This window comes from Pseudoalteromonas sp. NZS100_1, from assembly GCF_015864285.1.
In the GTDB taxonomy this organism is placed as follows: Bacteria; Pseudomonadota; Gammaproteobacteria; order Enterobacterales; family Alteromonadaceae; genus Pseudoalteromonas; species Pseudoalteromonas arctica.
Window position 1 is genome coordinate 57,672 of the sequence record NZ_JADYXN010000009.1, and the last position, 57,671, is coordinate 115,342.

The window sequence follows — 57,671 nt, forward strand, 5'->3', positions numbered from 1 at the left end:
GCTGACGAAGGCTTAGACGACCCACTAGAAGCTGACATTGCTTTTCATACCAGCATATTAGTGGCCAGTAACAATCGCTTTTTTGTACAGTTAACTGAGTTTATTAGTACTGCGCTTAGAGTAAGTATTCGTTACACAAACCACATTAAAGGTGTACCGGGCGCAGACGTGGCTAAACATGCTGATATTTTAGAAACTATAAAATCACGCGACCCTGAACGCGCTAAAAAAGCAGTAGAAACAATTTTAGAAGAAGCACTACAGTTAATTGAATCTAAATTAGTTTAATGCAACTTTAGCTAAGCATATTTTATAAATATTAAGTCCATCAAGTTTACTCTTTGCAGTACATTCGATGGACTTTTTTATTACCTATAAGGCTTAAATTATACCAATTCGCTTAATTAAGTGATCTATTTTGAGGATGAAAAAACGTGTTGATAGCTAGGCAAAAAATTCGCTATTCAGTTGTTCTAAATGAAAATTTTTTAACGCAGGTAGCGACACGTTTAGCCCCTAAAAATGATTAAGTATTATTGCGGATTGGTATTTCAGGCATTAAAAAATCCGATATCAGTCACCTGATATCGGATTTTTAATTATTTAAATCAGATTAATAACTCTGGTTATTAACTGAGATAAAACACCTTTTTAGGCTCGAATTATAATCCTAATTTCTTCTCAAGATAGTGGATGTTAGTACCACCATTTTTGAAGTTTTCATCTGCAAGAATTCTCTTATGCAAAGGAGTATTAGTTTTAATTCCGTCAATTACCAGCTCGTTAAGTGCATTGCGCGCGCGAGCAATAGCTACGTCACGGTTTTCACCGTAAGTAATTAACTTACCAATCATTGAATCGTAATGTGGTGGAACCGTGTAGTCAGCGTAAATATGGCTGTCCCAACGAATACCTAAACCACCAGCAGGATGGAAACGTGTAATTTTACCCGGTGAAGGAATAAACGTTTCAGGATCCTCAGCATTAATACGACACTCAATAGCATGACCACGAATAACAACGTCGTCTTGAGTGAATGATAAAGGCTGACCCGCTGCAATTTTTAATTGCTCTTTTACTAAATCGATACCAGTAACCATTTCAGTTACAGGGTGTTCAACCTGAATACGTGTATTCATTTCGATGAAGTAAAACTCGCCGTTTTCGTATAAAAACTCAAACGTACCCGCACCGCGGTATCCAATTTCGATACATGCACGTGTACAGCGCTCGCCAATGAATTTACGCGTTTCAGCAGTAATTCCTGGTGCAGGAGCTTCTTCAACTACTTTTTGGTGACGACGTTGCATAGAACAATCACGTTCACCTAAATGTACTGCATTACCTTGGCCGTCTGCTAATACTTGAACTTCGATGTGGCGTGGGTTTTCAAGGAATTTTTCCATGTAAACCATGCTATTACCAAAGAATTGCTTAGCTTCTTGCTGTGTTAATGCAATTGAATCAATAAGTTCAGATTCGCTGCGAACAACACGCATACCACGACCACCACCGCCACCAGCGGCTTTGATGATTACCGGGTAACCGATACGCTTAGCGATTTGCATGTTGCGTTCTTTATCATCTGATACCGGGCCGTCTGAGCCTGGTACACATGGAACGCCTGCTTTACGCATTGCTGCAATAGCAGACACTTTATCACCCATAAGGCGAATAGTGTCGCCACGAGGACCGATAAATACAAAACCACTTTGCTCAACTTGGTCGGCAAAATCAGCATTTTCTGCAAGGAAACCGTAACCAGGATGAATCGCTACAGCGTCAGTTATTTCAGCCGCAGCAATAATGCGCGGAATATCTAAATAACTTTCAGTTGCTGATGGTCTACCAATACAGATGGTTTCATCTGCAAGCAATACATGCTTAAGATCGCGATCTGCCGTTGAATGCACAGCAACCGTTTTGATCCCAAGCTCTTTGCAGGCGCGCAATATACGAAGTGCAATTTCACCTCGGTTTGCAATGACTACTTTATCTAACATTAGAGTTGGCCTTTTAGGTTACGCTATTATTCAATGATGAATAGAGGTTGATCAAATTCTATTGGCTCGCCATTTTCAGCTAAGATAGCTCTTACTGTACCGGCTTTATCTGATTCAATTTGGTTCATCATTTTCATAGCTTCGATAATACAAAGTGTATCGCCAACTTTAACTTGCTGACCAACTTCTACATATGCTGGCGCTTCTGGAGAAGCCGCAGAGTAAAAAGAACCAACCATTGGTGATTTAACTTGATGACCAGTAGGTTCTGCTGGTGCTGCCGCTTCAACTGCTACAGGAGCCGCTGCAACTGGTGCTGCTGGCGCTGGTGCATATTGCTGTGGAGCAAATTGCGGGTAACCTGGGCCTGCACTCATGTTGTTGCGGTTAATACGTACTGATTCTTCACCTTCAGTGATTTCTAGCTCAGCAATACCTGATTCTTCTACTAATTCGATAAGCTTCTTTATCTTGCGAATATCCATTACACGACCCGCCTGTTAGTTGTTTGTGTGTTAATTTAAATTAAATTGCGCTTTGCAACCGGCTCACAGCGGCATTCAATGCTGCGTGATAACCCATTGCGCCTAATCCACATATCACGCCTTGTGCCACATCAGAAAAATACGAATGATGGCGAAAAGCTTCACGTGCGTGCACATTACTTAAATGCACTTCAAAAAACGGAATATCAACACTTAGCAATGCATCACGTAATGCAACGCTTGTATGCGTAAATGCAGCAGGGTTAATTATTATGTAATCAACCGCTTGCCAAGCACTGTGTATTCGTTCAATGAGGGCTTGCTCACTATTACTTTGAAAATGCGTTAACTCAACATCTAGACTATTAGCAGCACTGGTTAGCTCCTCCATAATCTCACTCAGCGTCTGAAAACCGTATTTATCCGGTTCACGTTTACCAAGCATGTTTAAATTTGGACCATTTATAACTAAAAGGTTAAATTTTGCAGCCATAATACGCGATATATCCTATAAGTAATGAGTTAAGCGGTTACTAACTAGTTTTTCACTTTTAAGTAAGCAGAAAAAGCAATGTAGCAACAATTTCTCACGTTAACCAACTATTATAGTGATTTCGACGTAAATAGCAGCAAAATACTGGTCTTATCAGTGTCGTGGGTACAAATATAAGAAGAATTAAGAAGGTGCCACTTAGTCAATTCAAGTGGCACTATTGCACTATTATTGTGCGCTGACGCGCACAACTGCTAGGTGTTTAGCAAAGTCCTCAGCATTTAAAAAGCCCGTTACGCGCTGCGTACTAAGCTCTTGTCCTTGAGTATTAAAAAACAAAATACTAGGTAAACCAAACACCGTGTACTCTTCCATTAGCTCAATTGTTTTATTATCACTCTCAGTTAAATCAATTTGAATAAGCTGATAGTGGCTAAACTCACTTTGCACTTTGGCATCAGGAAAGGTGTAATGTTCAAACTCTTTACACGCCACACACCAGTCGGCATACAAATCGACCATAACCATTCGACCTTCGTCGTTTGCTTGTGCAACTGCTTCTTTTAGTTCTGCTAAATCAGCAACCTGTTTAAACTCATTATTTTGCGAGCTTACCTGTACTGTTTGTACTTGAACTGGCCAAAAGTAGTTTTTAGTTAACGTAAAGCCTGTAATAACTAATAGAGTTGCAGCAAACCATAATGCAGTTTTTAACTTGCTTTGTGTTTGGCTACTTTGCCAATGATGTAAGTACAGTGCTGTTGCTAGTGCAAGCACACCTGCCATTAATAATATAATGTCGGCGCTGATTAGTCGCTCAAGTAATATAAGCGGCACAACGAGCATCACAAAACCAAACAAGGTTTTAACTTGCTCCATCCAACCACCCGCTTTAGGAAGCAATTTACCGCCAGATGTACCGAGTAATAACAATGGTAATCCCATACCTAAACTGAGCACGTACAGTGTTAAACCACCTACTAAGTAATCACCACTTTGCGCTACAAATAACAGTGCCGCCGACAGTGGTGCCGTAGTGCAAGGTGATGCAATCAATCCCGAAAGTACACCCATTAAAAATACGCCAACGTAGTTGCCGCCTTTTTGGTTGTTACTTACTTGGGTTAGCTTGCTCATCATACTGCTTGGCAGTTTAATTTCGTACCAACCAAACATCGACATAGCCAATAATACAAACAATAAACTAAAACTGATTAACACAAATGGATGCTGTAAATACCCCTGCACTTGCCCACCAAGCGCCGCAACAACTAAGCCTAGTGCTGCATAGGTAACTGCCATGCCTTGTATATATACAAACGACAACGCAAACGCTTTTTTAGTTGAAAGGTTTTGCTGACCCGCAATTAAGCTCGACAAAATTGGAAACATTGGGAATACGCATGGCGTAAAAGCAAGGCCTACACCAACAGCAAAAAATATGAGTAAATTAGTTATTAAGCTCTGACTGGCTAATTGCTCAGTAAAAGTCAGTTCTTTTTCGGTGTCACCTGAGTTTGTTGTAGGTTCAGTAGTTGGATCGTTGAGTGCTGCAAATGTACTTTGCGCTGTTGCCGCTTCATCTGTAGCGCTATTTTGATCTACATTTTTAATCTGTGCGCCACTAATTACACTAAGTGGAATGCTAATCACTTCTGGTGGATAACAAAGCCCCGCTTTTGCACAGCCCTGATAGCGAACTTTAACAACCGCTCCCTCAGTGATATTACTTAACTTACTAACAACGCTCGCGGTATTAAAAAAGACTTCTGTTTTACCAAAAAATTCATCTTCAATAATTTCGCCACTACCCGAGTCACCTACTTGAATGTTTGCGCCCTTGGCAATGATTTCTATTTTCTTTTTATATAAATAATAGTCTGGCGCTATATCCCAACCTACAAACAAGGTGCTGCCTTGCTGATCAAAGTCAAATACAAACGCTTGGTCTACAGGTAAAAAAGTGTGTTGAGGAGGCCCAAGTAGATCACCAAGCACATTATTAGTCGCAGCCTTTACAGGTACGGTTAATAATGTAACCAACAATAAAAAGAAAAAACGCATTAATTCAGTACCTCGTCCATCCAATTAAAATACGCCAAATTTCCCGTAGAAACTTCTAAAACCTGAATCTCTGGCACTTCGTAGCTATGTAACTCTTTTATTGTTAGAAACACATCGTTCATTTTATCTGATTTCGTTTTTATAAGTAGCTTAGCTTCAGTTGCTTCTGCAACTTCGCCTTCCCACATATAAATAGAGCCCATGTTAGGTAAAATATTTACACAAGCAGCTAGTTTTTTTTCTACCAACGCCCTTGCAAGTGTGCGTGCTTCTGCTTCGTCTTTGCAGGTCGTAAAAATCATTTTAAAATGCGTAGTCATTATGAACCTATACTTATTGGACAGTGTCTATCATCATAGTATCTGATAGCCGATACAATGTGTAGACGCTAAAATATCAGTAAAATGACGATACCTATGCCCTAACCTTGAAAAGAGACCTCGTCACCCTCATTTATATTTCATCAACTCTTTTGAGTGTCATTATTTAGAGAGCGCTATGTTTAGATTTTTATTTGTGTTGTTTATTATCATCCCTATTGTCGAAATCGCTTTGCTGATTCAAGTAAGCGACGTGATTGGCGGATTTGCAACAATTGCACTTGTTGTTATTACGGCGATTTTAGGTGCCAAAATGGTTAAAACACAAGGTATGGGGGCGCTGCAAAACGTACAAGCGCAAATGGCGCAAGGGCAAATGCCAGCCAAAGAATTATTTACCGGAATATGCGTTGTAATTGCAGGTGTATTACTCCTTACTCCTGGCATTATGACTGACGTATTTGGGCTACTATTATTAACCCCTGCAATTCGTAACAAATTGGCTGCAGGCCTTGCTAGCCAAGCAACTGTTAGAATGAGCGCAGGCATGCAACAAGGGCCATCGCCGTTTGCTGGGCAGCAACATGCTGAACGAGAGCAAGGGCAAATGGAACGACCAACCACTATTGATGGTGAATATGAGCGAAAAGATTAAAAATTTATCGTTTTTTCTCTTGGAATTTTTCACTCTACCCCCATTAATGAATGCAAATTAGAAAAGCTTTTTTCTGTACTGTTCAGAAACTGTTAGGAGAACTAAAAAACATGAACATTCGTCCTTTACAAGATCGCGTAATCGTTAAACGTCTAGAAGAAGAAACAAAATCTGCTGGCGGTATTGTATTAACTGGCTCTGCAGCTGAAAAATCAACTCGCGGAGAAGTTGTAGCCGTAGGTAATGGTCGCGTTTTAGAAAACGGTGACGTGAGAGCGTTAGAAGTTAAAGCCGGTGACACTGTGTTATTTGGCTCATATGTTGAAAAAGTTGAAAAGATCGAAGGTCAAGAGTACCTGATCATGCGTGAAGATAATATTTTAGGCATTGTAGGCTAAACCTACTTTTCGTTTATAAACATTTAAGAATTTAGAGGAATTTAAAACATGGCAGCAAAAGAAGTACTTTTTGCAGGTGACGCACGCGCTAAAATGCTAACTGGCGTAAACATCCTGGCAAACGCAGTAAAAGTTACATTAGGTCCTAAAGGCCGTAACGTTGTACTAGATAAATCATTTGGCTCACCAGTTATCACTAAAGATGGTGTATCTGTAGCAAAAGAAATCGAACTTGAAGACAAGTTTGAGAACATGGGCGCACAAATGGTTAAAGAAGTTGCATCTAAAGCAAATGATGCAGCCGGCGATGGTACAACTACCGCTACAGTACTTGCACAGTCTATTGTTAATGAAGGCCTTAAAGCTGTTGCAGCGGGCATGAACCCAATGGATCTTAAGCGCGGCATCGACAAAGCAGTTATTGCTGCTGTTGCAGAGCTTAAAGCGTTATCTGTTCCTTGTTCTGATACTAAAGCAATTGCACAAGTAGGTACTATTTCAGCTAACTCTGATAAAGAGATTGGCGACATCATTGCACAAGCAATGGAAAAAGTAGGCCGTAACAGTGGTGTTATTACTGTAGAAGAAGGTCAATCACTTGAAAACGAACTAGATGTTGTTGAAGGCATGCAGTTTGACCGTGGTTACTTATCTCCTTACTTCATCAACAGCCCAGAAAAAGGCACTGTTGAACTAGATAACCCATTTATTCTACTTGTAGATAAAAAAATATCTAACATCCGCGAATTATTACCAACATTAGAAGCGGTTGCTAAAGCAAGCAAACCACTACTAATCATCGCAGAAGACCTTGAAGGCGAAGCACTAGCTACATTAGTAGTTAATAACATGCGCGGTATTGTTAAAGTATCAGCAGTTAAAGCACCTGGTTTTGGCGACCGTCGTAAAGCAATGTTACAAGATATCGCTGTATTAACTGGCGGTACTGTTATTTCTGAAGAAATCGGCTTAGAGCTTGAAAAAGCAACAGTTGAAGACCTAGGTACAGCTAAGCGCGTAATTATCACTAAAGATGATACAACAATCATTGATGGTGCTGGTGAAGAAGCGGGTATTAGCGGTCGTGTTTCACAAATTAAAGCACAAATCGAAGAAGCAACATCAGACTACGATAAAGAGAAACTACAAGAGCGCATGGCTAAATTAGCTGGCGGTGTTGCAGTAATCAAAGTAGGTGCTGCTACTGAAATGGAAATGAAAGAGAAAAAAGACCGCGTTGAAGATGCATTAAATGCAACTCGTGCAGCGGTTGAAGAAGGCGTAGTACCTGGCGGCGGCGTTGCACTTGTACGTGCAGCTAGCAAGCTGGTAGATTTAGTTGGCGACAACGAAGATCAAAACCACGGTATTAAAGTTGCACTTCGTGCAATGGAAGCACCACTTCGTCAAATCGTAACTAACGCTGGCGAAGAAGCATCAGTTGTAATTAACGCAGTTAAAGGCGGCGAAGGTAACTTTGGTTACAACGCAGCAACTGGCGAATACAACGACATGATTGAAATGGGTATCCTAGATCCAACTAAAGTAACACGCTCTGCATTACAGTTTGCAGGGTCTATTGCGGGTCTAATGATCACTACTGAAGCAATGGTAGCTGAAATCCCAAAAGATGAAGCTGGTGGCGCTGATATGGGTGGCATGGGCGGAATGGGTGGTATGGGCGGAATGATGTAATCATCCCCTAAACACCTAGCTCAAATAAAAACCCAGCTTCGGCTGGGTTTTTAGCTATTGGGCACAAATAAAGTAAAAGCCACAGGTGTGGCTAATTAATAAAATGACTTCGCGTATCCCTTTGCTTCTTAAATGCATGCCAAGCCATACTCAGAGTTAATTTTATTTATTAAAAATTATTAAGGATATTAAGATGAATAAAAAACCTGAACTAATCATCTCATCACTCGATGCAGATAGATTGTATGACTTAATGGAATCATTGCCTGCAGGTAGCTTTGCTAATAAAGAAGAATTGGAAGCTGAACTGGCACGAGCGACAATAGTCGAACCTAAAGATATGCCATCATCAGTTGTAACGATGAACTCAACTGTAAACTTTATTGTTGAGTCTTCTAAAGAAGAATTTACGTTAACCTTGGTGTACCCAAAGAACAGTGACTCTAGCGGCGATAAAATATCGATATTATCACCCGTTGGTAGCGCATTACTTGGGCTAAACCAAGGCGACGAAATTGAGTGGCCTAAACCGAGTGGCGGCTTAATAAAGGTAAAAATAAAAGAAGTAACCTATCAACCAGAACGTGCTGGTGAATTACACAGATAAAACGTTTATGCACTTAGTACTAAAAAATCGGTTTAAAGTAGACTCAGCCTCGGCTGGGTTTTGCTTTTTATTATAAAGCAGATTGATACTGTTTAATTTATACCTATAACTAAGTTACATACTGCGGGCATATACCCTGCGTAATCGCTTACTAAACAACCTGAACTCTGGATAATAAATCTATCTCAAGCAGCTATTTTCAGCGCTCACTGCGTTGAATTTACTTGCAATAGGCCAGCTATTGACGCGTAAGTTCGCCTTGTTTTCACTGAAAATTTCTGGCTAGAGAAAATAAATTTAAATATCACTATAATTCAATACGTTGGTAAATCTCTTAACCAGAGTTCAGGTTAAATATGATAAAAAGCACATTTATTTAATAGTATGGAGTGAGCTAAACATGACTAACGTTCAACAGCATATCGGCAGCATTGCATTAGTTGTTAAGGACTACGACGATGCCATTGAGTTTTATACTCAAAAGCTTAACTTTGAGTTAGTGGAGGATACTGATTTAGAAGATGGTAAACGCTGGGTGTTAATTTCACCTCCAAATTCAAACGGGGCTGGTTCAAACGGGACTAATTCAAATGGGACTAATTCGAGCAGGACTAATCTACTGCTTGCTAAAGCCACAACACCTGAACAGATTAGCGCTATTGGTAATCAAACGGGTGGTCGCGTGTTTTTATTTTTGTATACTGATGACTTTTGGCGAGATTATAATTTAATGCTTTTTAAAGGCGTTATATTTAACGGAGAGCCTAGAGTAGAACCCTATGGCACCGTAGCGGTTTTTGAAGACTTGTATGGTACAAAATGGGATTTATTACAGCTTAATAATCAGTGAGATAAAATGCTGTTAAATATAAAAGCAAAATTTTTATTAAGCGCAGGAGTTATTGCATCTGCAGCGGCTGTATGGCATTTACTTTGTATATGGGGTGGCACTAGTTGGTTTATATTTGCTCGCGCCCCAATACAAATAATAGAATCATCACAGCAAGGTACATTCCTTGCGCCTTTAGGTAGTATTGCAATAGCTGGACTCATGTTTGCCTGTACTGCATTTGCCTTATCAGCAATTGGCTTAGTGCGTAACATAGTACTTACTAGAACCGCTTTAATTGCTATTGCAACCTTGTGTATCATACGAAGCTTAATAATTATCCCTGCATTAATACGAGCCGATACGTGGAATATTATAGCGAGCAGTGTTTGGCTTTATGTAGGTGTATGCTTTTTAGTGGGTGCAATAACGTTCCACAATTTAAAGCCGAACACTGATAGTTGAGTGACGCTTAAACTCACGTCACTTTATTAACTAACTCTCTTACAATTGCGAATAAATCACTGGGTAGCATTCCCCTTTGCCCGTCTCGCTCACTTGCAATATCACCGGCTTTAGCATGCAGTGTTACACCATAACGTGCTGCTTCATCAATAGTTAAACCTTGGGCAAGCAATGCACCAATAATACCAGTAAGTACATCGCCACTGCCGCCAACGGCCAATGCCGGGTTGCCATCTTCACATACCCACGTGTGCTGGGCATTATCTATTAATGTTCCTGCGCCTTTTAATACACAAGTCGCGTTATAGCGTTTAGCGCAAAGGCGGGCATAATTAAAGCGGTCTGATTCTATGTCGCTGGTGCTAACACTTAGCAGTCGCGAAGCTTCGCCGGGATGTGGAGTAAGTACGCATTGCTCTAACGTGTATGATGAAGCTTTCTTAGCCAGTAAATTAAGGGCATCTGCATCTATAACCAATGGCATTTTATTGTTTTGGCAATATTGCATTACTTCATCGAATGTTTGTTGTGCCCACTCGTCTTGCCCAAGCCCTGGGCCAATAACAACGCAGCTTGCCCACTCTAGCGCTTGATGTAAGTTATTACTGCTTACCATAAGTTCTGGTCTGCCAATACTAATAGGCGTTATTGAGCTTTCGTGTGTATACACTCTTACCATGCCAGCACCCGTTCTAAGAGCTGCTTCACTACTTAACCTAATTGCACCTGCAGTACCTTGATTGCCACCAACACATAAAAGTTTACCGTGGCTTCCTTTGTGACTATTGATTGCCCGCGTGGCTATTCCTTTAAAGCTATTGATATTAACAAGGGTTCCTGAAGATTGAGCGATACAAGTAAACGCATCGCCAATTGCTAAATCATCAAATACTAACTTACCGCTATATTGTTTACCTGCCGTCGTTGCGAGCCCTTGCTTAATGCCCACAAAAGTAACGGTTGAAGTCGCTTGTACTGCACATCCTAAAGGCTGCCCTGTATTCGCCTCAATACCTGACGGTATATCAATGCTTATTACGGGCTTATCACTGTTATTTACAGCTTTTATTATATTCGCAAAATTATCGCGCACGGTGCTTTTAAGGCCAGTACCAAGGAGCGCATCAATAACGATATCGCACCTATTAAGAGTGTCTTTTGTAAAATGAGAAACCACCCCACCCGCTTCAATCCATAACTGCTGCGCTTTTGCTGCATCACCGGTTAATACTTTATTAGGCTCAGCTGCGCATACTGTTACCTCTTTACCTGATTGCATAATAAGCCTAGCTACAATGTAACCGTCTCCAGCGTTGTTACCATGGCCAACAATAACTAATGTATGCTGTGCATCAAATAACTGCCATTGCTTATATACAGCCTCGCCTGCACGCTGCATTAGGGTAAATAAATCACAATGACTATTTTTAGCCGCTAAAGCTTCATTGTCTCTTACTTGTTGTGCGGTAAATAAAGTTTTATTGAGCATAAAAGCTCCTTTACTAGGTGATACTTCACCTTATCAAATACTTATATCTAACGGCTAGTTCCATTGATAATTTTAAACTGCAATTTTATTTAAAATCTAACTTAGCAAAATACTCCCAAGCCAATTTGGACATGACCAACATGAGCACGACTAACTTGAGCAAGGTGAGCTAATTAAAGTACAATACAGTTAATTAAAGGCTTGGCTTACTTGTAACCCAAGCCTGTTTATTTTTAGGTAGAGAAAAACATGGCACAAACTCGCGGTAACTTATTTATTTTGTCAGCCCCTTCTGGTGCTGGTAAATCAAGCTTAATCAATGCGTTATTAAAAAAACACGCTGACATGAAAGTATCTGTATCACATACAACTCGCGCCCCTCGCCCAGGTGAAGAAAATGACGTGCATTATCACTTTGTATCTACAGACGAATTTAAAGCGCTTATTGCCAAAGATGACTTTTTTGAATGGGCTCAAGTATTCGATAATTACTACGGCACATCAAAGCAGGCTATTGAGTCGCAACTTGATGCCGGTATTGATGTGTTTTTAGATATTGATTGGCAAGGCGCTCAGCAAGTGCGCAAAATTATGCCAAGCGTACAAACTATTTTTATTCTACCGCCTTCAAAAGAAGAATTAGAACAACGCTTAAATAACCGTGGCCAAGATTCGGCTGAGGTTATTGCCTCTCGTATGGCAAAAGCACAATCTGAAACATCACATTATAACGAATACGACTTTGTAATTGTTAATGATGACTTTGAGGACGCACTTGCCGACATAGAAATGATTGTAATGGCTCAGCGCTTAACACTAAAAGCGCAAGAAGATCGTCATCAAGTTTTACTAAATAGTCTGCTTAAATAATTTAAGCCTACTTAAATTAGGCTTAGGCAAGTAAAACTGATAAAAATTGAACACTGGCTATTGGCGAAAGTGGCTCCTTGGAGTAAACTACGTCTTTGCTTTTAAATTATTTTTGGAGTGCTGTGATGGCCCGCGTAACAGTTGAAGATGCAGTAGATGCAGTTGGTAATCGTTTTGACTTAATTTTAGTTGCGGCTCGTCGTGCCCGCCAAATTGCTGTTGGTGGTAAAACTCCACTAGTAGACCCTGAAAACGATAAGCCAACGGTAGTTGCTTTACGTGAAATTGAATTAGGTTTAGTTGATAGCGCTTCAATGGACTTAATTGACCGTGAAGAACAACAACACCAAGAAGCAGCAGAATTAGCTGCTGTTGCTGCCATTGTTGGTGGCAACCAATAATCGACCTCCCGGTCTGATTTAGCCAACGGCGCAGTATTTCTACTATAGCCGTTGGCAATCCTTTCATTTCATCGTATATTCGTAGCTTACCTAATTTGCTTCACTAGGGCCTTTTTATCTTTCGAGGTTAAATTTGCAGCAGTATGCTTGGTATTTAGGCAAGGCAGAGCCTATGTAGTGTGGTTATTTCCCATAAGTAGGCGATAACGCAGCATAAATGCAAAACATGCGCTGCCCAAAGGGTTCTGCCTAGGGGCAATTTACTCTTTGTTGCTCGATTTTTACTTAGCCCGCTAGGCTAAAAACCTCGCGCCGCGATTAAATCGCCCCTAGATTGAACAAATTTTAATCCTGAAAGGTCAACAGGCCCTAGAACATTGGAGTGTGAATGTATCTTTTTGAAGGTCTTAAAAAGAAAATTTCAGAATACTTGCCCGCTACTGATGTAGAGCTGGTTCAAAAATCTTACGTGGTAGCCCGAGAGGCCCATGAAGGACAAACTCGCTCAAGTGGCGAACCTTACATAACTCATCCAGTAGAAGTAACCCAAATTCTTGCAGGCATGCATCTTGACCATGAAACGCTCATGGCCGCGCTAATGCATGATGTAATTGAAGATACTGATTTTAGCCAACAAGATTTAGCCGAAATTTTTGGCGAAACTGTGGCAGAACTCGTTGAAGGTGTAAGTAAGCTCGATAAGCTCAGCTTTAAAGATAAAAAAGAATTCCAAGCTGAAAACTACCGCAAAATGATTATGGCAATGACTCAGGATATTCGAGTTATTTTAATCAAGCTTGCTGATAGAACGCACAATATGCGTACTTTAGGGGCACTGCGCCCAGATAAGCGCCGCAGAATAGCACGTGAAACGCTTGAGATTTACGCGCCAATAGCAAACCGCTTAGGTATTCACGATATTAAAAATGAGCTTGAAGACTTAGGTTTTCAAGCTTTATATCCTATGCGTCATCGCGCACTTAAATCTGAAGTAGCTAAAGCACGTGGTAATCGCAAAGAAGTTATCACTAATATCCAACATGAAATAGAAGCACGTCTTGAAGAGTCAGGCATTAAAGCGACTGTGTCAGGCCGAGAGAAACATTTATATAGTATTTATAAAAAAATGCTTAATAAAGAACTGCTATTTAACGAAGTTATGGATATTTACGCGTTTAGAATTGCAGTTGATTCTATGGATACGTGTTATCGCGTATTAGGTGTGGCTCATAGTCTTTATAAGCCTATAGAAACACGCTTTAAAGATTATATTGCTGTACCAAAAACTAATGGTTACCAATCGCTTCATACTTCATTAGTTGGCCCACACGGAATACCTGTTGAGATTCAGATTCGTACTCACGATATGGATCAGATGGCCGACAAAGGTGTAGCGGCGCACTGGATGTATAAAAAATCAGGTGATGGTGCAGGTAATACTTCGCAGCAACGTGCTCGCCAATGGATGCAAAGCTTATTAGAGCTTCAGCAAAGTGCGGGTTCATCGTTTGAATTTATTGAAAACGTAAAAACTGAGCTATTCCCAGAAGAAATTTACGTATTTACACCTGATGGTCGTATTGTTGAGCTACCAATGGGCGCTACCGCAGTCGATTTTGCGTATGCGGTTCATACTGATGTAGGCAATACTTGTGTAGGCGCTCGCGTTAATCGCAAGCCACATCCTTTAAGTCGGCCATTAGATACAGGGCAAACCATAGAGATAATAACAAGCTCAGGTGCCCACCCTAATGCAACATGGCTAAACTTTATTGTTACTGGTAAAGCACGCTTGGGTGTTCGTAATTACCTTAGAAGTCAGCATCATGAAGAAGCCATGCTTTTAGGGCGCCGTTTACTTGATTCGGCATTAGGCGAAAACAAACTAGATAGCATTGCTGATGAAAATATAGCGAGAGTACTTGAAGAGCACGAACTAACTACTCTTCTTGAATTACTTGTAGAAATTGGCTCTGGTAACTTAATGAGTATGTTAATTGCCAAGCGCTTATTGCAAAATGACAATGACGATTTAACTGATATAACAAGCCAAGCTAAAGCGACCATTATTGGTACTGAAGGCATGTTAGTGAATTACTCTAAGTGTTGCCGACCTGTACCAGGCGATGCCATTACAGCTCATATAAGCCAAGGTAAGGGCCTGACCGTTCACCGCCAAGAATGTAAAAATATTCGTGGTTGGGAAAATGAGCGCTCTAAATACTTAGTTGTAAAATGGGACGATAACCCAGAAAAAGAATATATTGCAGCTCTGAGAGTTGAAATTATTAACCATCAAGGCGCGTTAGCTAAGCTAACCAATGTTGTCGCTACAACCCAAGCCAATATTGTCGAAATTGCCACCGATGAAAAAGAAAGTAATTTATACGTGATAGATTTAGGGGTTACCGTTAAAAACCGTATCCACGTTGCTAACATTATGCGCCGCATTCGCGTTATGCCTGATGTACAAAAAGTCTATCGTAAAAAATAAAATAGGAAACACATGAATAAAGCATTTATCTCTACCGACAAAGCACCTGCAGCTATTGGCACTTATAGCCAAGCAGTTAAAGTAGGTACCGCTGTTTATTTATCTGGTCAAATTCCATTAGTTCCAGAAACGATGGAAATGATTTCAGAAGATTTTAGCGAGCAAACGCATCAAGTATTTAAAAATATTGCTGCGGTATGTGAAGAAGCAGGCGGAAAAATTCACGATTTAGTTAAAATCAATATTTACCTAACTGATCTATCTAACTTCGCCACAGTAAATGAAGTGATGAGCCAATACTTTAAACAACCTTACCCAGCTAGAGCTGCATTAGGTGTTCGTGCACTACCAAAAGGTGCACAAGTTGAAATAGACGGAATAATGGAATTACCTTCTACCAATTAAGTATTACAGGCTATAGAGCTTCTCTATAGCCTTTATTTTTCGCTCCACACTTCGTTTTATCTGACTTCTTGACTCAAATGTAAATTTCTAGCAATCTGTAGTTGTGTTTTAAAAAACAAACTTAACTTAAGTAGTAAAAAAGGATTAACTCGTGTTTAAGCTTGCCAACAATGGAAATGTTTTACTTGATGTAAAAGAGCATATTCCTCCCAGCGCTGCATTTATTTTAGAGGCTCTCGAAAAGTCAGCTTTTTGCGACTGTAAAATAGATCATGACGCTATTAATGATTTTTTTAAAAACGAAAACACACAACAAACTCTCGTTGTAGCAACAAAACACAATGCCACTTTAAATGTAACAATTAGCGACGATAAAATGCTGGCCATTGGCGAGCTAACGCTTGCCCAAGGTGGAAAGTTATTAAGCTTAGAAGATGCAAAAAAACAACTCGTTAAAGCAGGTATTGTACGTGGGTATAAACAAGCTTTTTTAGAACAGCTGCTACAAAAACAATCTGAACACTCTGCGGGATCTGTCGTTAAGGGGATATTAGCTAAAGGTAGGCTCCCAAGCGATGGTTTAGCCACTAAACTAATAACAACCGTAGAGACTTTAAAAGACCGTTTAAAAGCGCCCAAGCTCAAAGAAGATGGCAGTGTGGACATGCGCGACTTTGGCAAGCTTGCAAGCGTAGAGCCTGGCTCTGTGCTTATTCGCCAGCAACCAGCAACCCCCGGTAAAGAAGGCTTTACCGTAATAGGTGACATACTGCCCGCAAAACCCGGAGAAAATAAACAATTAGTGGCAGGCGAAGGCACTGAAATATCAAAAATGAATCCGCTTGAGTTAGTCTCTACTATTGCTGGTGTTCCGGTTGAAATTAATAATGGTATGCGTGTCGACGATATTTTTACCATTTCAGATGTAAATGTAAAAAGCGGCCATATTGATTTTCAAGGCAGTGTTATTGTTACTCGCAATATAGACCCAGGGATGAAAGTAACTGCCAAAGGCGATATTACTATATTTGGCACGGTTGAATCTGGCGAGCTTACCGCAGGCGGAAACATCACGGTTAAACAAGGCATTATTGGCCATCAAAAAATGGATAGTAAGTCACTTTCTTGCAAGCTAATTGCGCTAGGTGATATTCATGTATCTCACTCACAGTATTGTTACCTCGATGCAAATAATATTTTTATTGATCGCCAAACAAGCCATTGTGTAATAAAAGCTAAGCGCTTACTGCAAGTAGGCCAATCCGACTTACCTAAGGGTAAAATATTTGGTGGTGAAATACTTGATGCAACAACTCTCATTGCTGGCGAAATAGGGAATGAATCAGGCGCTAAAATGATTATTAACCTAGCGGCTTCTGGCGCTGAAATAACAGCGGATACTGATAATTGCTTTAAAGACTTAGCTAAAACAGATGCACAATTAGATACGCTGCAAGCAGCGCTAGAAAAAACTGATTTAGTGAAGGATGCCGAAAAGAAGAAAATATTAATTACTAAAATTGGAGCTACTCAGAAACATTACTGTGAGCAAGCAGAACTATTAGAAAAACGTCTTTCAAACTTAGATCATGACTTACACGATTTACTTAGCGACGCTAATTTAACGGTGAATTCTGTTTTGCATTCAGGCGTAGAGATTCATATTTTTGATAAAGTGCTAAAAACAATCCGTAATTACCCTCCTTGCAACGTTAAACTTTTGAATAACAAAATTGAAATAGAGTTTAAAACAAGCTAAGAACTGAGTGCTCTATTGAGCACTCAAATTAATTCATGTTTTAAAGTAAACCGCTTACCTCAGCATGTGTTTGCTGCGGCCATACACCCACTTGTACTTGGCCAATATGCTGCTTTTGTAGCAATAGCATAGCCAAGCGAGACTGCCCTATTCCACCGCCAATTGTTTGCGGGAATTTACTTTGTAGTAGCGCTTTGTGCCAATTAAACTCTAAGCGGTCTTCATCCCCTGTTGTACTTAACTGCGCTTTTAAAACCTCAGGGCTTACACGTATACCCATTGATGATATTTCAAATGCATCTTCAAGTACTGGGTTCCATACTAAAATATCACCATTTAAACCCATGTATTCATCGCATGTTGGTGTAGACCAATCATCGTAATCAGGGGCTCTTATATCATGAATTTTGCCATCTCCCAGCGCGCCACCAATACCAATTAAAAATACAGCACCATATTCTTGTGCAATAGCTTTTTCGCGTTGCTTAGCACTAAAGTCAGGATACATTTTACGTAGCTCTTCACTGTGCACAAATTTTATGTCGCCTGGTAAAAATGGCGTTAAACCATAAGACTCACTTACAAAAGCTTCCGTCTCTTTTATCCCTTTATAAATAGATTGGACAGTTTGCTTGAGCGTTGCCAGCGAACGCTCTGTGGTTTCGTTAATTACTTTTTCCCAATCCCACTGATCAACATATACAGAATGAATCGGGCTTAATGAGTCTTCATCTGGGCGCAAAGCCTTCATTTGAGTGTAAATCCCCTCACCAACACTAAAACCATACGTTGCCAGTGTTTTACGCTTCCACTTAGCCAGTGAATGGACCACTTCGTAGCGGCTATCTGTAATCGCTTTCACATTTACAGCAACTGCGTTTTCATGGCCGCTTAAGTTATCTTGCGTGCCGTCGCCTACTTTGGCCAAAATAGGGGCTTGAACCTCAATAATCCCAAGCTGGGTTTCTAGTTGCTGTGAAAAAAATTGCTTAACTTTACTTATTTGCTGCTGTTGCTGCACATAGTGTGAACTCATAATAATTGGCCTCATTCCCAGTTATTGTTACTTGCTTAATTGTTAAAAAGCGCTTCAACCAGCGCCTTTAATGAGGTTAATGTAACTATTTAAAGAATTAATTCAATATCCCATAACAAAAATAGCTTTAATATATAAAAATCATTAATTAAGTGGTATAAAAACCATATATTCGATAATTTCATGAGAAAAATATAATGGAAAATTATTTAATCGATAATCTCGATAAACAGATACTTCATGCGTTAATGGCAAATGCCCGTACTGCGTACGCCGAATTAGCAAAAAGATTCAATGTAAGCGCTGGGACAATTCACGTAAGAATTGAAAAAATGAAGCAAGCAGGGATCATTACAGGAACGCAATTAACGATTAATACTAAACAGCTAGGCTACGATGTATGCTGCTTTATAGGCATTAACTTAAATAACGCACGTGATTACCCACAAACACTTATAAAGCTAGAAGCATTGGAGGAAGTGGTAGAGGCTTATTACACAACAGGTAACTACAGTATATTTATAAAAGTAATGACAAAGTCCATTGATCACTTACAAGGTGTGCTAATTAATAAAATACAGGCAATAGAAGCAATTCAATCGACAGAAACACTTATTTCTCTACAAAACCCAATTAGCCGTACGGTAATGCCTTAACTGTAAAAATCTCGTATAATTGCCGAAAAAAGAGGATAACCATGCAGCAAACTCGCTATCAAAGAATCGAAGACGTACTTTCGCGCCGTCAAACAGACTTAACCGTGTGTTTAGAAGACGTGCACAAACACCATAACTTATCTGCAATAGTACGAAGTGCTGATGCGGTTGGTTGCCATCACGTACATGCTGTATGGCCTGAAAAACAAAAATGGCTAACAAATAATACCTCTGGTGGCAGTAAAAACTGGCTAGAAACGCACCTACACAGAAACATTGATGATGCCGTAGTGGCAATGCGTGAACGCAATCCAGAAATACAAATACTCGCGACTCATCTATCAGAAGATGCCGTTGATTTTAGAGAAGTAGATTACACCAAGCCAACGGCTATTATTGTTGGACAAGAAAAAACCGGGATATCAGAAAAAGCCCTAGAATATGCCGATCAAAATATTATTATTCCGATGCAAGGTATGGTGCAATCGCTTAATGTTTCGGTTGCTGCTGCGCTAATATTGTTTGAAGCACAGCGCCAACGTGAGCTGGCTGGTCTATATAATAGAGATATGCTGAGCGCCGAAGTTAAGCACCCACTTTATTTTGAAGGCTGCCACCCTATTATTGCAAGACAGTGCAAGCAAAAAAAATTACCTTATCCTGCACTTGATGAAAACGGCGAAATAGTCGCTGACGAGCAATTTTGGCAAGCTTTAAAACATACTTGATGGACTAAAGCTCTGTAAGTACACTTAACTGACTCACAAATAATAAGATTGGTACAATTTGTCTAAACCTAGCTTAAATCAATACCCAATTACAGAGCTCAAAGGGGTCGGCCCAAAGATGGCTGAACGTTTGTTAAAGCTAGGTATTTTAACTGTGCAAGATATGCTTTTTCATTTGCCACTTCGCTATGAAGATCGCACTCGCTTATATGCGATTAGCGAGTTGTCACTTCACAGCCACGTAAGTGTTGAAGCAACAATTGAAACAAGCCAAATTACGTTTGGTAAAAGGCGCATGCTTGTTTGCCAAATCAATGACGGTACGGGCAGGCTAACATTACGATTTTTTAATTTTACCGCTGCACAAAAAAATGCATTTAGTGCCGGTAAAATAATACGTTGTTTTGGTGAAATACGCCGTGGCCGCGTTGGCTTTGAAATGAGCCATCCTGAATACAGCATCAGCGATACTTCTAACGAACAACCAGTAGCTACAACGCTTACGCCCGTGTATTCAACAACCGAAGGTTTAAAGCAACTATCGATTAGAGCTTTAAGCGAACAGGCTATTGATTTACTACATAAATACTCAGTAGAAGAACTACTGCCTTCACAGTGGCAGCCATCAAATATGCCACTAAGTGACGCCTTATTATTACTGCACCGCCCACCTAATGATGTTGATGTAACTGCATTAGAGCTAGGAACTCACCCTGCTCAACAGCGCCTGGTATTTGAGGAGCTACTTGCTCAAAACCTCAGCTTATTAAAAGTGCGAGAGCAAGGACAACAAGTTAAAGCCGTAGCATTAAATCCGGTAAACACATTAGAAAGCCAATTTTTAGAACAACTTCCTTTTGCACCCACAAATGCACAAAGCCGCGTAGTTGCTGAAATTAAAGGTGATATGCAACACGCATATCCTATGATGCGTTTAGTGCAAGGTGATGTAGGTTCAGGTAAAACGCTGGTAGCGGCACTGAGTGCACTAACCGCTATTGCGCAGGGCTTTCAAGTAGCTTTAATGGCGCCAACTGAGATTTTGTCAGAGCAACATGGGGTTAATTTTACTGCTTGGTTTAATCCGCTCGGTATTTCAGTTGCTTGGCTTGGCGGTAAAACAAAGGGTAAAGAGCGCGTAGCAACACTTGAAAAAATCGCCTCTGGTGAAGCGCAAATGATTGTAGGTACTCACGCTTTATTTCAAGATGAAGTTAAGTTTAATAACTTAGTGCTTATTGTTATTGATGAACAACACCGCTTTGGTGTCCACCAGCGTTTATCACTGCGTGAAAAAGGTAAATTTGGTGATTGCTATCCTCATCAACTAGTTATGACCGCAACACCTATTCCACGTACGCTCGCGATGACAGCCTATGCCGACTTAGAAACCTCGGTCATTGATGAGTTACCACCTGGGCGTACGCCAATTACAACAGTAGCACTTCCTGATACGCGCAGAGACGATATTGTTGCTCGTGTTAAATTAGCGTGTAACGAGCAAGGCCGACAAGTTTACTGGGTGTGCACGCTTATTGATGAGTCTGAAGTACTGCAGTGCCAAGCAGCGGAGGACAGCGCACTACAATTAAAAGAAGCACTACCAGAGCTAAACGTAGGTTTAGTACATGGCCGAATGAAGTCAGCTGAAAAACAAGCCATTATGAGTGAGTTTAAAGCAGGTAATATACATGTTTTAGTGGCTACGACCGTTATTGAGGTTGGTGTTGATGTACCTAACGCGAGCTTAATCATTATAGAAAACCCTGAGCGCTTGGGATTAGCACAATTGCATCAATTACGTGGGCGCGTTGGCCGTGGCGCTACGGCATCGCATTGTGTGCTTTTATATCACGCACCGTTGTCTCACACCGCTCAAAAGCGATTAGGAGTACTACGCGATAGTAACGATGGTTTTGTGATAGCAGAGCGCGATTTAGAAATTCGTGGCCCAGGTGAAGTACTCGGTACAAAACAAACGGGTTTAGCCGAATTTAAAATTGCCGATCTTACCCGCGATAAGCACATACTCAACCAAGTTAGGCCAATTGCACAGCAAATGCTTAAGCAACATCCAGAGGTTGTTGATCCGCTAATTCAGCGCTGGTTAGGTAATAAGCAAAATTACGCGCAAGCGTAACCACTCTATTTTCGATATTTTTGAGTCTACTAAGTTAGCGATGCTAAATTAGAGGTGCTAAATTTATTCGTTAGCATTTTGAGGATATAAAAAAGTCAGCCCTAAACAATATAGAGCTGACAATACATATCATACTAATTATATTAAATTTAAGCTTTGTTAAGCTCAAAAATAAGTGATGTTTGCGGGAATGAAATTGGCATTTGTAAGCCAAACTGCATTAACGCTTCACCTGTAAATGCTTGACCATTTACCGCAGCAATAGAAGACGGACGATACTCTTCAAATTTAACCGGCCACACTAAATTAAGTGTGTACTGCGCATCGGCATCAAGGCCAACAAAACGAAGCTTATTAGGCGCTGTACGCGGTGTTTCACGTACGCTGTTATAAGCAAACAACGCTTTTGATTTTTGCTCGTCGATTAAACCAAAGTTAATTGATAAATCGTCGCTATCAAGGCGGTACAAATCGGCGCTATGAATAAACTCACGATGCTCTTTATGAAGCGCTATTGCCGCTTTAAGGGCATTGTATTCATGATCGTTCAGCTCACGTGGGTCCATTTCGATTCCCATGTGGCCAAACATTGATACCGCAGCACGCATTTCAATACTTACATTACGCCCTGTGATATGACAATCACGCGGACCTACGTGTGCCCCCATAACCGACGATGGGAAGAAGAACGAACATCCACGTTGTATTTCAAGGCGATCAAGCGCATCGTTAGAGTCTGACGTCCATACACGGTCGGTGTGTGCAAGTACGCCGTAATCTACACGTGCACCACCTGACGAACAGCTTTCTATTTCAAGCCCAGGATGCGCCGCTTTAATACGGTCAATTAGACGATAAAGTGCTAATGTTTGCTGGTGTACTGCTGGCTTACCATCAAAATTACCCGCATGATTAATATCGCGGTTCATATCCCACTTAATGTATTTAATAGTTGGGTATTCAACTAAAATGTCGTCAATCGCTTTGTATAAGTACTCAACAACTTCTGTGCGAGTTAAATCAAGCACTAGCTGATTTCTAAAGCTTAACTGTTCGTTGTTCTCAGAACCTAAAACCCAATCAGGATGTGCACGATATAAATCGCTATCTGGGTTAACCATTTCTGGTTCAAACCAAATACCAAACTCCATGCCTAAACTGTTTACATGGTCGATTACTGGCGATAAACCATCTGGGTAGATTTTGTAATCTACTGTCCAATCACCTAGCCCAGCGTTGTCGCCACGGCGACCTTTAAACCAACCATCATCAAGTACAAAACGCTCAATACCTAACGGCGCTACTTTGTCGGCTAGTTGCTTAAGCGTGTCTACGTCGTGATCGAAGTATATGCCTTCCCATGTGTTGTAATGCACAGGACGTGTTTTTTCACGCTGTGCTTGGCTAAGTAAATTAGCTTTAACAAAACGATGAAAATTACGAGAAAGCGCACTAAAACCTTCACTCGAAAACGAGCCATAAATGCTCGGGCTTTGATACGTTTGACCTTTAGCAAGCGTAAGCTCACCAGGTAATAATAACTCACCCATTTGCACGTAACGACGACCTTCAGCTAAAAGCTCTGCGCGTAGTTTATTATTACCACTCCAACCTAAATGAAAGCCGTAACATTCGCCGTGCTGCTCGCCTGCATTTTCGTTATGCACTAATAAACCAGGAAATACATCGTGTGATGTTTTACCTTTACGGTTTTCACGTACAAAGCTGCCTAAGACTAAATCAACTGATTGACGTTGAAATTCGTTTGACCAACGACCTTCAAAACTTACTATTTTACTTACGCTATCTGGCAGCTGGAATGTTGGCGCCGCGCAAAAGTTAACACTTAATGGCGAATCGCCTAAATTAGTTAATACGGTATGCGCGCTCAATACGTCAGTGTTTTTATCAAGCGTGATGCTGTGCACTACTTCAATACCACGAAGTTTATCTACACTTACAAATTCAAGTGTTGCAGCTGAAGGCTCACGTACTTCTTGAAGTTGTGGCCCTACTGACCATGCGATTGAATCATTTACTAGCTCAAGCCCTGGCGCACCAGTAAAGCCCTCGCCTAATAACGGAGATAGAGAAATAGGCGCTTCTTCAACCACGGCACATTTTACTTCTTGGCGGGTAGCAAGCTGAGTTAGCATTGTTTCTGTTGTTTGCTCAGATAGGCGTTTACCAAAGTACAGTAACGCCGGTGTTTTGCTCTGGCAGTCGAAAATAACGGTGCTGTTTACACTGTCTAATCGATAAAATGATTTAGTGTCGGCCATGATTTTCCTATCCTCTTGTTCATTGTGTGAGTTATAAATATAACGAAAGTAACTTAGTGATACTAAGTATTAATGTGTCTCTCGTTCTTTGAGGCACAATCTATCAGATGGTGACATTCAATAATAATAGTATATATCATATAAATTGGATTTTGATAGTCTTTACATCGCAAATAGTTAGATAAACTCACTGGAAGTACCACTGTAGCAAAAAGCTATAAACCAACCTTAACTTTAAAGTGCTGTTACTAATTTCTTATACATATAAAAAAATCGGCCAGAGTTGTCCCATGACCGATTTTGTCAGCTTAAATTATTTATACGTTATTTTTGTACTTGTGCTTGTCCTGCATCATCAAGTTCAGATGTTTTACCTGCCCATTGTGCATTCAAACCAAACACCACTTTATTTACTATTAATGCAAAAGCCACACATACAATCAGTGTAATTGGCATTAAGTGAATGTAATGAATATCAGTATGTAGTGGTGAGCTTGCAAATGTAAGCATGCCGTACATTACAACACCTAAAATTACTGCTGCAATACCCGCACGTGCATCAACATTTTTAAACAATAATCCCACTACAAAAATAGAGAATATAGGCATACTTAGTAAGCCATTTAATTGCTGTAGTAAGTTAATAATACTATCTGCTTGCTGATAAATTGGTACAAGTACCAGTGTTAAGCTTGTTAGTAGCAATGTTACGTAACCACTTAGCTTTACAACACTTGGCTCTTTATTAAAATATGCTTCGTGAATGTCACATACATACAATGCGGTTGCTGAGTTTAATAAGCTGTTGTAAGTAGACAGTACTGCTGCAGCCATTGCCGCTGCAAATACACCGGTTAACCATGCTGGCATTACATCACCCACAATTCGACCATAAGCGGCGTCGCCAATATCACCATAAAGCTTAAACGAAATAATACCCGGTAATACCACGATTGCAGGGACGATTAAAAAGCGAATACCCGCCGCTGCAAATATACCTTTTTGCGCTTCTTTAACATTAGGCGCTGCCATTGCTCGCTGCGTAATTGTTTGGTTAGTACCCCAGTAATACATTTGAATGAAGATCATACCGGTTAAAAGTGTTGGCCAAGGAATAGGTGAATCAGCATCGCCAATTAATGTTAAACGTTCTTCTGGAATACCCGTAAAGTCATAATCAATTGCATTAAGTGCTAAAAACACCACTAAAACAGCCATACCGAGTACAAGTATACCGTTGTAAGTATCCGATACTGCAACTGCACGCAGACCACCAAAGAAGGCATAAACAGCACCAAGAATGGCAAAGGCGGTGGCAATATACATAAGCGGAATATCAACTTTAAACATGGTTTGCATAAACAGCGCACCAGAGTAGATTACCGCTGGCATATAAATAAGTGCATTACCTAAAAAGAACAACCCACCAATAACAGCGCGAATATGCTTGTTGTTATAGCGCTTTTCTAAAAGCTCTGTGGTGGTTGTACAGTTGTATTTGTAATAAACAGGGATGAATACTTTGGCTAAAATAATCAACCCTATAATAGCGGCAAGCTCCCACCAAACAAGCAAAGCCATTTGGTTACCATTCATACCTACAAGTTGGTCAGTACTTAAATTAGTTAATGTGATTGAACCTGCAACAAACATCCAAGTAAGGCCACCGCCCGCTAAAAAATACTCTTTGGTTTGGCTTTGTCCGTTATTACGATTTTGGCCTCGGCATTTCCAATAAGTAAGGCCACCAATTAAAGCAGTGACAAAAACAAAAACCACCAGCTGTAAAATGTTATCTGACATGTGTGTGTCTCCTGCGCGTTATGCGCAATGTCTGGGTAATAAAAAATGCACGCTACAGCGCGTGCGCATCTCGACTTAGTTCTAACTTAATCTGCTTTAAAGGCATAAGTTCGGGACGTTGGTTGTGCAGCTTTACCAATGCATTTAACTGAAACAGTGAAATGAGCATGCTGTTAAGCACACTTAAGTAACCCTGCTTTTGTAGTTCTGCAATGGTATTGCTATCTAATGTTTGCAGTTTGTCTTCATCAACGGTGCTCAAACCTTGAATGGTTTGGGTTTCGCCTTGTTCAAACTGCAATACAATATCTATGTTTTTAATGAGTCCTAAACGCGCAACTTCTTGGGTAAATTGATACGTTTGGTAATCATTTTTTAAATCGCTTTCTAACAACTTTTGCTGTGCACTTAAAAATAAACTTGGGTTACCTTTAGCATCAAATAGTGACTCACCCTGCTCGGTGTTTACGGCTAAGCTTTGCTCATCAATCGCAATAAAATAATCGCTACTATTTGCTTCTCGAGTCATTAAGTAAAGCGGCTGGGTTTGCATGCATACCGGAGTGTAAAGTGCCTGCCATTGGTTGTTATTTACCAATAGACTTTGCCCAGCACTAAAGCTTGTTAACGCTGATACTGTATAGCTGCCATTTTGTGCGTTACGTGCTAAAAAAACAGGTAAATCGCAGGCTGCTTTTGCTATTTCATTTGCTCTTAAATTAACTAAATGCTGTGTTTTTGCGTATTCAACAGCGGCATTGGGGTTAATTTTTAATGTTTGGTGTTTGGTGTTTACTAGTTCACTAATAGCCATAGTTACACATCCTTAAACTGGGTTAGCTGCTAACCACTGCTCTATAAAAGCACGGTGCGGTGGTAAAGTTTGCAACATCTGCTGTGTAAGCTGGCTGTTACGTTCTATTATTTGTTTAGCTTGCGCGTCTTGTGAATACAAATACGCTTGTTTAGTAAAGTCAGGCTTAAAGCCCATACCGTACAAAACATACTGATAGCTGGCGGCTGGAAATAACTCTAATGCGCCATGAAAATCTTGAATAAGCGGGCCACGGCTTCCCCAAAGAAGTAAGTCTTCTTGCAGGGTTTCTGGAATAGTATCAGGCTGTACATGTGCTTGCCAGTAAGGTTCTGGGCGCTTGGTTAGCATGTAATGTAGCTTTAAAAAGTCGATAATACGCTGCCAACGATAATCCATCTGCTCATTAAAGCGCTTAGCTACAATAGGCATTACTTGGGTATCTGCTGGCATATGTTCAGCAACAAAGCGTGCTGAAATTTCAACAAGCATAATGGCGGTAGCTTCAAGCGGCTCTACAAACCCTGCCGACATACCAATGGCAACACAGTTTTTATGCCAAAACTTCTCACGGTATCCTGATTCAAAGTTGATTTTACGGGCAGTTAAACCGTTTGCTGCATCTCCTAAATAGTCTCTTAGGTTTTGCTCTGCTTCATCGTCTGATAAAAATTTGCTTGAATAAACATGCCCTACACCTCGGCGGTGCGTTAAACCAATATCCCAAATCCATCCAGCGTTTTGCGCTGTTGCTATGGTGTGGCTCGCCAAAGACTCATCGTTTTCATCGTAAGGAACTTGCATAGCCAATGCGCTGTCGTTAAATAGCACGTGGTCCATTTTTTTAAACGGTACGTTAAGCGCTTGGCCTAATAACAATGATGAAAAGCCAGTACAGTCTATGTATAAGTCGGCATTTATGGTGCGGGTTTGATCTTTTAGAGTAAGCTCATTTATTGCACCATCGTCATCAAGCTTTACCTGATCAACAGTACCAATAATATGATCTACACCAAGCTTACTTTTACAATGCTGTTTAAGCATTTCGGCAAAAGCGCCGGCATCTAAGTGATAAGCGTAATTACAATTACCTTGATATTCACCTTGCGATATACCTCTTGGGGCTAAGCTTGCTTCGCAAATATCATGTTGAAAATTTGTTTGCTGTGCAAAGTCTTCAACATTATCTAAATAAGGGGCTAAATCTATACGGCCGTAGCCTAGCGGTACAGTAAATGGATGGTAGTAAAAGTCATTATTGCCATGAGTCCAATTTACAAACTTTCCACCTTGTTTAAAAGTGGCATTACAGGCTTTAAACACGTCAACTTCACGTAAACCAATTTGCTGAAGCGTGTTTTTCATCGTGGGCCAGGTACCTTCACCTACGCCAATTGTTGGAATGTCTGACGATTCAACCAATATCACTTTTAAGCCGTCACCATTTTGACCTTGGTGATACGAAGCTATAATTGCAGCGCTCAGCCATCCTGCTGTACCACCGCCAACTACCGCTACTGTTTTTATTGCTTTATTCATAATGGACTACTCTTTGAGTATTTTTGATAACGTTTTATACAACAAATGCCCGTTAGGGCATTTTGATTTAATGTAGTTTCATTTTAGCCAATTAGGTTAACTAACATACATTACTGCTAAATCAACCTAATTGGTATTAGCACCAAAGTGCTGCAATGAAACAAGAGGCGAGAAATTCGCCTCAAGCATTAATTAAAACGATCCGCGAATACCAAACGCGTAACGTGAGCCATTATCTTCAACCGAATAGATTTGGTTAGCAAAACGACCCGTTTGTACTAACTCTTCTTCAGTGATGTTGATGCCTTCAGCAAAAATAGTGAAGTTTTCGTTAATATCGTAGCTTGCACTAATATCCCACTGACCGTAAGTTTCTACGTTCACTGGTTCACCGTTAAAACCATTATCAACTAAGCGTAAAAAACCTTCACGGTTGTTAAATGCAACACGTGCTTGCCAGTTATCTTGCTCATAAAATAATATTAAGTTTTGTGAATCGCCTAAACCTTCAAGTGCAAATGTTTGTGTGGTGTCTGCACCTACGCTAATGTCACTATCTACGACAGTCGCATTGGCTATAATACCAAAGCCATTTTCAAATATGTGCGTCACACCTACTTCGTAGCCAGTTACTTTAGCTGACTCACCATTTTGAGGGCGAGTTACTGTGTATATTTCTGAGCTACCATTAAGCTCATCATCTGCTTGACCTGTACAAGTGGTACACGCAAAACCAGGACCTGAGCGGTCAGCCATTTCAAATGTTTCTTCACCTGTTAGCGTAACAATAAAGTCATCGACTTCTTTACTAAATACTGCAAAGCTAAATAAGTTAGCGTCGTTGTAGTACCACTCGTAAGAAATATCCCAGTTTTCTGACTGGAATGGCTTAAGTGCAGGGTTACCACCATTTGCTGTTAAGTTTTGACGGCGTGGCTCGTTAAATGTAGTAGCAGGAGATAATTGAGACATCGTTGGACGAGTAATACTGTCGTACGTTGCAAAACGTAAAATCATATTGTCTTGCAGCTCTAACTTAACATTCAAAGATGGTAGTAAGTTTGAGTAGCTAGTGCCCTGTTCAATGTTCGTTGCTGGGCCAAATACGTTAGCAAATAATGTTGCATCAGTTGTTGGCACTACATCGCTAATAAAGCTTTGTACTGCCGCTACTTCAATATCAGTTTCTGAGTAACGTGCACCTAAATTAACAGTTACTGGCATATCAGCTAGGTCAAAACCAAGCGTAAAGTCCATGTATAAGCTAGTGATATCTTCGTTAATTGTGTAACGGTTATTTTGTAGTGTTGGCTCTACTGGGAAACCTTGATCGGCTAGGTAATCAAGCATTTTATCACCGTCGTAGGTGTAGAATGTATCGATTAAGCCTGGGAAGTAGTTGCTTGCTTGGTAAGCTTCAAAATCAATTGCATCAAGTGGTGCTTCAGTACCGTAACCACAGAACTGACATTGGGTACCATAAACTTGGAAGCTTGATTTTTCACGCTCTTGACGATAAGCACCAAAGTTAATGCGATCTACTGGGCCTTTATCTGGCACGTATTCAAAATCAGCTTTTACTTCAGTAATTTCATCTTCATCAGTAAACTGTAGACCCACTTCGTTATAGTGAAGGCGGGCAAGGCTTGGATCTGGCAATGAACCATTTTCAAAGCCATCATGCTGTACAGTAGGAATACTGCCTGTACCGTCAAAAGTATAACTATTAATAATACCGACAACGTTAAAGCGGTCAGTACCTGCACGGTCGTTTTCGGCTGTTGAACGAGATACATCAAATTTTGCTTTTAATGAATCATTTACTTGCCAATCAACGTTAATACCAAATGCTTTATTAGTTACATCACGTGAGTTACGTGTATGTGATACAAAGTCACTTGCAGGGTCGCCACTTGGCGCACCCAAACCAACGTCTTGAGAGAAAGTTAAAAGAGTGCCTGTTTCTGGATCAATCGTTGCGCTACCTACGCGGTCTGGTTCAAACCAAGAGGCTAAATCGCGTACTGTTGAATCAACTTCAAATTTTGAAATCATACCATCAACAGTAATCGTAACATCGTCAGATGGTGCGTATTGCAATACTAAACTTGCGTTTGTACGTTCACGGTCTTGCTCATCAACAACTTGATCCCAGTTACGCGGAATGTAGGCATTTTCAAACAATACACCATCTGTTGGATTAGAGATTGTTTGGCCGCCGCGCCAACCTGCCGTTAAAATTTGGTTATTTTGAAGTTTACGTTGTTGATTAGTGATGGCAAAAAGCACACCTAACTTATCATCGTTAAACGTATTACTTATTAAGAATGATGTTGATGGAGATACTTCTTCAGAAAGGCTTTCGTACATACCTTTAACTGAACCTAAAATATGTAAACCACCAAAGTCAAAAGGACGTGCTGTAGTTACGTTAACCGTACCACCAATGCCGCCTTCTTGAAGTGTTGCTGTATTACTTTTATAAATATCAGCACCGGTGATTTGGTCTGCTGCTAATACATCAAAATTAAATTCACGACCTGCACTGTCTGTCGCAATTTGACGACCATTAACAAGTACAGTATTAAATTGTGGACCAAAGCCACGAATAGTTACCGCTTGGCCTTCACCACCACTACGGTCAATTGCTACACCTGTAATACGTTGCAGAGATTCTGCTACGTTTAAATCAGGAAATTTACCAAGATCTTCTGCTTTAATCCCGTCTGTAACAACATTAGATGCTTTTTTATCTAACATTGATGAACGTAAACTGCTGCGGATACCCGTTACTGCGATAACTTCAACATCTTCATTTACTACTGTAGGCGTATTGCCTTCAGCGCCTTGAGCTGCAACGTTTCCGCTTGCCAATATGCCTGTGATAGCAATACTGATCGCGGTTTTCTTGTTGAACGATAACTTATTGTTAATTATCATTTTTTAAAAACTCCTGATTGTGTGTAGTCGTTGTGTCGTTGTGGTAGTGCATATAGTTTCAAATACTATTTATATTATAAATACTTTAAACCAGCAAAAAGTGCAACCTTTTCCTGCATTATGGATAGCATTTAATCACTGTATTTTTGCTTTTAATTTTCTTTAAATTAACATTAGAATGCTGTATTCACTCAGAAAAAGAGTAAATAATAACCTGTTCGTAATCCTCTCCCGGCAATAAATTAGCTTTTGGAAAATTTTCACGATTTGGCGCATCTGGCCAATTTTGCGCTTCAAAACACAAAGCTTGTCGTGCTTTAAAAGGCGCACCTACAAAGTTAGCGGTGTATAACTGCATACCTGGCTGAGTGCTTTTGAGCGTTAAATTAACCTTCGTGTGTGGCGAGGTTAATGTAGCCATTGTCTTTAAACTGCTGTCATCATTAAAAATATAGCAGTGATCGAAGCCATTTCCAGCTTCTAACTGAGGATGAACAGCGCTTAAGGCCTTACCAACTTGAGCTGGCTTGGTAAAGTCAAAGCAGGTACCGGTGACTGATGCAGATTCATTAAGTGGAATACTAGTTGTATCAATAGGAAGATAGTAATTGGCATTAACTTGAACAAGGTGCTCATTAATTGATTCGCTGCCATCAAGATTAAAGTAGCAATGGTTAGTAAAGTTAACGAGCGTTTCTTTATTGGTTAGCGCTTTAAAGTGCAGAGTAAGCTCGCCGTTTTTAGCGCTAATCGTTTGCCAAACCTGCAACTCACCGGGGAAACCTTGTTCGCCGTCGGGCGAGCAATAATAAAGTTCAACTTCACTTTCAGTTTGTTTGGTTACTTGCCACAGTACTTTATTAAAGCCTTTAACGCCGCCGTGCAGGCTATTAGGGCCGTTATTTGCTTCTAGTTGATACTGCGTACCAGATAAGTTAAAACGCCCCTTTGCAATGCGATTAGCGTATCGACCTACTGTGCCGCCAAGATAAAATGGGTTTTCAAGATAGTATTGAGGATCATCGACGCTAAGCGTCATTTCTTGTTTTTTAAATTTAATGCTTTTTATTATTGCGCCAAATGGCAAAATTTCAGCTGTTAAATTTTGACCATCACTGAGCTGAATAACTTGTAAAGGTTGGTTATTGGCAATAGATGTCACACGTATTCTCCAATCAAATTACCGAATTAACATTTCCTGTTATAACGGCGCAACAATATATAATATAAATAGTATATAACTGAAGCCTGTAACTCAATCTAAATACGTTAAAATTTCTCGACAAAAATCACAGCTGCCATCATATATTTACAATAATCCAGCTCAGTATGAGCTTATGTAAAATATAAGCCTCGTAAGGTTAACTGCTTTGGTAAATATGCTCGTTAAGCGCTGCTTTTTCGTCAATGCTAAGCGCTTGCTTTGATTTAGCAATAAAATCGTACCTCACCATCACAGCTTTGCCTATTGCACAGCATTTATCGTGTTGCCATGCTTCTTGCCTAAGCGTAAAAGAGCTAGTGCCTATATGCTCTACAGAGGTTTTTACGGTCACTTCGTGGCCATAAAATAATTCGCCTACAAACGACACTTCAACTTTGGCGATAATCAATTTCCAATCGTGTGGATTTAAATCTGGCGTAAAAAACTTAAAAATAGGTCCACGTGCGACTTCAAACCATACTGGGAGTACGGTATTGTTAATGTGTCCGAGTGCATCTGTTTCGCTAAAGCGCGGCATCACTTTTTCAATAAACATAAAAATCCAATAATAATTATATAAAGGTAAACCATGACGGACTTTATACGCGTTGTTGATAACGCATTAAGCGATGAATTTTGCGATCAATTTATTACCATATTTGCGCAAAGCCCGCATGTAAAACAAGGGGTAACATCGGGCGGTGTCGACTTAAAGAAAAAAGACAGCCACGACCTACACCTAAACAATCACCCCGAATATGCACAACAATTAAAACACATACAACAAACGACTGCACAGCATGTTTTTAAGTATGTTGAGGAGCATATTTTTATGCTGATTGGGGCATTTGGTTTAAAGGTCTATCACCCAAAAACAGGTGACGTAGTCGATTTAACCCAAGAGAATTTTGAAGAAGTAGGCAAACCGCAATTACCTTTGCTAGTTCAGCAAATTTTTAGACTCGGTAATATTCAAGCGCAAAAATATGAAGTAAACAAAGGTGGCTACCCTTACTGGCACAGTGAGGTTTATCCGCAGCTACAGCACAATGAAGCTTTGCATCGCGTGTTGTTATTTATGTTTTACTTAAACGATGTAGAAGAAGGTGGTGAAACAGAGTTCTATTATCAAAATCGCAAAATAGCCCCAAAAAAAGGCACTATGGTAATAGCCCCAGGCTACTTTACACATACTCATAGAGGTAATAAGCCAGTATCAAACGATAAATATATTTTAACCTCGTGGGTACTGTTTAACCGCGCAGAACAAATATACGGTGCGCCAAAGAGTTAGCGCACCAAAACTTACATGATTAACCGAGTAGTTCATCAAATAAGTCAAATAGCTTATCAAGTTCAGCAATCGTGTTGTAATGCATACAACCAATGCGCACTACACCGCCTTTATCAAGCACACCTAATTGCTTACACAAACCTTGTGCGTAAAAATTACCATCCCACACGCAAATATGCTGCTTACCTAAAAATTCAGACACTTCACGTGGCTCAAGCCCTTCAAACGTTAAAGCAAAAGTAGGTGTGCGCTCGTTTAAGCGATCAAAGTCATCAATACCAAATAATTTAATACGCGGATAATTTACCAAACGCGTTAAAAAGTGCTCACTAAGGGCCATTTCGTGCTGTTTAGTTTTAGCAAAGGCAATACTTAGCTTTTCGCGGCGTGAATGGCTGTCGTCAAGTTCGCTAATTGCTGCAATGTAATCAACTGCCGCAATAAAACCAGCCATAGCTTCAAAGCTTTGTGTGCCGGTTTCCCAGCGTCCTGGCGCTACGTCTTTAGCGGGTTCTACTTTATAAGGTGTAAACCCGTCTAAATGCTCTTTTTTACCGTAAACCATACCTAAGTGCGGACCAAAAAACTTATACGCAGAACACGCTAAAAAGTCGCAATCAAGTGCTTGTACGTCTACTAGTTCGTGTGGTGCGTAATGTACCGCATCAACATAAACAAGTGCGCCTACAGCGTGAGCAAGCTCTACTATACGTTTGATATTGTTAATTGAACCTGTGGTATTTGAAGCGTAAGTTACCGCTACAAGCTTAGTCTTGCTGTTTAATAAGCTCTCAAATTGCGCCATGTCTAAGCTACAATCAGCTTCGTTAATAAGTGCGGTGTTAACTTTAACGCCTTTATCTTCAGCTGCTTGTTGCCACGACGACACGTTTGAGAAGTGATCAGCATTGGTTACAATTATTTCATCGCCAGCCTGCCAGTCACGTGAAATAGCACGGCTAAAACTAAACGTAAGGCTGGTCATGTTTGGACCAAACACAATTTGTTGTGAGCTAGGTGCATTAAGTAAATCAGCGGCGGCTTGACGCGCATTCGCCATCAACTCAACCGTTTTATCACTTGAAAAAAACGCGCCACCTAAGTTCGAATTATAATGACCTAAATAAGCTGTCATCGCATTAAGCACCGATATTGGCACTTGCGAGCCACCTGGTCCGTCTAAAAATACGGGCGATTTACCATCAACGTTTTGCATTAATGCAGGAAACTGCTCACGTAATTGCGTTATGTTCATGCTTATTCCTTAAGACGTTAATACAAAACAATCCAGGTAACCTGGTTTGCTAGCATCAATTTTGTTCATAGGTGTTGCGTTATGCCACACTTGACGGTCATTTATTAATGCAAACATGCCGTCTTTTATTTCCATTTTAAAACAAGGCTCAGCTTGCTTGTTTTCGTATACAAGTAGCTCGCCGCCTTCTAAGTTCTCGTGAGAAACGCCGCATATACATACATGATCAAAACCATCTTGATGTACGCCTTCTGGCGCTGCTGGCGTATCACTGTTAATAGCAAGCATACGGAACTGATGAATTTCAATATCACGCTGCTCATCAATACCGGTAAGTTGGCGAAACTCATTTACAATGCTTTTCATGCCCTCTGACTCAAGTAAACTTTGCTCTAGGTTTTCGTAAGTACGCTCTACATTACCTTGAAAAGTATTAATTGAATCGTCTTGAACAAATGCTTTGGCTTGCTGTAGCTTTATTTCACCATCTTGCATTTTAACTACTGAGTAACGACGTTTACGAAAGGCGCCATCTGCATAAGGATTTGCAGGCAGGTTATCAAAAGAAGGCTTAACCAAATCAATATTTGCTTGGTTAACAAAACGTAGTTGCAGTAAATTCTGGTTGTTTAATGCTGTCATAAAATCTCGCCTAAAATAATGAGAATATTGATGAGGATTTTAATGCATTTTGATAGGAATTTTTGCGCGATTACTTACTTTAAAAGCAACTTAAGACTAGATTTAATACAATAATATAAAAAAAGAAGCATGAACTATCTAATATTTATTTTAGCCAATAAAAAACCCGCCTAAGCGGGTTTTTAAACAAACTCTAAAAATTATACAGCTTGTTGAATAATCACGTTGTCTGCTTTTTTAGTGTAAGCAGGCATACGGTGGAAGTTCAAGTAACGGTATGTATCTGACGCCGTTGCATTGATCTTCGCAGCATACTCTTGGTACTCAGCAACTGTTGGTAATTTACCAATGATTGCAGCAATTGCAGCAAGCTCAGATGATGCTAAGAATACGTTTGCGCCATTACCTAAACGGTTAGGGAAGTTACGTGTAGAGGTAGACACAACTGTTGCTTTATCTGCAACACGTGCTTGGTTACCCATACATAGTGAACAACCTGGAGTTTCGATACGTGCGCCAACACGACCAAAAATACCATAGTAACCTTCTTCTGTAAGTTGGTCTTTGTCCATCTTAGTAGGTGGAGCAACCCAAAGCTGAGTCGGAAGTTGACCTTTAAAGCCATCAAGCAACTTACCAGCAGCACGGAAGTGACCAATGTTAGTCATACAAGAACCGATGAATACTTCATCAATTTTCTCGCCAGCAACATCAGAAAGAAGACGCGCATCATCTGGGTCATTTGGAGCACAAAGAACAGGTTCTTTAATCTCAGCTAAATCAATTTCAACGATATGCTTGTACTCTGCATCAGCGTCAGCTTCCATTAGTTCTGGGTTAGCTAACCAATCTTGCATTGCAGTAATACGACGTTCAATCGTACGTACATCGCCGTAACCTTCAGAAATCATCCACTTAAGCATAACAATGTTTGACTCAAGGTATTCAGAGATAGACTCTTTAGATAACTTAACAGTACAACCTGCTGCCGAACGCTCTGCAGATGCATCTGATAATTCAAACGCTTGCTCAACAGTTAGGTGCTCAACGCCTTCAATTTCTAGTACGCGACCAGAGAATTCGTTAATTTTACCTTTTTTCTCAACTGTTAATAAACCTTGTTTGATACCGTAGTAAGGGATTGCATGAACAAGGTCACGTAGAGTGATACCTGGTTGCATTTCGCCTTTAAAACGAACCAAAATAGATTCAGGCATATCAAGTGGCATAACACCGGTTGCTGCTGCGAATGCTACTGCACCCGAACCTGCTGGGAATGAAATACCTAATGGGAAACGTGTATGTGAATCACCACCAGTACCTACGGTATCTGGTAATAACATACGGTTTAACCACGAGTGAATAATACCATCACCTGGACGAAGTGAAACACCGCCACGGTTCATGATGAAATCAGGAAGCGTATGGTGAGTGCTTACATCGATAGGCTTAGGATAAGCTGATGTATGACAGAATGACTGCATTGTTAAATCTGCAGAGAAACCTAAACATGCTAGATCTTTAAGTTCATCACGTGTCATAGGACCTGTTGTATCTTGCGAACCAACAGTTGTCATTTTAGGCTCACAGTACTGACCTGGGCGAATACCTGCAACGTTACATGCTTTACCAACCATTTTTTGCGCTAGTGTGAAGCCTTTATCAGAAACTTCTGTTGCTGTTGGTACTTTAAATGTATCAGTTGCACCTAAGCCAAGAGATGTACGCGCTTTATCAGTTAAACCACGACCGATAATTAGTGGAATACGACCACCAGCACGAACTTCATCTAAAATCACATCAGATTTAAGCTCAAAAGTAGAAATCACTTTATCAGTACCATGTTGCTTAACAACACCTTCGTACGGATAAATGTCGATTTGCTCGCCCATGTTGAGTTCATCAACATTTAATTCGATTGGTAATGCGCCTGAATCTTCCATTGTGTTGAAGAAGATTGGAGCAATTTTATTACCTAAACATACACCGCCAACACGCTTGTTTGGTACAAACGGGATATCATCGCCCATAAACCAAAGTACAGAGTTAGTTGCAGACTTACGAGAAGAACCCGTACCAACAACATCACCTACGTAAGCAAGTGGTAAACCTTTAGTTTTTAATTCTTCAATCTGAGTAATTGGACCTACTTCGCCCGCTTTATCAGGTGTAATACCATCGCGTTCAATTTTTAGCATTGCTAAAGCATGAAGTGGGATATCTGGACGAGACCATGCATCTGGTGCAGGAGACAAGTCATCAGTATTTGTTTCGCCAGTTACTTTAAATACAGTAACTGAAATCTTTTCAGCAACAGCTGGTTTATTAGTAAACCATTCTGCATTTGCCCAAGACTCAATAATTTGCTTAGCGAATGTATTACCTGCTTTTGCTTTTTCTTCTACATCGTAGAACGCATCAAACATAAGTAATGTATTTGAAAGGCCTTTAACTACGATTGGTGCAAGTGTTTCGTCATCAAGTAGGTCAATCATTGGTGCGATATTGTAACCGCCCAACATTGTACCTAATAATTCTGCCGCTTTTTCTTTAGAAACAAGTGGAGAATTAGTTTCACCTTTAGCTACAGCTGCTAAGAAGCCCGCTTTAATGTAAGCAGCATCATCAACACCTGCTGGTATACGCTGAATGAACAAATCTAAAATGAATTCTTCTTCACCTGCAGGTGGAGTTTTGATTAATTCAATAAGATCAGCAGTTTGCTGAGCATCTAATGGCGCTGGTACGATACCTAACGCGGCACGTTCTTCTACGTGTTTACGATATTCTTGTAGCACAATATTGCCCTCTTGGTGACGTGAAAGTATCCGGTAGCGCTTCAAGCGCAAATAAGTTACCCAATACTTATAGTATTCTAACGCGTAATTATAAAGCTTTTATGGATAGATGAAAATCCATCCAGTTACGCAACTGATTATACCGATTATAAATACTATGAATAGTGGTTGTAGTAAAAACTATTTTCATGAATACTTGTTAAGTAAGAATCATTACCATTAACCAATATTAATTTATTACAGGCATAAAAAAACCCAGCACTTGGCTGGGTTTTTATTACAAACTATTTAATTAACGTAAAACTTTAACGTTTTTGATAGTTTTGATATGCGCTTCTACACGACGGTTCTCTGCGTTTGCAGCTTTAGTGTTTGCATCATTTTTAAGACGCTCTTCACCTAAACCAACTGTAGTAATACGGTCTTTAGCAATGCCATCAGAAACTAATTGCTTAGCTACTGCATCAGCACGTTTTTTAGATAACCATTTGTTGTAAGTTGCTTTACCTACAGAAGAAGTGTGACCTTCTAAAAGTACTGTTGTATCTGGGTACTCTTTTAAGAATGCAGATACTTTTTCAATATCGTTTAAGTACTGAGTAGATACTGCTGAAGCATTGTTAGGGAAAGTCACTAATAAGCTTACAGTTACTTCTTTATCTTCATATAAAGTACAACCAGTCCCATCAACTGCATCAGTCATAGGCGTGTTAGCACACTTATCATCTGCATCAGGAATGTTGTCGTTGTCGCTATCTGTAGGAGCTACAGCTACTTCAATTACCTTAGGCTCTGGAGCTGGTTTAACTGGCTCTACAGGAGCTGAATTTTGGCCAAATAAGTAGTTAATACCAATTTTAGCGCCTACATCTGTGTAACCACGGTCAAGACCTTGGTATACAGCTGTTTCAGCATTTACAAATAAGCCATCTGTAATGAAATGTTGGTAACCAACACCTGCATTTAAGAATGTGTTGTCATCTACTACGTCCATTTCTTTAATACCGAAAAGACCGTAGAAAGGACCACCATTTAAATGGTAAAGAGCATCAATACCGTAACGCTCGCCATCAATACTGTTGCGGTTGCCAGCAACTTTATCAAAAGCATTAAAATCCATATCTGCATATTCAAGACGTGCGCTCCAGTAATCACTGAAACGGTAACCGGCTTCAACACCCCAGCCAGTTGATTCATTTACGTCAAGACCAGCTTGAGCACGCATGTTTTTCCAAGATGCGTCATAGTAGTCGCCAAATGCGCCAATGTAGAAACCTTCTTCTTTATCAGCAGCGAATGTAGATGCGCTAGTTGCAGCCAACGCGATTGCAATTGTAAGTGATTTTAATTTCATTGTTTTCTTCCCATTTGAACAATTTTAAATTGTAGCTAATCGATACTAGCTCAATCAGTTTTATATAGACTAACTGAGCCTTTGTTAATCAATACTTAACGAAAAATAAAGTTTATAACTTTTTTCTATGCCCAGTCACAACACACATCCACTTACTATAGGCGAAATTAAAACTTTATTGAAAAATAAATATAGTAGTTTTTTGTAAATTAGTACTTAGCAAGGAATGTAAGAGCAATTAAATTAAATGCACTTATAAATGTAAATGCAAAGAAACATTGCTTGGTTTTAATTCGGCGCATAATACCACCAGAATTAACATTCCCCTAGATATATGCGCATGTTTGATTAAAAAATGACTCTTTTTAATCATGTGGTTATATTTAAAGTTAAGAGTTAAGTACCACAAAAAGTCTGGTAATCATTATCATTTATCGGTGCAGCCTGAAACTCTGATAGCTTTTCATCATCAGAATACGGATTTCCCACTATTTTCATAAAGCGCTCTAGTAACTCACTAGACCCTGCAGCATTATACTCTGCAATTATTTTTTCGATCATATGGTTACGAGGAATTACACGAGGATTTGCCGCTCTCATTACTTCATAACTATTATTGTCAGTTAAGTTTACCCACTTAGCTCTCCATTTGATTAGCGACTCTGGTACTACTGTTTCTCCCTTTAAGGATTCAGTAAGTGCATCAAAGGTATTGGTGTAGTCGAGCTGGTTATCTTTTAATAGCGTTAATAACTCTGCAATTAACTCACTTCCGCTTGCATTTTTTGCACTCAAGCCCAGTTTTTTCTCCCACATAGCCGTAAACTCAGTATTAAACTGCTCAGCAAAACTATTAATAAATGGCGTCATTAACGAAACAGCTTGCTCGTCATCATCACTAATAAGCGGTATTAAGCTCTCAGCTAAGCGTGCGCAGTTCCAGTTAGCTATATTAGGTTGATTACCAAAGGCATAACGACCTTGTTTATCGATAGAGCTAAACACGGTGTCAAAATCAAAATTATTCATCATGGCGCAGGGGCCGTAATCAATGGTTTCTCCACTTACTAGCGTATTATCGGTATTCATTACTCCATGAATAAAGCCAACACGCATCCAGCTCACAACTAGCTTAACTTGGTTTTTAATCACAGCGCCTAAAAATGCTAAATAACGCTGCGATCCTGTATCGGTTATTTCTGGGTAGTGTCGCTCTATAGCTAAATCGGCTAAATTTTTAAGTCCTTCAACATCGCCTTGCGTCGCTAAATATTGAAACGAGCCAACACGAATATGGCTCGTTGCTAAACGAGTCACTATGGCGCCTGCTTGTGGTGGATTACGATAAACCGTTTCACCACTACCAACAACCGCTAAGCAGCGTGTGGTTTTAATGCCTAGTGCATGCATTGCCTCGCTCATTACGTATTCACGAATAGCAGGACCAAGAGCACAACGTCCATCTCCCCCTCTTGAGTAAGGAGTAGCACCAGAGCCTTTTAATTGAATATCCCACAACTGGTTTTTATCATCATTAATAGCGCCCAATAAATGCGCTCGCCCATCGCCTAAACGTGGTGAAAAATGTCCAAATTGGTGCCCAGAGTAACCAAGTGCTACCGCAGGAATCGCCTGTTTCTCGTTACCGCTAAAAGTGCTAGCACGCAAATCAGCTGCAACGTTAATATTAAACTCTTTTGCTAAGCTCTCGTTCCACAGCAATAACTGAGGAGAGGCAACACTTGCAGGGAAATCTTCTATCGCAAAGTTTTCCGTAATGTCTGTGTATCTTGGCACTAATTTCATGGTAATTCCTATTATTGCTGACTTATACCAACACGGTTGTCACCAACGCCATAAGCAACAATTAAACTTAACTCTTGCATACTTAAGCCGCTTTGCTTTTGCATTTCATTAAAAAAAGCTTGGGCAGCACTCAGTGATTTTTTAGTTTGTAAGCCGCCGTCTATAATTTTATGAGCACGTAAGTAATTCTCTACATCGCGTGATAGTAAAAAAGTATCTTTACCAAGTGCTCGTAGCGCATAAGGTCCTGTATTTCCGCCTAAACGCGAACCATGTTTTTTTAAATACGCCCATAAACCAATAATATCGTCTGCTGGCCAATTAGCGACAAACTGGCTAAAACTGCCATGTTCCCCTGCTATTTCGTGGATCATGTAAGCATTTTCGGTAATTGTTTTTACTTTTTTATAGTTACGAACGATTCGCTCATCCGTTGCTTTTTGTTCCAGCATATCAGGTGGCATCATTAATAACTTATCAACGCTAAAATTCCAAAAAACCTCTCTAAAGCCTGGCCACTTATTATTAATGACTGACCAATAAAAGCCGCTTTGAAATACTTTTCGAGTAAATTCCTCAAGCCAATCGTCGTCACTTAACGTGCTTAGTTGTTTTTTAGATAGCGGTTTTGCAAGTAATAACTTAAGCATTTTTTCGGAGCCTTTTCGCTCTACCGCTCGCTTATAAATATCGCTAAATTTTTCCATACTAATTAAATACCTCACTACTTATATTGCTAGTGTACGAGAAAAGCACCCAATACGTAACCACTCCCATTATGGATGAATGAATATGCATTTAGTCGCTTGACACCTAGACGGCTAAAATGCTTTAATCGCCGTAATTACCCTATTTAAATTGCACAGGTTTGTAAGTTTTTACTCTACAAACAGGTGTAAAGGGCTAGAAGAGGTGCGTTATTCAGGTAGCGTATGTTAGGAGCGCAAACTCCAGTGAGCATACGTGAGGGGAATTAACGCCGAGAAGTAACCACTTTTGCGAGGTGTTTATTTCGGGCGACTAGGTTGAACCCTAGCGACTGTCACCAATAGCTGCTTATAAAAGCAGCTTATTAGTTTGGTGGAGAGCTTCTGGTCTTAAATATTAAGGCCGTGCGCCCTATTATTTTAAGCCCATTCGCTCTTCGAATTATTAGTTCGAACGACGTTAATGCGGCTCCTTCCATAAAGCTTTTTAACTCTTCGAATAATACCAATTGCATTAAATTAGTTATCGCTAAAATGATCACGTTTTTAATAAAGTTGGTACAAATTATAAGTTCGTGAGAGATGATCAACAACTTCAATTTAAACGACTACTCATTGTGGACCGCGCTCGTAACGCCATTTGATCAACACGGCGATGTTGACTACAACACGTTAACTAAACTGGTTAGCGATCAAGAAGCGGCACATAACGGTATTTTACTACTTGGCAGTACGGGCGAAGGTTTAGCACTCACGCTAAAAGAGCAACAAGCCATTGTTGAACACGTATGCCAACTAAAACCAGCAGTACCACTCATGGTTGCTGTGGGCGGTAGTAACTTAAAGCAACAAATTGAGTGGGTTAACTACTGTAATACACTCCCAATTCATAGCTTTTTACTTGGCTCACCGCTTTATGCAAAGCCTGGCGCTATAGGTCAAACTCATTGGTTTGAAAGCCTACTTAATGCAAGTGTTCACCCGTGTATGCTTTATAACGTACCGGGTCGAAGTGCTGTTAGCATTCCAACGGCAACAATTCAAAACTTACAAAATAATAAAAATTTATGGGCACTAAAAGAAGCGAGCGGCAGCATTGCTCAGTTTGAAGCTTATCGCCAAGCAGCGCCTAATTTAGCTATTTTTAGTGGCGACGATGCGCTGATGCCTTATTTTGCTCAAGCTGGCGCAAAAGGTTTAGTGTCGGTAGCTGCAAACGCATGGCCGGTGCAAACCCATGAATTTGTAAACCGTAGTTTAAGCGGTCAATACCCTAATTTATTTGCCCAGTGGTCAAGCGCTATTAATAGCCTATTTGCTGTCGCAAACCCTATTCCCGTAAAGGTACTGATGCATTTGCAAGGTCGCTTAAGCAGCCCGCAACTGCGTCCACCTTTAACACATCTTGAGTTAACTCAAACCGATTGCATCACAACTGCAAACAACACCATTTTATCTTGGCATTAAATACAGGTTTTTATAATGAGCTGGTTAGAACTATTAAATAATTTAGAATCGGGCGCAGTACGCGCAGCATCACAAAACGAAAGCGGCCAATGGCAAGCTAACGTAGAAGTAAAACAAGGCATTTTAGAAGCCTTCAAAAATGGCACTAATACTGAGTTTACAGGTGGTTTTGTTGATAAGCATAACCTAGCTCCGCAAGAGTTTAGTGCTGAAGATGGCGTGCGTATGGTACCGGGTGGTTCAAGTGTTCGCCGTGGTGCTTATGTTGCTAAAGGCACGATTATTATGCCACCAGCGTATGTAAACATTGGTGCATACATCGACGAAGGCACAATGGTAGATAGCCACGCACTAGTGGGCTCGTGTGCACAAGTAGGTAAAAACGTACATTTAAGTGCTGCAGTGCAGCTTGGTGGTGTACTTGAGCCAATTGGTGCAAGCCCAGTCGTTGTTGAAGACGATGCCTTTATTGGTGCTGGCTGTATTCTTGTTGAAGGCGTAGTCATTAAAAAAGGCGCAGTACTTGCCCCTGGCGTGCGTTTATCAGCGACTATTCCGGTGTATGACTGCGTAAACGAGCGACAACTAGATAAAGGCGAGCCTATTCCTGAATATGCCATTGTAATACCAGGCTCTCGCCCTGCGTCAAACGAATGGGCGCGCGAGCAAGGCCTAAGCATGTCGTGTGCGTTAATTGTTAAATACCGCGACGAGAAAAGCGATGCATCATTATTACTTGAAGAGGTTTTACGATAATGAGCTTTTTGAGCACGCCTATCAAAACTGCTGTAAATACAATTACACAACAGCTTGATACACCTTTTTTTGTTTACGACCTAGATCAACTAAACGCGCATCTTGCACGTTTAGTTGCGCAAACCGATGTAAAACTGTGGTACGCGGTAAAAGCAAATCCACTGTCTAAAATTATTCAAAGCTTAGACAACGCTGGTTTTAATTTTGACGTAGCAAGTAAAGGTGAGCTTGAGCAAGTGCTAGCACAAGGTATTAGCTCACAGCGCGTGCTCAACACAGGGCCTGCAAAAAGCCCTAAACAAATTAAACACTTTATTGAGCGCGGAGTACGTATATTCGTAGCCGAAAGCCTCAATCAAGTACGTTGGTTAAACCAACAAGCGCAACTACAAAATACGCAGTTACAAGTATTACTCCGAGTGCAATTACGCTGGCCTGAAGGTGAAAAAAATCCACTGGGCGGCGACAGCCTTACGCCGTTTGGTTTGGGTTGTGATGAGTGGCAAGCACTCAATGTAACCGACTACCCTGCACTTAAGTTTGACGGCTTACATATTTTTCAGTGGGGCAACATGCTTAGCACGCAAAAACTAAGCGACTTGTGGTCACAAATGATTGCACCTCTTAGCCAACTTGCCAGCGATTTAAATATTAGCCTTAAAATTCTCGATTTAGGTGGCGGCTTAGGTATTCCTTATACACAAAGCGAAACAACACTTGATTGGGATGACTTAATAGCTGCACTCGCTAAAATTAAAAATGATGCGGGCGTAGAAGAGCTATGGATGGAACTGGGCCGCTATGCCGTTGGCGAATGTGGTCATTACGCAAACCCAGTAATAGAACGCAAACAAAACTATAATCAACAGCAAGTCATTTTAAGCGGCGGTATAAACCACTTATTACGCCCTGCTGTTACCAGCCAAGATTTTCCTGCTGCGTTACTGCGTGAATCCAGTGCTAAAACTCAAGCGGTCACTTTATACGGCCCACTTTGTACAGCGCTTGATTGCTTGGGTGAACATAACTTACCAAGCGATTTAAATGAGCACGACTGGCTAGTATTTAGCCAATGCGGTGCTTACGGCTTTACCGAAAGTATGCCGTATTTTTTATGCCATGAGCTCGCCGGCGAGTACACATTGCAAAACGGTGAACTTACCTGTGTTCGCCAAGCCGAAAATGCCAGCCACTACTTAAGGTAATAAGCATGAGTAATACAACACACATCAGCCAAGAGAACATTGTAGTAGGGGAAGTTGCAAACGGCTTACCGCTTACAATTCCTGTTTATCGTTTAAAAGGCGATGGCACAGGGCCTAGTGTTTATGTTCAGGCCAATATGCATGGCGCTGAAGTACAAGGCAACGCTGTTATTTTTCAGCTACTTGAGCAATTAAAACATCTTAACCTTAGTGGCGATATTACCCTTGTACCTTATGCAAATCCGATTGGTTGTAATCAAAAATCTGGCGAGTTTACCCTTGGCAGGTTCGATCCGATTACGGGCACTAATTGGAATCGCATGTATCACTACAATAAAAATTTAGTGGCACAGTTTGCACAAAATCATACCCAGTATGACGACGCTACATTAAAAAGTAACTTCAAACAGGCGCTTATTGACGAAGTAGACAGCAAACTTAACGGCCCTGCTTATTTACTTAATACAGGTAAACGCATTGCGCTTAACTTACAAAAGCTCGCTCATCAGGCTGATATAGTACTCGATTTGCACACAGGTCCTATTTCAAGCAAGCATTTGTACTGCCCAACCTATGCAACCGACAGCGCACGTTACTTTAATATTGAACATGTATTGCTTATCCCTAGTGATTTTGACGGCGCTATGGATGAAGCTAACTTTTGCCCATGGTGGCATTTGAGTGATGCACTTAGCGAGCAAGGTCGTGAATTATCAATACCTGTAGAAGCATTTACTGTAGAGCTAGGCAGCCAAGAAAAAATAGACTTAAAAGAAGCACTAAACGATGCTAACAGCATTTTAAGTTACTTAAATCACAAAGGTGTTTTACAAAATGCACCGCATACGCCAGCTAATATCACTCGCTATGCATGTAATTTAGATGACTACTTTGTTTATTACGCCCCTATTGGCGGCATGGTTGAATACATAGCCCCACTTGGTGGGCACATTAAAGCCGGTGAGCCTATTGCTAATATTTTACGAATGGAGCGCTACTTAAGCGAGCAACCACTGCAAACACTTACTCTCGATTGCGATGCAATTGCCATTTTGCACTTTGCCTCGGCGAGTGTTAACCAAGGCACCGAACTTTATAAGTTTTTTACTAACATATTTGAGCTAGAGCTCACCCTTCTCATTGCGTGAGAGCACATAGTTAATGTGCATTAAAAAAGCGGCCTAGGCCGCTTTTTTTTCTGATCTATATTTACTTTGTATACGTACAGACCTTGTTATAAATACAAATTCAGTAAAAGTTCACCGTTACATATGTAAAAAGACGTTATAATTAAATTAACGCATACAACACAACCCGAACCCACAAGGAATTACAATGAGCTGGCGCCACTGGATCACACTTTCTGCCTTAATAAGTACAGCTACCTTCGCACAAGAAGAAGTTGCTACAAATGAGCAAGACAACGACATCGAACTTGTAAAGCAGTGTATTTTAAATGAAGTAATTGGCGGAGATGGTAAACAAACATTAGACGATCTTCGTAAAAAGTGTTCAGCTCTTGAAGAAAACAAACAACTTACCGCGCTTGATAAACGCCAAGCTCGTGAAGAAGTAGGTAAAAAAAATAGAAATGTAATTACGCCACATAAGCGTAACTATATTTTACCGCTTTCGTATGTATCACACCCAAACGATCGCCCATTTGATGGCTTTGATGCACTAACCGACGACAACGACGGTGAACCGCTCGACAACTTAGAAGCAAAATACCAGCTATCGATAAAAGTGCCTCTTTACGATGATTTTTCGGATAAAGACCAAGCCATATTTTTTGGCTTTACACTGCAATCGTATTGGCAGCTTTATAACTCAGAAATTTCTTCTCCATTTCGTGAGACCAACTACGAACCAGAGATATTTTGGATAAATTACCTCGACCCAGAAAACGTATTATGGGGCGACGAAATGGCAATTGCTTTAGGTATTTCGCATCAGTCAAATGGTCGAAGCCAACCAAACTCACGTTCGTGGAACCGTATTTATGCAGACTTTATCTGGGAAAACAGAGGCTTTGTTTTTAGCTTTAAACCTTGGTACCGAATAGCTGAGGACGAAAAAGAAGATATTTTAGAAGCCAATGGCGACGACAACCCAGACATATATAAATACATGGGTTACTTTGAGTTTAGCGGCGCGTATCGTTTTCATGACCATGAATTTAGCTTTATGACACGTAACAACTTAAATTCAGATAATCGTGGTGCAATTCAACTCGACTGGTCGTTTCCTTTATGGGGCCGCGTTCGTGGTTATGCACAATACTTTAACGGTTATGGCGAAAGCTTAATTGATTACAATGCGGATGTAGAACGTATTGGTGTAGGTATATTATTAACCGATCTGCTGTGATACTTCCCTAAGTTTTACGCACAAAAAAGCCAAGCATCGCTTGGCTTTTTTGTGTTTTGAACAGCTAAACAGTTATTTTTTTACTACGAACTGTCCTTCAAATTCGGCAACCACGTTATCACCATCGTAAATAGTTACTGGCACTACGTAACTTGCTTTACCATCGGTTTCTAAATCGCTTAACTTGCCCTTACAGGTTTGTATATCAACACAACCACGTGGGTCAGTAGTAAGCGGTTTTAAGTACTTAATGTTAGCATCGGCTAATACAATATTACCTTCAAGCCCAGCTTCTTTAAGTGCTAAGTACGTAGCGCCCCAACCTGTTAGCGTGGCCAAGCTATAAATAGAGCCTGCAAACATGGTGTTATGTAGGTTTAAGTTAGCGTCTAGGTCGGCGCTGGTTGTAAATTGCCAATCGGTATAGCTTTCTACCTTAATACCCATCGCGTCACTAATTGGAATAGACTCACGCCACGTATTTTGTAGTACTTGCGTCCAATTAGGATGGCGGAACCAGCCTGGCTCAGACGGTTTTTGCTTTATCATTTTAAAATGCTGTACATCGCCATACGCTAAATGTGCTTTTTCTTTTAGTTCGTAACCGTGGCGTTTATAAAACTCAAGCGCTCGTTCGCGTGCAAACAAAACCAGCTCATCGGCATTTTGTGTCCATGCTATTTTTTCAAGCTCATGAAGCAAACGACTACCAATATGCTGATTACGGTTCCCCTCTGCAACTGCCATGTAGCGCACTTGTGCTTGCTCATGACTGTTAAAGTGCAAACGTGCTACGCCTAGTACTTCGCCTTCTTTATTTTTTATAAAGCGGTGCTCAGAGTCTTGTTCCATATCGTCTTGTTCAGAGCCACGAGGCTCGCCCCAAGGCGCGCGTAATACCTGCCAACGCAATTGGTAATACGCTTGCCAATCTTCGCTACTTTGTGGGGTGCTTACCTGAAACATACATACTCCTGTTGTTATATAAGCCGTAAATAAAAGTCAAAAAAAGGCTACGGCGCTATACTAATCGTATTAGTTATCTACCAAGCTAAAAATTAGGTCGATTGGTATTATTATGGCAAATACCATACTCCATCTTAAAAAAACTGCAAATACGACTTTGGTGATGGCTGCAAAATAACGTAAAAAAATAATGACAAAGGTCATTGCGCTTTAACGTTGCTAGTTTATGCTGAGAATATGACTGAAAAAATCAATTATATAAATTCACTGACGGGTTTGCTGAGCGATCAATTTATTGAAAATAGCCACAGCATTGGTCAGTTAATCTATTGGCATAAATGCAGTGGCGATCACATTCAAGTACGTGAGCACGAGCAGTTACGCTGGTTACTTATTAACGACACTCTTCAATCTGTTATTGATTTAAATAACCCGGATTTATTACTTTTTCCACACTTATTGTACCTAGATAAGCATTGGCAAGCTCTTAGCGCGCCACAAAAAGTGTTAGAACTCGGCCTTGGCGGCGGTGCAATTCGTAACTATTTACAACACAAATACCCTAAAGCACAAATAACATCGGTTGAAAAAAACGCCGATATTATTGATTGCTATACCCAGTTTTTTTCGTCAAATAAGAATGAGCAACTACTGTGCGCCGATGCGCAACAGGTTTTAAAAAGTGTGCAAAATATTGATTGGATTATTTTAGATTTGTTTAGCCAGATAGATGCACCTCGATTTTTATTTGAAGAGGCATTTTATAAAAAAATCTACTCGGCTTTAAATAACAACGGCGTGCTATTTATTAACTTTTTATCGCAGCATGAGTCGCAATTAAAGCAACTTCAGCAGCTATTACTCGATGTATTTGGTTGTAATGTTAGCCCGCAAAAAATTACGGGCTATGTAAATCATATTGTCGTGGTAACCAAAAACTTAAACAGATAAGTTAAACGTAACGGGCCCATCGTTACACAAGCTTACTTGCATATCGGCACCAAACTCACCTGTGGCTATTGTAAGCCCCAACTCTTTAGCTTGAGCTACAAAGTATTCGTAAAGCTCGTTGGCTTGGCTTGGCGTTGCCGCAGATGAAAAACTAGGGCGCATACCCTTTTTAGTATCAGCCGCTAGCGTAAATTGCGAAACAACAAGTAACTCACCTTTAATATCTTTAAGGCTTAGGTTCATTTTGTCGTTTTCGTCAGTAAAAATACGATAATTACTTACCTTGTGTAAAAGCTTATCGGCCGTTTGTTTGTCGTCGTGTTTTTCAACGCCCAGCAACAACAATATACCTTGGCTAATTTCGCCTACCACTTGGTTGTTAATTTCTACTTTGGCATGCTTTACACGTTGTATTAAACCTTGCATTTAAACTGTGTCCTTTACTGCTGGTTCATCATCTTCAAGTTCAAGCTCTGGTGTTTCTGGAATATCATTTGGGCTAATGCACGCAGTAAATTCAGCGCCAAGCAAAACAACGACCCACGACAAATACACCCATACAAATAAAATAGGAATGGTTGCTACTGCGCCATAAATAACTTCGTACGACGGAAAATGACTAATATAAAGTGCAAACCCTTTTTTGGTCAGCTCAAATAAAAGTGCCGCAAAAAAAGCGCCAGGTATTGCCGCTCTAAACGACACCCGTGTATTAGGCACTAAGGTGTAGAGCATAATAAAGCCCACCATCGAAATTCCATACGGCAATAGCTTTAACAAAAACCCGCTAAACCCCGGAATTCCCTGATCAGCAAACGACACCAAAGATACAATATAAGAGGTAACACCAATACTGGCACCGAGCAACATAGGCCCTAAGCTCAAAACCATCCAGTACACAGCAAATGAGATCATCATTGGGCGCTTTTTCTTTATGCGCCAAATTCGGTTCAATGTGGCATCTACATTACGTATTAACAGCAAGGCTATTGCAGCTAGAAAGCCAATACCTACCGCCGTCATTTGGTTGGCATTGCCCGCAAAGGAGCTAATATGCTCTCTAATAACATCGGTAGAGGTAGGGACAAAGTTGGTAAACAAAAAGCTCTCAATTTCCATGCGAGTAGATTCAAAGCCCGGAAAGGCTGAAAATATAGCAACACCCACCGCAATTAATGGCACTAAAGAAAGAAGTGTCACGTAAGCAAGGTAACCTGCATTAACCGTTATTTGATCGTCTATACACCGGTTAACGTACTGCATCCACCATGCAGGCTGTTGGCGTATAAAGGACTTAACTTGCTGTTTGTAATGGGAGAGCTTATCATTCATACAATTGACTTGTGCTTATGTAATTTTGATTATAATAACAATCAGCGCCATAATTTACAGCACTAACGCTCGTAAACAGGAATTCAAATGAAAAAACAAACATTACTCAGTGTTTCAATGCTTGTAGTAACACTTACTTTAACTGGCTGCCAATCAGCTTATTATTCTGCGATGGAAAAAGTGGGTGTTCACAAACGCGATATTCTAATTGACCGCGTAGAAGAAACCAAAGACTCGCAACAAGAGTCACAAGAAGAATTTAAATCGGCACTAGAGCGCTTAACTACTCTAATCGATTTTAATGGTGGCGAACTACAAGACACTTACAATCAACTAAACGATGATTACGAGTCGAGCTTAAATGCCGCTAACGAAGTGTCAACTAACATCAATAAAGTAGAAGACGTGGCAGAAGCGCTATTTGATGAGTGGGGCGATGAGCTAGAGCAATACAAAAGCGCATCACTTAAGCGTGAAAGCAGCAAAAAGCTAGCCGCGACTAAGCGTCAATTTGATCAGCTATTACGCTCAATGCGCAGCGCAGAGAGTAAAATGGAGCCAGTATTAACCTCGCTTCATGATAACGTTTTATACCTAAAGCATAACTTAAATGCACAAGCGGTATCGGCTATTAAAGGTGAATTCACTAACCTTAAGCGCGATATTCAATTGTTGATGAACGACATGAACAAATCGATTGCCGATTCAAACAAATTTATTGAACAAATGAATAGCGCTGGCTAATTATTTGTTACTTTAACAAGCCTGCTTAATTGCAGGCTTTTTTATGTTAAAGGCATGCTAAAAGGGATTTACAATGAAACGCTTTTTAACCGCAACAATGCTCTTATGTATACTAACTGCCTGCGGTGCACCTAATAATATTAATCGTATTACCAGCTCTGACTCAGTTGTTGTTATTAATGATAAGAACGGTCGTTATAAAAATTTATACACAGGTGAAAAAACATATCCCACTACCTGCACTGAAAACTGCTACCCAGCCCACCCAGACTTACTATGCAAAACCGGCAGCGAAAACTGCCAGTACCAAGGCCAGCAAACTAAACCACAACTTAGCACCGGTTATACCGTACGCTGGCTTGGCCACGCTAGTTTTGTAATTAACACTCCAAATGGGCAAAGTGTGCTGTTTGATCCGGTAAAAAATCAGTTTGATTCTCCAGTCGCACTTGGCTTTAAACTCGGCGGCGGTATTTATCGTAAAGCAGGGGCTTGGCCTAGTGAGCAAGAACTGAAAAATATTGATGCGGTAATGTATTCGCATATTCATTACGATCACTTTAATAAAGCCGACATACAAAGCATTGGCAATAAACCTCGCTATTTAACACCACTCGGGATGGCCGACAACTTCCCTACCGGTGGTTTTAATATTAGCGAAATGCCGTGGTACTCAACAACCAACATTGACGACTTAGCTATTAATGCCGTGCCAGCTCATCATTTTAGCGCTCGTGTATTGGTGCCCTTTATTTACGAAGATAACAATAAAGACTTATGGAATGGCTGGCTACTTGAACAAAACGGCAGTACCTTATTTTTTGCAGGCGATACGGGCTACTCAAAACACTTTAAAGACATACAGCAAAAATATGGCGATATAGATGTGTGCTTAATACCAATCGCATCTTACTACAGTAAAGAAAGTGGTAAATTTTATCGCTACGTTCACACCACACCAGAAGACGCGCTCAACGCAGCACAAGAACTTAACTGCAAAGTAATGATACCTTGGGGATACGGTAACTCTAGCTGGAAAATGGGCGACCATACTAGCCACTCTGCCTTACTGCGCTTATTGCACATGCACACAAAAATGGATGCTAAAACACCTTTGTATATTTTAAACGAAGGCGAAAGTATTTCACTGTAACTAATTACTCAACTGTTTTAGGATGTGTGTTACACCAATATAAATACACAATAAAATTGAGAGATTAATGAAAAAATTAGCACTCGCCTTAAGCTTTTTATTAAGCACGCCTGCAATGGCGATTGATGTTGAACATACATCAACCCCAATTACTGTCGATGGCGTATCAGAAAGCGCATGGGATAAAGCCGCTTGGCACGATATGCCTTATTTAATGGATGGCACGCTACCATCAAACGATGCTGACTTTAAAGGCCGTTATCGTTTACTGTGGGATCAAAACTATTTATACCTACAAGCCGATATTGTGGATGACGTTTTAATTGATACACACGCCGATCCAACCTATAAATATTGGGATGACGATGCGCTTGAAGTGTTTATAGACAGCGACGCATCGGGCGGAAACCATCAATTTAATCACACCGCTTTGGCGTACCATATTGGCCTAGATAACCAAGCCGCCGATTACGGCCCTGATAAAAAAGCCCATTTGTATACCGACCACCTAGTCAGTAACTGGAAGCGTAACACCACTGCACCTTTTAACATCACATGGGAAGTAGCAATAAAGCTCTACCCTAACGACTACAAAGAAGGCGCTGTAAATACACCAATTACACTGAGCGAAAAACAAGTCATTGGCTTTATGTTAGCGTATTGCGATAACGATGGCAGCAAAGTGCGCGAACACTTTATGGGTTCACACGAAGTACAGCCAGTAAACGGCGACAGAAACCGTGGATTTATAGACGCAGATGTATTTGGCAAAATCACCCTACTCCCTAAATAGTGAGTAACTACCAATAAAATAATTGAAGTCGGTTGGGTTGAGCGAAGCGAAACCCAACGCAAAAATACCCTCCCAGCAAACGCGGGGCCTTTGCATTATCGGGGGTCTTAAAACGCATTAAATATGACATCAAATTAAATGCGTTTGGATAGAGTTAAAATATTAGTCTAACTTTAAATTTTTAACACCAAAAGGTATATGAACTGAAGGGGCAACTGTACTTGTAGAGTTTAAATGCCCTGATTGGTCATCAAAGAAGATATGAGGCTTAAGTACTCCTAATACTAAACCTTTATCTACACCTCCGAGGAAAAATGCATCGTTAGCCATTACACCCCATTTCTTTAGAGTATTTAGAGCTCTCTCATGTGATGGAGCATTACGGGCAGTTACAATTGAAACTCTCAGACGATTTTTATAGTCAGGATCAGATTTCTTCTTTTTTTCTTCTAATTTTTGAATATCAGATATTTTTACAAGAAATTCTTTCAAAGGTCCTGGATTATGAGGCTGCAACACATTCTTAGTTTCATGTTCATGAAACTGGTTAACATCATTTGTATTATGCATTACCGTTTCAGATTCATCGTCAGCTAGAACACCATCAAAATCGAAAGCTATTCTTAAATCATCATCGTCTTCATCTACAATTGCTGATTCGAGAACATGACCCGCAGGGTATCCCATATCTATTGCTTCTTTGATATCAGAAGAATTACCGGATAAAAATAAGGATATACTTAATGCTGGAATATATTCGTAAGGAGATTTCCCTTGCATGAAAATAGCGCGTGATATTGGTAAGCCATGGTGCTTAATCGATTTCATGACACGTAATCCGGTATCTGGATCATTACGCGATAGTAATACTACCTCCACTAAAGGATCTGTTTTAGGATTCTCGCTTAAGTTATTTAAAGAAAGTAACCGTTTAATAAATGAAAATGACACTCCTTTATTCAGCGGGTTATCAAGATTTTCTAATTGGTACTTCCTATACTCTTCCTCACCCTGCTTTCTGAAAACAGTATCCGATTCTAACAAATCAAACATAGCACTTGAAGCTACACCAATTACTAGTCTTTTCCCTAACTCATAGGCCATAATATACTCCAAATTGAGATTTAATAATTAAAAACTCTAACAGTGCATCACCAAGAATACCGATAAATATTTAGTGTTTGCACCAGCAAAATCCTTGCTAATATATAACAACACTATTACCCAAAAACAATACAAATTTATAAGTCGACCTAGATATACCAAGCAGCGCCTCGGTGTACTCAGTAATAAAAAACTCTTTCAGCCTTTACCCATTTAACCCTAACAAACACAAAAAAGCCGCTGTATTTTTCAATACAGCGGCTTTTAAAATCACAATTCTAAATTAATAGATTATGCTTTTGGTCCACGACCTGCACGTTTACGTTCGTTTTCTGTAAGGTAACGCTTACGGATACGAATGTTTAGTGGAGTTACTTCAACTAGCTCGTCATCATCGATGAACTCAAGCGCTTGCTCAAGTGAGTAGTTAAGGTGTGGAGAAAGCGTTTGCGCTTCATCAGTACCAGATGCACGTACGTTAGTTAACTGCTTGCCTTTAAGGGCGTTAACTGTAAGGTCGTTATCACGGTTATGAATACCGATAACCATACCTTCGTATACTTCAACACCGTGACCGATGAATAAACGGCCGCGTTCTTGTAAGTTGAATAATGCGTTAGTAAGTGCTTTACCCGTTGCGTTTGCAATCATTACGCCGTTCTTACGAACACCGATGTCGCCACCTTTGTGAGGACCGTAATGATCGAACGTATGGTACATAAGACCAGAACCCGAAGTAAGCGTCATGAAATCAGTTTGGAAACCAATTAAACCACGGCTAGGGATCATGAAATCTAAACGCATACGGCCTTTGCCATCTGGAGTCATGTTAGTAAGTTCACCTTTACGTAGGCCAACTTGTTCCATAACAGAACCTTGGTGCTCGTCTTGACAGTCAATAGTAACTGTTTCAAACGGTTCTTCTAGAACGCCATCTACAGTACGTAAGATAACTTCTGGACGAGAAACTGAAAGCTCGTAACCTTCACGACGCATGTTTTCGATTAAGATACCTAGGTGTAATTCACCACGACCAGAAACACGGAAGCTATCTGGGCTACCAGTATCTTCAACGCGAAGTGCTACGTTGTGTACTAATTCTTTGTCTAAACGCTCACGGATATTACGTGACGTTACAAACTTACCTTCTTTACCACAGAAAGGTGAGTTATTTACAGAGAATGTCATTGTTACAGTTGGCTCATCAACACTTAGTGGTGGTAATGCTTCAACGTTTCCTGGGAAACAAACTGTATCAGAAATCTTAAGCTCACCAATACCTGTTACAGTTACGATGTTACCAGCGTAAGCTCTGTCAGTTTCGATACGTTCAAGACCTAGGTAGCTTTGTACTGCGCCAATTTTACCATTACGTGTAGTGCCATCAGCACTGATAATAGTAACTTGTTGGTTAGGAGCAACAGAACCACGTTTAATACGACCAATACCAACTACACCAACATAAGAGTTGTAATCTAGTTGAGAAATTTGCATTTGGAAGTCACCTTCAGGATCTGCATCCGGTGGTGATACTTCGTCAACGATCATCTTGAACATAGGTTCCATGTTATCTGATGGCTCGTCTAAATCTAGTGTTGCCCAGCCGTTGATAGCTGAAGCGTAGATTACTTTAAAATCTAACTGTTCGTCAGTTGCGCCAAGGTTGTCGAATAAATCAAAGATTTGATCCATAACCCAATCAGGACGTGAACCTGGCTTATCAATTTTATTGATAACTACGATTGGCTTTAAGCCTTGCGCGAATGCCTTTTGCGTAACGAAACGCGTTTGTGGCATTGGACCTTCTTGAGCATCAACAAGTAATAATACTGAGTCAGCCATCGAAAGTACGCGTTCAACTTCACCACCGAAATCGGCGTGTCCCGGAGTATCTACGATATTGATATGGTAGTCGTTCCAAGAAATGGCTGTGTTTTTAGCCAAAATGGTAATACCACGTTCTTTCTCAATGTCGTTTGAGTCCATCACGCGCTCTTCGTTACCGCCGCGTGTTTCTAATGTACCTGATTGCTCAAGTAGTTTGTCAACCAGAGTTGTTTTACCGTGGTCAACGTGCGCGATAATCGCTATATTTCTTAACTTTTCGATGCTCATATATTTACTCAGAGAAATTAAATTCTCAATGATCCTGCAAGATCTACGCACTCATCCACGCTTTCGCGAGATGTCCCAGCATAGGATTTAAAAGGGCGCATATTATCCCTCATTAATGACATGGATGAAAGTTTATCCAATACATATTTTAAAACTTTCTCAATACTTTTACTAAGTATCTGTTTTATATATGACAATTATATGAATTAAATTTCAATATTTTTTTGAAAAACAGTCTTTTTGACTATTTTCCCGATCTTTTTGTTACTCTTTTGCATTTAGGTT

At 40.3% G+C, this 57,671-nt stretch carries 50 protein-coding genes and 1 riboswitch (1 of these 51 only partly in view); of the genes, 25 read left to right on the plus strand and 25 right to left on the minus strand.

Going from position 1 to position 57,671, the window contains the following annotated elements; genetic code table 11:
* A protein-coding gene (locus I6F66_RS08320; RefSeq protein ID WP_165728301.1) for a FadR/GntR family transcriptional regulator crosses the window boundary here: on the plus strand, window positions 1-288 show its 3' end. Its footprint begins 414 nt before the window's first position; only the last 288 of its 702 coding nucleotides appear in the window; its start codon lies off the left edge, out of view; it ends in the stop codon at window positions 286-288.
* A gap of 374 nt (window positions 289-662) precedes the next feature.
* Here I6F66_RS08320 and accC read toward each other — a convergent pair whose 3' ends face one another.
* From accC to cutA, 5 genes are all read right to left on the minus strand, one after another.
* On the minus strand, window positions 663-2,003 hold the full coding sequence (accC, locus tag I6F66_RS08325) for an acetyl-CoA carboxylase biotin carboxylase subunit (RefSeq protein WP_165728302.1): 1,341 nt from the start codon (window positions 2,001-2,003) through the stop codon (window positions 663-665).
* 26 nt (window positions 2,004-2,029) lie between these two features.
* The gene (accB, locus tag I6F66_RS08330; RefSeq protein ID WP_007580042.1) at window positions 2,030-2,488 is read right to left on the minus strand and encodes an acetyl-CoA carboxylase biotin carboxyl carrier protein; all 459 of its coding nucleotides are present in this window, start codon (window positions 2,486-2,488) and stop codon (window positions 2,030-2,032) included.
* A 40-nt stretch (window positions 2,489-2,528) separates the two neighbouring features.
* Window positions 2,529-2,981, minus strand: coding sequence for a type II 3-dehydroquinate dehydratase (aroQ, locus tag I6F66_RS08335; RefSeq protein ID WP_197160746.1), 453 nt, complete (start codon window positions 2,979-2,981; stop codon window positions 2,529-2,531).
* Window positions 2,982-3,209: 228 nt separating this feature from the next.
* Window positions 3,210-5,045, minus strand: coding sequence for a protein-disulfide reductase DsbD (locus I6F66_RS08340; RefSeq protein ID WP_197209088.1), 1,836 nt, complete (start codon window positions 5,043-5,045; stop codon window positions 3,210-3,212).
* The gene (gene cutA, locus I6F66_RS08345) at window positions 5,045-5,365 is read right to left on the minus strand and encodes a divalent-cation tolerance protein CutA (protein WP_007580036.1); all 321 of its coding nucleotides are present in this window, start codon (window positions 5,363-5,365) and stop codon (window positions 5,045-5,047) included. The genes I6F66_RS08340 and cutA overlap by 1 nt, the downstream gene beginning before the upstream one ends.
* A gap of 178 nt (window positions 5,366-5,543) precedes the next feature.
* Here cutA and I6F66_RS08350 point away from each other — a divergent pair, with 178 nt between their 5' ends.
* The 6 genes from I6F66_RS08350 to I6F66_RS08375 all read left to right on the plus strand — a co-directional run bounded on the left by I6F66_RS08350 (window position 5,544) and on the right by I6F66_RS08375 (window position 10,014).
* A complete protein-coding gene (locus I6F66_RS08350; RefSeq protein ID WP_165740712.1) occupies window positions 5,544-6,020 on the plus strand; it encodes an FxsA family protein in 477 nt (158 codons plus the stop codon).
* Between the two features lie 110 nt (window positions 6,021-6,130).
* Window positions 6,131-6,418: a co-chaperone GroES gene (locus I6F66_RS08355; RefSeq protein ID WP_007580032.1), complete on the plus strand. Its 288-nt coding sequence runs from the start codon at window positions 6,131-6,133 to the stop codon at window positions 6,416-6,418.
* Window positions 6,419-6,466: 48 nt separating this feature from the next.
* Window positions 6,467-8,113 carry a chaperonin GroEL gene (gene groL, locus I6F66_RS08360; RefSeq protein ID WP_165728306.1) on the plus strand — a complete coding sequence of 549 codons (1,647 nt, stop codon included), beginning with the start codon at window positions 6,467-6,469 and terminating at the stop codon, window positions 8,111-8,113.
* 193 nt (window positions 8,114-8,306) lie between these two features.
* Window positions 8,307-8,720: a nucleoside diphosphate kinase regulator gene (rnk, locus tag I6F66_RS08365; protein ID WP_010555031.1), complete on the plus strand. Its 414-nt coding sequence runs from the start codon at window positions 8,307-8,309 to the stop codon at window positions 8,718-8,720.
* Between the two features lie 400 nt (window positions 8,721-9,120).
* Window positions 9,121-9,570, plus strand: coding sequence for a VOC family protein (locus I6F66_RS08370; RefSeq protein WP_197209089.1), 450 nt, complete (start codon window positions 9,121-9,123; stop codon window positions 9,568-9,570).
* 6 nt (window positions 9,571-9,576) lie between these two features.
* Window positions 9,577-10,014 carry a hypothetical protein gene (locus I6F66_RS08375; RefSeq protein ID WP_007580023.1) on the plus strand — a complete coding sequence of 146 codons (438 nt, stop codon included), beginning with the start codon at window positions 9,577-9,579 and terminating at the stop codon, window positions 10,012-10,014.
* A 13-nt stretch (window positions 10,015-10,027) separates the two neighbouring features.
* Here the strand turns inward: I6F66_RS08375 and I6F66_RS08380 are convergent, their stop codons facing one another.
* Window positions 10,028-11,503 carry an NAD(P)H-hydrate dehydratase gene (locus I6F66_RS08380; RefSeq protein WP_197209090.1) on the minus strand — a complete coding sequence of 492 codons (1,476 nt, stop codon included), beginning with the start codon at window positions 11,501-11,503 and terminating at the stop codon, window positions 10,028-10,030.
* A 249-nt stretch (window positions 11,504-11,752) separates the two neighbouring features.
* Between I6F66_RS08380 and gmk the strand changes: the two genes are divergently transcribed.
* The 5 genes from gmk to I6F66_RS08405 all read left to right on the plus strand — a co-directional run bounded on the left by gmk (window position 11,753) and on the right by I6F66_RS08405 (window position 17,432).
* On the plus strand, window positions 11,753-12,373 hold the full coding sequence (gene gmk / locus I6F66_RS08385; RefSeq protein ID WP_197160727.1) for a guanylate kinase: 621 nt from the start codon (window positions 11,753-11,755) through the stop codon (window positions 12,371-12,373).
* A 125-nt stretch (window positions 12,374-12,498) separates the two neighbouring features.
* A complete protein-coding gene (gene rpoZ / locus I6F66_RS08390) occupies window positions 12,499-12,774 on the plus strand; it encodes a DNA-directed RNA polymerase subunit omega (protein ID WP_007378835.1) in 276 nt (91 codons plus the stop codon).
* A gap of 388 nt (window positions 12,775-13,162) precedes the next feature.
* The gene (gene spoT, locus I6F66_RS08395; RefSeq protein ID WP_197209091.1) at window positions 13,163-15,268 is read left to right on the plus strand and encodes a bifunctional GTP diphosphokinase/guanosine-3',5'-bis pyrophosphate 3'-pyrophosphohydrolase; all 2,106 of its coding nucleotides are present in this window, start codon (window positions 13,163-13,165) and stop codon (window positions 15,266-15,268) included.
* Window positions 15,269-15,280: 12 nt separating this feature from the next.
* Window positions 15,281-15,673, plus strand: a complete 393-nt coding sequence (locus I6F66_RS08400) for a RidA family protein (protein ID WP_007580015.1) — start codon at window positions 15,281-15,283, stop codon at window positions 15,671-15,673.
* Between the two features lie 151 nt (window positions 15,674-15,824).
* A complete protein-coding gene (locus tag I6F66_RS08405) occupies window positions 15,825-17,432 on the plus strand; it encodes a FapA family protein (RefSeq protein ID WP_197209092.1) in 1,608 nt (535 codons plus the stop codon).
* A 40-nt stretch (window positions 17,433-17,472) separates the two neighbouring features.
* Here the strand turns inward: I6F66_RS08405 and asnA are convergent, their stop codons facing one another.
* Window positions 17,473-18,468, minus strand: coding sequence for an aspartate--ammonia ligase (gene asnA, locus I6F66_RS08410; RefSeq protein ID WP_197209093.1), 996 nt, complete (start codon window positions 18,466-18,468; stop codon window positions 17,473-17,475).
* 197 nt (window positions 18,469-18,665) lie between these two features.
* On the opposite strand from asnA, the gene asnC reads away from it, so the two are divergent.
* From asnC to recG, 3 genes are read left to right on the plus strand one after another with little or no spacing between them, the layout of a single operon-like run.
* Window positions 18,666-19,124 (plus strand): transcriptional regulator AsnC, encoded by a 459-nt coding sequence (gene asnC, locus I6F66_RS08415; RefSeq protein ID WP_197209094.1) that lies wholly within the window; start codon window positions 18,666-18,668, stop codon window positions 19,122-19,124.
* 41 nt (window positions 19,125-19,165) lie between these two features.
* A complete protein-coding gene (gene trmH, locus I6F66_RS08420; protein ID WP_076925783.1) occupies window positions 19,166-19,852 on the plus strand; it encodes a tRNA (guanosine(18)-2'-O)-methyltransferase TrmH in 687 nt (228 codons plus the stop codon).
* 58 nt (window positions 19,853-19,910) lie between these two features.
* Window positions 19,911-21,992 carry an ATP-dependent DNA helicase RecG gene (gene recG, locus I6F66_RS08425; protein WP_197209095.1) on the plus strand — a complete coding sequence of 694 codons (2,082 nt, stop codon included), beginning with the start codon at window positions 19,911-19,913 and terminating at the stop codon, window positions 21,990-21,992.
* Window positions 21,993-22,141: 149 nt separating this feature from the next.
* Here the strand turns inward: recG and I6F66_RS08430 are convergent, their stop codons facing one another.
* The 7 genes from I6F66_RS08430 to I6F66_RS08460 form a co-directional block, all read right to left on the minus strand.
* The gene (locus tag I6F66_RS08430) at window positions 22,142-24,274 is read right to left on the minus strand and encodes an alpha-galactosidase (RefSeq protein WP_197209096.1); all 2,133 of its coding nucleotides are present in this window, start codon (window positions 24,272-24,274) and stop codon (window positions 22,142-22,144) included.
* 324 nt (window positions 24,275-24,598) lie between these two features.
* Entirely contained in the window at window positions 24,599-26,077 is a 1,479-nt protein-coding gene (locus tag I6F66_RS08435) for an SLC5 family protein (RefSeq protein WP_197209097.1), read from the minus strand.
* Between the two features lie 52 nt (window positions 26,078-26,129).
* Complete coding sequence (locus I6F66_RS08440) at window positions 26,130-26,891, minus strand: SapC family protein (RefSeq protein ID WP_165728312.1); 762 nt, start codon at window positions 26,889-26,891, stop codon at window positions 26,130-26,132.
* A gap of 12 nt (window positions 26,892-26,903) precedes the next feature.
* Window positions 26,904-28,430, minus strand: a complete 1,527-nt coding sequence (locus tag I6F66_RS08445; protein WP_165728313.1) for a tryptophan halogenase family protein — start codon at window positions 28,428-28,430, stop codon at window positions 26,904-26,906.
* Between the two features lie 192 nt (window positions 28,431-28,622).
* On the minus strand, window positions 28,623-31,370 hold the full coding sequence (locus I6F66_RS08450; RefSeq protein ID WP_165728314.1) for a TonB-dependent receptor: 2,748 nt from the start codon (window positions 31,368-31,370) through the stop codon (window positions 28,623-28,625).
* Window positions 31,371-31,557: 187 nt separating this feature from the next.
* Window positions 31,558-32,532, minus strand: coding sequence for an aldose epimerase family protein (locus tag I6F66_RS08455; protein WP_197209098.1), 975 nt, complete (start codon window positions 32,530-32,532; stop codon window positions 31,558-31,560).
* 199 nt (window positions 32,533-32,731) lie between these two features.
* Window positions 32,732-33,130: a thioesterase family protein gene (locus I6F66_RS08460; RefSeq protein ID WP_024589549.1), complete on the minus strand. Its 399-nt coding sequence runs from the start codon at window positions 33,128-33,130 to the stop codon at window positions 32,732-32,734.
* Window positions 33,131-33,163: 33 nt separating this feature from the next.
* Here I6F66_RS08460 and I6F66_RS08465 point away from each other — a divergent pair, with 33 nt between their 5' ends.
* Window positions 33,164-33,868 (plus strand): 2OG-Fe(II) oxygenase, encoded by a 705-nt coding sequence (locus I6F66_RS08465; RefSeq protein ID WP_197119395.1) that lies wholly within the window; start codon window positions 33,164-33,166, stop codon window positions 33,866-33,868.
* A gap of 19 nt (window positions 33,869-33,887) precedes the next feature.
* Here the strand turns inward: I6F66_RS08465 and I6F66_RS08470 are convergent, their stop codons facing one another.
* The 6 genes from I6F66_RS08470 to I6F66_RS08495 all read right to left on the minus strand — a co-directional run bounded on the left by I6F66_RS08470 (window position 33,888) and on the right by I6F66_RS08495 (window position 42,430).
* Window positions 33,888-35,123: a cysteine desulfurase-like protein gene (locus I6F66_RS08470; protein WP_197160719.1), complete on the minus strand. Its 1,236-nt coding sequence runs from the start codon at window positions 35,121-35,123 to the stop codon at window positions 33,888-33,890.
* 9 nt (window positions 35,124-35,132) lie between these two features.
* Window positions 35,133-35,765 carry a 2OG-Fe dioxygenase family protein gene (locus I6F66_RS08475; RefSeq protein ID WP_008167256.1) on the minus strand — a complete coding sequence of 211 codons (633 nt, stop codon included), beginning with the start codon at window positions 35,763-35,765 and terminating at the stop codon, window positions 35,133-35,135.
* A 200-nt stretch (window positions 35,766-35,965) separates the two neighbouring features.
* A complete protein-coding gene (gene acnB / locus I6F66_RS08480) occupies window positions 35,966-38,563 on the minus strand; it encodes a bifunctional aconitate hydratase 2/2-methylisocitrate dehydratase (protein ID WP_007579986.1) in 2,598 nt (865 codons plus the stop codon).
* Between the two features lie 292 nt (window positions 38,564-38,855).
* Window positions 38,856-39,917, minus strand: a complete 1,062-nt coding sequence (locus I6F66_RS08485) for an OmpA family protein (RefSeq protein WP_007579984.1) — start codon at window positions 39,915-39,917, stop codon at window positions 38,856-38,858.
* A 396-nt stretch (window positions 39,918-40,313) separates the two neighbouring features.
* Window positions 40,314-41,723 carry a YdiU family protein gene (locus I6F66_RS08490; protein WP_197141286.1) on the minus strand — a complete coding sequence of 470 codons (1,410 nt, stop codon included), beginning with the start codon at window positions 41,721-41,723 and terminating at the stop codon, window positions 40,314-40,316.
* Between the two features lie 11 nt (window positions 41,724-41,734).
* Window positions 41,735-42,430: a DNA-3-methyladenine glycosylase I gene (locus I6F66_RS08495; RefSeq protein WP_165728322.1), complete on the minus strand. Its 696-nt coding sequence runs from the start codon at window positions 42,428-42,430 to the stop codon at window positions 41,735-41,737.
* A 192-nt stretch (window positions 42,431-42,622) separates the two neighbouring features.
* Window positions 42,623-42,822, plus strand: a riboswitch (Lysine riboswitch).
* Between the two features lie 190 nt (window positions 42,823-43,012).
* Between I6F66_RS08495 and dapA the strand changes: the two genes are divergently transcribed.
* The 5 genes from dapA (at window position 43,013) to I6F66_RS08520 (ending at window position 48,228) form a co-directional block, all read left to right on the plus strand.
* Entirely contained in the window at window positions 43,013-43,897 is an 885-nt protein-coding gene (gene dapA, locus I6F66_RS08500; RefSeq protein WP_197209099.1) for a 4-hydroxy-tetrahydrodipicolinate synthase, read from the plus strand.
* 15 nt (window positions 43,898-43,912) lie between these two features.
* The gene (locus I6F66_RS08505; protein ID WP_197209100.1) at window positions 43,913-44,653 is read left to right on the plus strand and encodes a 2,3,4,5-tetrahydropyridine-2,6-dicarboxylate N-succinyltransferase; all 741 of its coding nucleotides are present in this window, start codon (window positions 43,913-43,915) and stop codon (window positions 44,651-44,653) included.
* Entirely contained in the window at window positions 44,653-45,858 is a 1,206-nt protein-coding gene (locus I6F66_RS08510) for a PLP-dependent decarboxylase (protein ID WP_197119399.1), read from the plus strand. Before I6F66_RS08505 ends, I6F66_RS08510 begins: the two co-directional genes overlap by 1 nt.
* A 5-nt stretch (window positions 45,859-45,863) precedes the next feature.
* Window positions 45,864-47,006 (plus strand): succinylglutamate desuccinylase/aspartoacylase family protein, encoded by a 1,143-nt coding sequence (locus I6F66_RS08515; protein ID WP_197209101.1) that lies wholly within the window; start codon window positions 45,864-45,866, stop codon window positions 47,004-47,006.
* A 187-nt stretch (window positions 47,007-47,193) separates the two neighbouring features.
* Window positions 47,194-48,228: a phospholipase A gene (locus I6F66_RS08520; protein WP_165728327.1), complete on the plus strand. Its 1,035-nt coding sequence runs from the start codon at window positions 47,194-47,196 to the stop codon at window positions 48,226-48,228.
* Between the two features lie 72 nt (window positions 48,229-48,300).
* Here the strand turns inward: I6F66_RS08520 and I6F66_RS08525 are convergent, their stop codons facing one another.
* On the minus strand, window positions 48,301-49,194 hold the full coding sequence (locus I6F66_RS08525; RefSeq protein WP_010554800.1) for a bifunctional GNAT family N-acetyltransferase/hotdog fold thioesterase: 894 nt from the start codon (window positions 49,192-49,194) through the stop codon (window positions 48,301-48,303).
* Between the two features lie 237 nt (window positions 49,195-49,431).
* On the opposite strand from I6F66_RS08525, the gene I6F66_RS08530 reads away from it, so the two are divergent.
* Window positions 49,432-50,145, plus strand: a complete 714-nt coding sequence (locus tag I6F66_RS08530; RefSeq protein ID WP_197209102.1) for a spermidine synthase — start codon at window positions 49,432-49,434, stop codon at window positions 50,143-50,145.
* On the opposite strand, the gene dtd is transcribed toward I6F66_RS08530, so the two are convergent.
* Both dtd and I6F66_RS08540 read right to left on the minus strand, forming a co-directional pair.
* Window positions 50,134-50,571, minus strand: a complete 438-nt coding sequence (gene dtd, locus I6F66_RS08535) for a D-aminoacyl-tRNA deacylase (RefSeq protein WP_024589537.1) — start codon at window positions 50,569-50,571, stop codon at window positions 50,134-50,136. The genes I6F66_RS08530 and dtd overlap by 12 nt on opposite strands.
* Window positions 50,572-51,477 (minus strand): virulence factor BrkB family protein, encoded by a 906-nt coding sequence (locus tag I6F66_RS08540; protein WP_197209103.1) that lies wholly within the window; start codon window positions 51,475-51,477, stop codon window positions 50,572-50,574.
* An 87-nt stretch (window positions 51,478-51,564) separates the two neighbouring features.
* Here I6F66_RS08540 and I6F66_RS08545 point away from each other — a divergent pair, with 87 nt between their 5' ends.
* From I6F66_RS08545 to I6F66_RS08555, 3 genes are all read left to right on the plus strand, one after another.
* On the plus strand, window positions 51,565-52,221 hold the full coding sequence (locus I6F66_RS08545; protein WP_010554796.1) for a DUF2959 domain-containing protein: 657 nt from the start codon (window positions 51,565-51,567) through the stop codon (window positions 52,219-52,221).
* A 73-nt stretch (window positions 52,222-52,294) separates the two neighbouring features.
* Entirely contained in the window at window positions 52,295-53,374 is a 1,080-nt protein-coding gene (locus I6F66_RS08550) for an MBL fold metallo-hydrolase (protein ID WP_197209104.1), read from the plus strand.
* A gap of 67 nt (window positions 53,375-53,441) precedes the next feature.
* Window positions 53,442-54,167, plus strand: a complete 726-nt coding sequence (locus tag I6F66_RS08555) for a CBM9 family sugar-binding protein (protein ID WP_197209105.1) — start codon at window positions 53,442-53,444, stop codon at window positions 54,165-54,167.
* 162 nt (window positions 54,168-54,329) lie between these two features.
* Here the strand turns inward: I6F66_RS08555 and I6F66_RS08560 are convergent, their stop codons facing one another.
* Together I6F66_RS08560 and typA are read right to left on the minus strand one after the other, a co-directional pair.
* Complete coding sequence (locus tag I6F66_RS08560) at window positions 54,330-55,271, minus strand: 5'-nucleotidase (RefSeq protein WP_197209106.1); 942 nt, start codon at window positions 55,269-55,271, stop codon at window positions 54,330-54,332.
* A 291-nt stretch (window positions 55,272-55,562) separates the two neighbouring features.
* Window positions 55,563-57,386: a translational GTPase TypA gene (typA, locus tag I6F66_RS08565; RefSeq protein WP_024589533.1), complete on the minus strand. Its 1,824-nt coding sequence runs from the start codon at window positions 57,384-57,386 to the stop codon at window positions 55,563-55,565.
* Window positions 57,387-57,671: the final 285 nt, after the last annotated feature.

Excerpts from the sequence above, each read along its gene's own strand:
- accC (WP_165728302.1), bottom strand. The coding sequence starts at position 2,003 with ATGTTAGATAAAGTAGTCATTGCAAACCGAGGTGAAATTGCACTTCGT.
- accB (WP_007580042.1), bottom strand. The coding sequence starts at position 2,488 with ATGGATATTCGCAAGATAAAGAAGCTTATCGAATTAGTAGAAGAATCA.
- aroQ (WP_197160746.1), bottom strand. The coding sequence starts at position 2,981 with ATGGCTGCAAAATTTAACCTTTTAGTTATAAATGGTCCAAATTTAAAC.
- I6F66_RS08340 (WP_197209088.1), bottom strand. The coding sequence starts at position 5,045 with ATGCGTTTTTTCTTTTTATTGTTGGTTACATTATTAACCGTACCTGTA.
- cutA (WP_007580036.1), bottom strand. The coding sequence starts at position 5,365 with ATGACTACGCATTTTAAAATGATTTTTACGACCTGCAAAGACGAAGCA.
- I6F66_RS08350 (WP_165740712.1), top strand. The coding sequence starts at position 5,544 with ATGTTTAGATTTTTATTTGTGTTGTTTATTATCATCCCTATTGTCGAA.
- I6F66_RS08355 (WP_007580032.1), top strand. The coding sequence starts at position 6,131 with ATGAACATTCGTCCTTTACAAGATCGCGTAATCGTTAAACGTCTAGAA.
- groL (WP_165728306.1), top strand. The coding sequence starts at position 6,467 with ATGGCAGCAAAAGAAGTACTTTTTGCAGGTGACGCACGCGCTAAAATG.
- rnk (WP_010555031.1), top strand. The coding sequence starts at position 8,307 with ATGAATAAAAAACCTGAACTAATCATCTCATCACTCGATGCAGATAGA.
- I6F66_RS08370 (WP_197209089.1), top strand. The coding sequence starts at position 9,121 with ATGACTAACGTTCAACAGCATATCGGCAGCATTGCATTAGTTGTTAAG.
- I6F66_RS08375 (WP_007580023.1), top strand. The coding sequence starts at position 9,577 with ATGCTGTTAAATATAAAAGCAAAATTTTTATTAAGCGCAGGAGTTATT.
- I6F66_RS08380 (WP_197209090.1), bottom strand. The coding sequence starts at position 11,503 with ATGCTCAATAAAACTTTATTTACCGCACAACAAGTAAGAGACAATGAA.
- gmk (WP_197160727.1), top strand. The coding sequence starts at position 11,753 with ATGGCACAAACTCGCGGTAACTTATTTATTTTGTCAGCCCCTTCTGGT.
- rpoZ (WP_007378835.1), top strand. The coding sequence starts at position 12,499 with ATGGCCCGCGTAACAGTTGAAGATGCAGTAGATGCAGTTGGTAATCGT.
- spoT (WP_197209091.1), top strand. The coding sequence starts at position 13,163 with ATGTATCTTTTTGAAGGTCTTAAAAAGAAAATTTCAGAATACTTGCCC.
- I6F66_RS08400 (WP_007580015.1), top strand. The coding sequence starts at position 15,281 with ATGAATAAAGCATTTATCTCTACCGACAAAGCACCTGCAGCTATTGGC.
- asnA (WP_197209093.1), bottom strand. The coding sequence starts at position 18,468 with ATGAGTTCACACTATGTGCAGCAACAGCAGCAAATAAGTAAAGTTAAG.
- asnC (WP_197209094.1), top strand. The coding sequence starts at position 18,666 with ATGGAAAATTATTTAATCGATAATCTCGATAAACAGATACTTCATGCG.
- trmH (WP_076925783.1), top strand. The coding sequence starts at position 19,166 with ATGCAGCAAACTCGCTATCAAAGAATCGAAGACGTACTTTCGCGCCGT.
- I6F66_RS08430 (WP_197209096.1), bottom strand. The coding sequence starts at position 24,274 with ATGGCCGACACTAAATCATTTTATCGATTAGACAGTGTAAACAGCACC.
- I6F66_RS08435 (WP_197209097.1), bottom strand. The coding sequence starts at position 26,077 with ATGTCAGATAACATTTTACAGCTGGTGGTTTTTGTTTTTGTCACTGCT.
- I6F66_RS08440 (WP_165728312.1), bottom strand. The coding sequence starts at position 26,891 with ATGGCTATTAGTGAACTAGTAAACACCAAACACCAAACATTAAAAATT.
- I6F66_RS08445 (WP_165728313.1), bottom strand. The coding sequence starts at position 28,430 with ATGAATAAAGCAATAAAAACAGTAGCGGTAGTTGGCGGTGGTACAGCA.
- I6F66_RS08450 (WP_165728314.1), bottom strand. The coding sequence starts at position 31,370 with ATGATAATTAACAATAAGTTATCGTTCAACAAGAAAACCGCGATCAGT.
- I6F66_RS08460 (WP_024589549.1), bottom strand. The coding sequence starts at position 33,130 with ATGTTTATTGAAAAAGTGATGCCGCGCTTTAGCGAAACAGATGCACTC.
- I6F66_RS08465 (WP_197119395.1), top strand. The coding sequence starts at position 33,164 with ATGACGGACTTTATACGCGTTGTTGATAACGCATTAAGCGATGAATTT.
- I6F66_RS08470 (WP_197160719.1), bottom strand. The coding sequence starts at position 35,123 with ATGAACATAACGCAATTACGTGAGCAGTTTCCTGCATTAATGCAAAAC.
- I6F66_RS08475 (WP_008167256.1), bottom strand. The coding sequence starts at position 35,765 with ATGACAGCATTAAACAACCAGAATTTACTGCAACTACGTTTTGTTAAC.
- I6F66_RS08485 (WP_007579984.1), bottom strand. The coding sequence starts at position 39,917 with ATGAAATTAAAATCACTTACAATTGCAATCGCGTTGGCTGCAACTAGC.
- I6F66_RS08490 (WP_197141286.1), bottom strand. The coding sequence starts at position 41,723 with ATGAAATTAGTGCCAAGATACACAGACATTACGGAAAACTTTGCGATA.
- I6F66_RS08495 (WP_165728322.1), bottom strand. The coding sequence starts at position 42,430 with ATGGAAAAATTTAGCGATATTTATAAGCGAGCGGTAGAGCGAAAAGGC.
- dapA (WP_197209099.1), top strand. The coding sequence starts at position 43,013 with ATGATCAACAACTTCAATTTAAACGACTACTCATTGTGGACCGCGCTC.
- I6F66_RS08505 (WP_197209100.1), top strand. The coding sequence starts at position 43,913 with ATGAGCTGGTTAGAACTATTAAATAATTTAGAATCGGGCGCAGTACGC.
- I6F66_RS08510 (WP_197119399.1), top strand. The coding sequence starts at position 44,653 with ATGAGCTTTTTGAGCACGCCTATCAAAACTGCTGTAAATACAATTACA.
- I6F66_RS08515 (WP_197209101.1), top strand. The coding sequence starts at position 45,864 with ATGAGTAATACAACACACATCAGCCAAGAGAACATTGTAGTAGGGGAA.
- I6F66_RS08520 (WP_165728327.1), top strand. The coding sequence starts at position 47,194 with ATGAGCTGGCGCCACTGGATCACACTTTCTGCCTTAATAAGTACAGCT.
- I6F66_RS08525 (WP_010554800.1), bottom strand. The coding sequence starts at position 49,194 with ATGTTTCAGGTAAGCACCCCACAAAGTAGCGAAGATTGGCAAGCGTAT.
- I6F66_RS08530 (WP_197209102.1), top strand. The coding sequence starts at position 49,432 with ATGACTGAAAAAATCAATTATATAAATTCACTGACGGGTTTGCTGAGC.
- dtd (WP_024589537.1), bottom strand. The coding sequence starts at position 50,571 with ATGCAAGGTTTAATACAACGTGTAAAGCATGCCAAAGTAGAAATTAAC.
- I6F66_RS08540 (WP_197209103.1), bottom strand. The coding sequence starts at position 51,477 with ATGAATGATAAGCTCTCCCATTACAAACAGCAAGTTAAGTCCTTTATA.
- I6F66_RS08545 (WP_010554796.1), top strand. The coding sequence starts at position 51,565 with ATGAAAAAACAAACATTACTCAGTGTTTCAATGCTTGTAGTAACACTT.
- I6F66_RS08550 (WP_197209104.1), top strand. The coding sequence starts at position 52,295 with ATGAAACGCTTTTTAACCGCAACAATGCTCTTATGTATACTAACTGCC.
- I6F66_RS08555 (WP_197209105.1), top strand. The coding sequence starts at position 53,442 with ATGAAAAAATTAGCACTCGCCTTAAGCTTTTTATTAAGCACGCCTGCA.
- I6F66_RS08560 (WP_197209106.1), bottom strand. The coding sequence starts at position 55,271 with ATGGCCTATGAGTTAGGGAAAAGACTAGTAATTGGTGTAGCTTCAAGT.
- typA (WP_024589533.1), bottom strand. The coding sequence starts at position 57,386 with ATGAGCATCGAAAAGTTAAGAAATATAGCGATTATCGCGCACGTTGAC.